The organism is Sphingobacterium sp. GVS05A (assembly GCF_019969845.1).
Taxonomy (GTDB): domain Bacteria; phylum Bacteroidota; class Bacteroidia; order Sphingobacteriales; family Sphingobacteriaceae; genus Sphingobacterium.
Genome location: NZ_JAHXYR010000008.1, coordinates 1 through 57,671, shown reverse-complemented (window position 1 = coordinate 57,671; position 57,671 = coordinate 1). Strand labels below are relative to the sequence as shown.

The following is a 57,671-nucleotide window of genomic DNA, read 5'->3' as shown; positions in this document are numbered from 1 at the left end:
TGCTCCAAAACGTATTTTGGAGATCGGAACTTTTACGGGATATGCAACATTATGTCTCGCAGAGGGGCTTCAGCAAGATGGGGTTTTACATACCATTGATATCAATGAAGAGCAACAGGAGAGAGTCCAAGGTTATTTTGATGCGTCTGAATTCGCAGATAAAATCAGATACCATATTGGCGATGCAGCGGAGATTATACCCACATTGAATGAAACATTTGATCTGGTGTTTATTGACGCTGATAAAAAGAGAAATTTATATTATTTCGAAACGATAATAAATCAAGTTCCGTCTGGGGGACTTATTTTGATTGACAATGTCTTATGGAAAGGTAAGGTGTTAGATTCAAAACCAGACAACCAAACAAAGCAGATCATTGATTTGAATGCACGTTTAGCTCAGGACAAGCGCGTAGAAAAGGTAATATTACCGATTCGAGACGGACTTTTTGCATTGCGCAAGAAGTAATTTGAGAACTAAAACATTCTTCATGAATTTAAAACAATTAAAAAGCTTTGTACTGGTACTGGCTTTGGCAACTTTTGGAATTTCAAAAGTTTCAGCTCAAAGTGCGGCATATGTCGATAAGTACAGTCCAATAGCAAAAGAAATGATGGAGGAACACGGAGTTCCAGCATCGGTTATCTTAGCCATCGCTATGCATGAAAGCGGAAATGGTGGTAGCAGGATAGCAAAGAATTTGAATAACCATTTTGGTGTCAAAGGAAAGAACAGAAGTACCGTTATTCGGTCAGCTTACAAAGGTTATAGGTCTGTATTAGACTCATATGATGACTTTGTGGGGATAGTAAAAAGAAAGAAGACTACTCAAAGCCTTTTTGAAAAACATCCAGGAGAAAAATATGAAGCTTGGGTCAAGGCAATAGCTCGTTCGGGATACTCTACGAGTAGAGACTGGACAGCGAAAGTACTTAAAACGATCAAACTATATCATCTTGATATGTTTGATAACGATTCCAAGCAAAATAAATTCTCGTCAACAAAAAAATAAGCACGATATTATTGCATGAAGAAGTTTTTTTATGGCATGATTGTATTCATGATGTTGATTACATCATGTTCAAGCCGGAGAGGCACATTATCATCCTCTAAATCCGGATCCAATTCAAAAACTTCTTCATCTTCTTCCGTAGGCCGACCCACCATGGCTGGAAATGACTACATTGCTCAATATAAAGATATAGCAATTGCAGAAATGAACAAGTATGGTATTCCGGCCAGCATTAAGCTCGCTCAGGCTCTGCTGGAGTCTGGCAACGGAAATAGCTACCTAGCACGTGAAGCAAATAATCATTTTGGTATTAAGTGTGGTGGCGTATGGAAAGGTAAATCCGTGACCCGTCCCGACGATAATATTAATGATTGTTTTCGTGTATATGACAACCCTCAACAATCGTTTAGGGATCACTCCGAGTTTCTGCTACGACCCCGTTATTCGGCTTTGTTTAAGTTGGATAAGGATGATTACAAGGGGTGGGCTAAGGGACTGAAGGCTGCAGGATATGCAACCAACCCCCGTTATCCGGATCTATTGATTGAAATGATAGAACGATATCATCTTGATCAATATGACCGAAGAGAGACTCCTAAGGAGAAAGTCGTGCGTGAAGAGGTTGTAAAAGAAGAAATCGTCCAGAATGTTCAGGAGACCCCTCCTGCTACTGTGAAGACTGAGGAGATTAAAAGCCCTTTAGCGATGCGTATTCACGAGGTGAAAGCGCAGGAAACGCTTTATTCGCTTAGCAAGCTCTATAATGTCTCTGTCGAACAGATCAAATCATTAAATGGCCTTACAGATGAAGCATTGTCCTTAGGACAGCTATTGGTTATATCTAAATAGTTACGCTTTAAAAGATGTTAAATATTTCAGTTTTGTACAGCGATATAGTAGTTTTACGAAAGTGAAACTAATACGCTATATTTTTCTGTTTGTAGCCATACTAGGCATTACCCCCCTGCTTTTTTGTCAAGAAAAAAAAGTTGAAGGGATCGTATTTGACAAAAAGACCAAACAACGTATCGGAAATGTGAAACTTGCCAATCTAAGGACGGGAGAGGTATTCTATAATAATATTAAAGGTGAATTTGACTTTTCTGCCCAGATAGGTGATCAGATTGTTGCAATGAGCAAGGAATATTTTTCAGATACCCTTGCTGTTGACAATAAGGGATTATTATTGTTTCATTTAATCCGGGAGTCGATCTATATTGATGAGGTGCAGGTATCAGCACGAAAGAACCCTGAGGAAATTCTGAGAAAAGCCAAAGAAGATTATGAGAAAGCCTACCGGTTAGCAGGATATGGTGATGTATTTTCGGTGGGGCCTACTGGAGCGGGACTGAGCATCAACTCTATTTATAGCCTGTTTAGTAAGGAGGCTAAAAGGGCGCGTAGACTGACTAAAACCATAGAAAACGATTATAAGGAAAATGTAATTGATTATAAATTTACGAAGGAACTTATTAGTAAGGTCACGGGGCTCAATTTTGAAGAGGCGGAGCGATTTAGGAGAATATTTAGACCCTCCTATTTTTTCATTCTGGCAGCAAGCGATTACGAAGTAACAAATTACATCAAAGATTGCTATTCCCGTTATCGAATAAACCCTTCTCAATATTTTATTGATCCTTTTCCAACAATTAATTATAAATTAGTACCGTAAACAAAAAATAGACGTTTTCAGAATGAAGTTATTCAATTTTGTCGGCATAGCTTTGCTTTGCCTTTCTTTTACAAGCATAAAGGCACAGGATCTGAAAGATCTTAGAGCAAAACCAGATACCGTAATTTCTGTCCAAAAAGAGCAACCGTTAAATATCAAAACCATTCGTCCGGTGGTACCCAAGCTCAATCTTGAGGTCGATTACTGGAAGCATTGGACCAAATTTGGGATCAACTTAAACCAGGCATCCTTTAACGATAATTGGAAAGGTGGTGGTGTTGGATCTATTGCTGTTGGTCTCAATGCCAATCACAAATCAGACTATACCCGGGACAACTTTAATTTTGTGACTGAAGTTGACCTCCGTTATGGTAAGATCAAGAATAATAACAATATTGCGAAAAAGAACAATGACCGTATATTTTGGGATAACAAGTTATCTTATAAATTGTCGGCAAACTGGGCTTTGTTTACATCGGTTACTTTTGAGTCACAATTTGATGCTGGATACAAGTACACAACCAGAAATGGTAAAGATACAATAGACTATATTGAAAATGCATTTATGGCGCCAGCTTATTTGACCGAATCTTTCGGTCTTGAGTATAAGCCGAGTAATGAGTTTTCGTTGCGTTTTGGTACGGGTACCGCACGGCAGACCTTTATTTTGGATGAACGCGTAAAGCCACGTTCGGTAGATGGCTTTTACGATAAATATGGTTATTATCTATTGCCAAATATGAGCCAGCCTGAGAGCGATAATAATAAGCGCAAGGGTACAGGAGAACGGTTTGGTGTGAAGGAAGATCGCTCCTTCTCAAATGCATTGGCATTTCAGCTAACAGGTAACTTGGATAAGAATTTTACAGATAAACTGAATGTGAAAGCTCGTTATAATCTGTTTGCTGATTACGAGAAAATTTCAGATCCAACGCATCGTCTTGATGTAACAATAACAGCGAAAGTAACTCGGGTAATCAACGTCAATCTAAACGGGATTATGATCTATGATCCGGATGTTATTTCAAGAGTACAATTGAGCCAGTCATTGGCTATGGGAATAGTATATAGTTTGCCAAAATAATGTTTAGACCAGTGTCAATTGGGATCATACTTGCCGTTTTTATGTCTTTGGCGGGCTGTAAGTCCAAGGGACAAGCTGCTGTGGCCAAACCATTGGTAGCGTCTTTTGCGCCGGCAGTTGTACTGGAGGAAAAAGTTGTGGCCAAACTCGATACCAATCTATTGACACCCCAGGAGAGAAAGGTCATCTTCTTACAAAAGACAGGTGCTCACCCCTACTGGCGCCAAGCAGAAGCCATTCACTATGATGTTCGTAAACCAAATTTTGTGATTATCCACCATACAGCACAAGATAGTGTTGGTCAGACCATCAAAACGTTCCAGATTCCACGCACCAAGGTAAGTTCACATTATGTGATTGGTCGAAATGGTGAGATTATCCAGATGTTGAATGATTATGTACGATCGTGGCACGCCGGTGTGGCTAAGTGGGGATCCATTGTGGATATGAACTCTTGTTCTATTGGAATTGAATTGGACAACAATGGCAGGGAGCCCTTCCCAGATGCCCAAATCAATTCGTTGATGACCGTTTTAGACACTTTAAAATCACGATATCTAATACCTGACAATAATTTTATCGGTCATGCAGACATCGCCCCAGCACGTAAAAATGACCCCAGCGTTTTCTTCCCATGGAAGAAGCTTGCAAACAGAGGGTTTGGTGTATGGTATGATGAAGGTCAACTGATTACCCCTCCTGATAGTTTTAATGCTATTGATGCGCTTAAAATCATTGGATATGACACGTCCAATCTAAAGGCTGCGATCATCGCATTTAAACGTAAATTTATTGTACGGGATACAACACCCGAGCTGACCATATATGATAAGAGTGTACTTTACAATATTTACAAGAAATACTAATAAGCTGTCAAAATACGAACTTTGATAGATGATACTAAATAGGATATTGGCATCTCGGTCTATAAAATCGAAAAGTCCGGGTTCGTTTCGAATCCGGACTTTTTTTAATATTGGTGGGGATTAAGAAGACCACTCCAAATTAAATACAACTTCGTAATCAGGCATCTTATTGCGAGTAAGCCTCTTTATTTTTCCAGATTGTTTTTATTGCGTATTGCTTGTATTTGGGATAGCCGAATTATTTCTGAGCGAAAGCTGTATAAAATATGCAATTATCATGACAGCCAGACAGCCAATGAGATTCAGCCAGAGAAAAGGAATTTTGTCTAGGTACCAGATGCCAACGACAAAGATTTCAGAGAGGATCGCTGCGATGAAAACAGCCTTTCCCTGAATTTTTTTCATATAGAAAGCAACGATAAATATGCCTAGGATTGTGCCATAGAATAAAGACCCCAAGATATTCACGGCTTCTAATAGATTGCCCAGCTTGTTGGCATATAGCGCAATGACAACAGTAAAGATGCCCCAGGCTAAGGTAAATATACGAGACCAGAGAAGATCCTGTTTTTCAGTTGCGTTGCGGTTTATAAAGCGTTTGTAGATATCTATTGTTGTAGTTGATGCCAATGAATTAATGGCACTGGCGGTAGAGCCCATAGATGCCAGAAAAATAACGGCGATCAGCAAACCGATCAGACCTTTCGGAAAGGCTTTGGTTACAAACGAAAGGAAAATATAGTTATTGTCGTTTGTCTCGGCTGCAGGATTGTTTTTCTTGATAAGTGTAAGTGTGCTGTCTTTTACTTGCTGCATTTGGGCATTCAGTTGATGCAACGCTGAGCGGGAGGACTCGATGTTCCTCTTATTATCCTGATCCAGCGCTGTACTGAGGCCATTGACGAGAGATTCACGTTGTTGGAATAGCAGTTTGTGTTTTTGTTCAAGCTCTTGGTAGGAAGCCGCATATGGACTTTCTTTCAACTTCTGTACTTCGACCTGGTTAAAGAAGATCGGAGGTTGGTGGTATTGATAATATGTAAATACCAGGATACCTATCAGCAGGATAGCAAATTGCATCGGGATCTTTAAAAGGCCATTCATAATTAGCCCCATTCTGCTTTCCCTTATGGAAGATCCGGTTAGATAACGTCCTACTTGGCTCTGGTCTGTACCAAAATAAGAGAGTTGTAGGAAAAATCCTCCGATCAGGCCAGTCCACAACGTATAATTGTTATTCAGGTCAAAAGTGAAGTCCAGTGCATTGGTTTTACCTGATTTACCGGCGATATGAAGAGCTTTCGAAAGACCGATGTCTGTTGGAAGAAGATGAATGACAAGCATTCCTGCAATAAGCAGAGATCCAAATATTATGCTCATCTGGAGCAATTGTGTATGGGATACCGCTTTTGTACCACCGTAGGTGGTGTAGATAACCACAAAGCTTCCAATGACCAGTGTTGTTAAGGTCAGATCAATATGGAGAATGGTTGAGATGATGAGCGATGGTGCAAATATGGTAATACCTGTCGAAATACCCCGTTGGATTAAAAAAAGCAATGCTGTGAGCCCCCTGGTCTTGACATCGAAACGTTTCTCAAGAAATTCGTAGGCTGTGAAAACCTTAAGTCTGTGAAATATTGGGATAAAGGTAATACAGAGTACAATCATGGCCAAAGGGAGACCAAAATAGAACTGTACAAAACTCATTCCCGAAGAATACGCTAATCCGGGAGCAGACAAAAAAGTAATGGCGCTCGCTTGAGTAGCCATTACCGAAAGTCCGACATGGTACCAGGGCAAAGAACGATTGCCCAAAAGATAACCATCAATATTTTTGATCCCTCTACTTTTATAGATGCCGTAAGCGACAATCGATAAAAGTGTTAGGAATAGAACAGCCCAATCTACTGTACTCATGAATAATGTTTCGTAAAAAAGTACAGAAAAAGGATAAATATAAATAGCCAGATAACGACCATCCAATAGTAGCGTTTCCAGCTATTCATCCTGTATTTTATCTGTCTGAAGGCTTTTGAGGATAGATAACACTGTTAAAAAACGCAGCGATAATCAATCCAATAACCGCGCCGCCAATGATGCTTAAAAATGTCTCATTTGCAGCGAAGCCAATTAATGCACCAAATACTACAGCGACTAAAAGGATGATCCCTTTTGCTTTGCCAGCATCTATCGTTGTGCAGTTGTTGTTAATCTGATTTTCCATTGTGATATTTTATTTTGATTTTGATAACAAATTTACAAATAATCTGTAAGCTCCGGGAATTCCTGCAGGTAATTGTCTAAAAAAAGATAGCGATGTATAGACAAATTTTCCTTTCCCGTAGTCCGTAATCAGTAATGAACCCTTATGCAAAGGCTCACCGGGATCCTGTATGGCGATTGGTGTACGGTATCTCTTGTCGATATTTTCAGCGAAATACAATCCCCTCTCCTGTACCCAATTGTCAAAGTCTGCTTTTGTAATTTTATTGGGATAATTGAAAACCGGATCTTTTTCGTCAAAATGAACATCGGCAAGTTCATCGGTAACCCGACTCCTTCCAAGACTAAAAGCATAGGGGCCAAAATTTTTCGAAACCAAGCCATTGCTTACGTTGTATTGCTCGACCACAGTTCCGCCGTTATTGACATAATCCAATAGTCTATTTTGGATTTGTGCGATATCTTTATTGACATTAAAGATCCTCACACCTAAGATGACTGCATCATAGCCTGAGAGATCACTTTTTAATAGCTGTTCGCTTGTTAGCACGTCCACTTTGATGCCAATTGCACTAAGCGATTCCGGAATCAGATCTCCAGCGCCATGGATATACGCTACTTTTTTTACCTCATTGCTTAGATTGATATTGCTCATTTTTATAGCAACATCAGGGAAATAGACAATCTCAGGAATATGGTTATAAGCTATTGTTTTTATCTCTTTTAGTCTATCCTTTTGATTGACTTGAAAAAGCAGTGTATCAATGGATGAAACAGTCGCATCTAAGGGGCTTATAGTGATCTCTTTGGAGAGATTGCTGACACCAGAGGCAAACTGGAGGTCAAATGAAGCTGGAGATATTTCCCAGCCTTTTGCTCCAATAGTCTTTACATTAAATGATTGTGCCGGATCCTGTCCATTTTTTTGGAACAACAGGTTTACTTTGACAGATTGGGCATTTTGAGTCAAAGCCAATGGACTTGAACTCTTTGCTGTGAGCTGTGGAAGGACAACTATCGGATTATAGATTTCGCCACGAACGGGGTCGGTATATTTATATTGTATATTCTGGTCAAATGCGATTGCAGTACCATTGATCAATAATTCAAAGCGTACTTTTGGATTATTGGGGTTTTCGGGATAACCGGTGAGATTGAAGTCACTGACATTGAATTTTCCTTTGGCGTGAGGTTCATTTAGCCAATAAGGCTGTGTTGAATTTGTTGAACTAACAGCAATAGCATCTTTTAAAAGAAGATTGTTGACAAGGTTTTTATGGATCTCTTTGCCGTTTAGCTTAGCCAATTGTACGATAACATCTGGACGTCTTGCAATAATGGCGTTGTCGACGTTGATCTTATCACCTATCGCATATTCAGGATTTTTTGCGATACTTTCAAACCAAATTCCAGCACAGGCTAAGATTAATTTCTCTACCTCCTTTTTCTTTTCGTTTTTCCAGTACACATCATTGATCTGATCCAGGGCTTTATAAAGCTGGATCAGATCGGGCAAAGCCGATTCAGGTTTGTCCATTTGGTAGTTCTGATTGACTTTTGCGATCAGTGACTGTACTGTTCCGCTATTTGCGACCCTTTTCCAAGAAGTATCTATTCCTTCCAGTGGAGACGCTTTTGCTGGAGTACCATCGACATATTCAAAATACTCGATGGATGAACCACGTTGAGCGGCAGATCCGAAGCCTTGACTTTTGTGGGAGGAACGGCTATGCGCAGCAATTTCACCGTAGGAAGCACCTATCAGCGCATTATAGTTTCCGATATCCACCTTTAGCTGATCTTCGCTTGTGTTGTCCTGTCCCCCGAAATTAAATGTATTCCAAAGGAGACGTTTCGCCTGCCAGGGTTGTACGTATTGAAGCTGCTCTGGAAACTGTTTGGGATCAGCTGCGGCTTTGAAAGCTTCATGTGCCAACATCGCTGAGGCCTGGTGGTGACCATGTCCGCCCCTGGCATCGGGGGGGAACCTTGTTATGATGACATCAGGTCTGAATTTGCGGATCAACCATACTGCCTCGGCGAGCACCCGTTGTTTGTCCCAGAAGGCAAACGTTTCTTCGGGCGTTTTGGAAAATCCAAAATCATAGGCTGAGGAGAAAAATTGTTCCCCTTTGTCGATCTTTCGCGCGGCGAGAAGTTCCTGCGTACGGATCAGTCCCAGTTCGATGCCCTGTTCGGTACCGATAAGATTTTGTCCCCCGTCGCCACGGGTCAGGGATAAGTAACCCGTTCTATATTTTTTCTCCTGGGCGAGCCAAGCGATCAGACGGGTGTTTTCGTCGTCCGGATGTGCTGCAAAGTACAGGACAGAGCCTAAAACATTCAGTTTTTCTAGGTTAAGCTTAATCTCAGCGGCATTCCACTGCGGATTTTGTGCTTGTACAGTCGATTTTGACAGCATACTAGCCAATAGAATAATGACGGAAAGAAAGGGTTTTCGCATGCTTAAAGATAAAGATTTCATCCAAAACAGCATCGTTGTACATTGTAATTTTAATGTATATTGTTCGCCATAAAGTAGGTGAAACCCTGCGAAAATAAAGGAGTTAACTTTAAATACGTACAAAAACAAAAAACGGAAATTCCAACCAAGTTGAAATTTCCGTTTAACAATTAAAATATTTTTTCCTGAAACGAATTTTTAGAGAATAGTTATTTTGTCGCTTCGCTCCAAGTGGCAACCTTTAACATAGTAAATATATGTAGAAAATATTTAGTTCTGTCAGATTCCTTCAATAAGTTTTCCACATTGCTAAATTTTGTCAACAATTTAGCTTTTGGAAAACTAAAAATATGAAAAGAAAGTTTCACTTCAAGGTGTTTAATCAAACAAGATTATTTGTCGATTGCTCCTAAAACACGTTTCATGAACATATTTAAGGCATCTTTTTTTGTATTGCCTTCTTTTATCAATTTATCAACCTCTACTGCTCCGTATAGGTTAGAAATTAATTCACCGATAACGTCGAGTTCCTCATCTTTCAATGGAGCTTCGGTAAGAGCTTCCAAAGTCTCGATGGTCTCCAATACATAGTCGACATCATTCTGTTCGATGAATTCTGTAAGATGTTTAATTACCGGCAGCTTCATTGAATAATTCTACTAATGCGTCCAACTTATTTGTTTGTACTTGATTCACCAATTTACCGTTTTTAAATGCAGCAAATGTAGGTAGGTTATTGACGTTCGCCAATTTGCGTGATTCAGGGAATTTCTCTGCATCAGCGATGATAAAAGGAACACTCTCATTTTCGCCAGACAATTTCTTGAATTTTGGTTTCATGATTTTGCAATTACCACACCAGGTAGCAGCATACTGAACCATCACAATATCGTTATTGTTTACAATTTCTTGTAAATTATCGTTTTCTAATTCTTGTAACATGATTTTATTATTAAGGTGATTGATGGAGAAATCAACAGGAGCCGGGATAAAGACCCCCGTTGATAAGACCTAGGGTCTTTTATTGTTAGTGTTTAGCTAAATAGTCAGCTACACCTTTTCTGTCTGCATTCATTGCATCTTTACCTTCTTCCCAGTTCGCAGGACATACTTCGCCAAATTTTTGTACGTGAGCGTAAGCGTCGATCAAGCGTAAATATTCTTTTACGTTACGGCCCAAAGGCATATCGTTTACAGACTCGTGAAATACACGGCCAGTTTCGTCGATCAAATAAGTAGCTCTGTAAGTAACAGCAGATCCTTGTGCTAATGTACCGTACTCAGGATGTTCAACTTCTTGAACGTCCAAGATACCCAATACGCTAGATAAGTTGCGGTTAGTATCAGCTAAAATAGGATATTCAACACCCTCGATACCGCCATTATCTTTTGCCGTGTTTAACCAAGCAAAGTGAACTTCGTTTGTGTCGCAAGAAGCACCGATTAAGATTGTGTTACGTTTTTCAAATTCAGCAGCAGCCTCTTGGAAAGCATGTAATTCTGTAGGACATACAAAAGTGAAATCTTTTGGGTACCAAAATAAAATTACTTTTTTACCTTCTTTAACCGCTTTTTCGAAAATGTTGATCTGCAAATTGTCGCCTAAATAATCGATTGCATCTACCGTAATGCTTGGAAAACTTTTACCTGTGAAACTCATAATATATCTTTCTTTTTTTGTTGACACAAAGATAAGGCAACTCCGATCAAAAAGCGAATTGATTTTACCAATACACTATCATCAAAATCTATTATGACTAGAATATAACAATAAGTTTTTATTATATTAATATATCGCTGATGATGTGTTTATATGGGATTTGGGATGTTTCGAAAAAATAAAACAATTCATACTGGGGTAGTTACAGATTAATGCATCAAAATAGTTGCACAAGTGCTGCGCAAAACCTACTTTTGCGACGTTCTATTTCAAAATAGCGCAATGCTGGAGGGGTTCCAGAGCGGTCAAATGGGACGGACTGTAAATCCGTTGCTTCGGCTTCGAAGGTTCGAATCCTTCTCCCTCCACATTTTTTCCTTTATAAAATTCACTTTAAACTTTCCTGTCAAATAGATGAGTACATTGCACCGATTGCAATCCGTCTCCATTATCCGGTGTATACTGTTATGCAGTTGTAGTTAAGGCGTTGTTGAGCATCATTATCGAGCTATTTTTTTCTTAATAATGGAGGACTACAAAAAATATATAGCGGATTTTCATGTAGCTATTGACTTATTTATAAAATAAACCTAAGTTTGGCTTTTGAAAAGGCCCCGTAGTTCAACGGATAGAATAGATGTTTCCTAAACATTTGATAGCAGTTCGATTCTGCTCGGGGCTACATAAGAAGAAGTGGTATTATTGGTGTCATTTTTCAATTGCAGGAGAAATACTATAAAAGGTATTTCTCCTGTTTTATTTTTATACATAATCATCTTTGCTGTTTTGTATAAGTCTTCTGTCGGATGTATAGTCCGTTCATTTTTAAAATAAAATATACAATTTGAATTTTTTGAGATAAAATCTAATTGCTGTACATTAAAAAGGATATATATCTTTTAGTGTTGATCATCAATAAATTTATTATGTCATTAATTCTGTAACATTTCAAGACTTTTGTCATAATATTTTCATGATTGGTAAAAATTGTGTTAATTTAAATTTTATTACAAATTAATGACTTGCTAATATTCGGGAGCTAAATTTGTTTGATAAAACCTGTGAAATGATAAAAGTGATTCAGAATCAATTTAAAAGAATATATAAGACAAGTCCGGCCTTCTTTATTACTTTTTGTATATGGGTGATACTGATTATCACTCTCCTGCTTTTGGTAACCAAAAAAGAATCATTTCAATTTATTAATAGTCATCATGCCCTATGGGCGGATATCCTCATGACGGTGAACACATTCGTTGGAGATGGGATCTTTATTATTGCGCTCGCGGTTCTGTGCTGTTTTTTTAGGAAATGGAATTACGCCAAGGGTATTTTTGGAACTTATGTTTTTTCTGGCTTGGTTTGCTGTGTTTTGAAAAGTATATTTCACGCGGAGCGCCCGGCAGCGATGTTTAAAGGAGATCCAACATTCCATGTTGTCTCCTGGTTACCTGTCGCCTACGCAAATTCATTTCCCTCGGGACATACAACTTCTGCATTTGCTATGGCAGCTACTGTTGCCATCATTTCCAAAGACAAAAGAATAGGCCTATTCTGTTTTATTCTAGCAGCGTTAACAGGCTATTCCAGAATCTATTTGGGACAGCATTTCCTTGAAGATGTTGCGTTTGGATCACTATTGGGTGTGGGAGCTACCTGTATTTATTTTATTTTCATGCCGATGATTTCATTTAATAAACGTCCGGTATCCAACTTTAAATTCCCTCAAACCAAACTAATAGGAACAGTCCTTCCGGTTATGATAAACAGAAATAGTTCAAAGCAAGAACGAAGACCATAGCGAACATGGTTAAGCAGGAATTTGGCTGCCTTTCCTTAAATAACGATAATCTTCCAGCCATGGCAAACACGGCTAAGCCGAGGCGGACGAAAATATGCCGGGAACGGTGGTCAAACAAAGCTGGACGTACTAAAAATACCCATGTAGGGCGAATTCGCTGCTAATTGGACTGCGTTTCCTTAAATAGGGATAGCCTTCCAACCATGCCAACCATGAGTAAACCGAAGCAGGCGAATACACCGTAAGAATAACGAAGGCTAAAGACCTCCGCGATATAACCGATCAGCGGCGGCCCCATTAAAAAACCAAGATAGCTAATGCTGGAAACCATGGCCAATGCCACGCCCGATGGGACATTTTTGTTTTGGCCAGCGATACTATAGATAGACGGTACATTACAGGCGACACCGATCCCCACAAGCATAAAAGCAAGGGTGCATACAATAAATTGAGGAAAAACGACCGAGGTTATCATGCCCACAAACATCAAGATTCCACTATATTGTAAGGTTCTTTTGCGTCCCAGTTTGCGAATCACGCCATCACCCACAAAGCGGCCGATAGCCATCATGATCATAAAAGAGGCATAGCCCACGACAACGAATTTTTCGGGAGCGTGTACAATTTCCTTAAAGTATACCCCGCTCCAGTCAAACATGGCTCCTTCGGTTGCCATACTGAAAAAGCCAATGATGCCCAGTTGCAAAAGGCTTCCCTCCGGTTTGGAAAAGAAACTCCGCTTTTCTTTCTGCGGCGATTTTCCCGGAACCAGATACCGCTGATTAATCAATGTATTGGCAGTGACGAAAGCCAATATGATCAAGAAATGGGGTAGCGTATCCAGGCCAAGGTTCATGGTCAGCAGTCCAACGAGTGCTCCTGTAAAACCTGCGATACTCCAAGCACCATGGAAAGAAGTCATAATGGACTTTTTATAGATCTGCTCTGTAGCTACTCCCTGAGTATTGACCGAAATATTGCACATATTACCTGTGACACCAAAAAGAAATAGAATAGCCCCCAGTTGCCAGGCATTTTGAGCAAAGGCGATGGAGCAGAGGACTAATGCATAAGCAATCGGTACGATACGCAGGACTTTGGCGCTGCCATATTTTGTAACCAGCTTACCGGAAAGAGCCATTGTCACCAGTTGTCCCACAGGAAGCATCAATAGGATTGTTCCCAGTTGTCCTTCGCTCAAATGGAGGCGTTCCTTGATGACAGGGATGCGACTAGCCCAAGATGCAAAAGCGATACCCTGACAAAAAAAGAAAAGTGATACTGCAATCCGTATGCGATTGCGCTTATTGTAAAGTTCTTCTTCTGAGAGAGTTAACGTTGCGTCCATAGTATTTGATTTGAGCGTGCAAAGTTACGGATAAGTATTTCATTTTACGACAGGATCAATAAAGAAATTTGGCGACCCAGTCTCAACAGAAAAAAGATCGTTAAGCTGAGCGAGCGTGTAATCGGTAATTAAAATAAGGCGATAATTGTCTTTATAATTAACGCTAATTATCTTCTTCTGCTTTGCTTTCTGTGCAGGAACGTTGCGATAATTATCTTCGCTTATTTGTTGAGATAAATTAGTTTTATTTAAGTGGCTTATTATCAGTGTTCTGTGTATTGCCTGTGCCTGATTCGACCTTGCTTATTGCGACTATAGTCAGATACCAGATGTTGAAGGCATCTCCCCTATTTTATATTAAATATACGAAGATGTTCAAACAAGACCTATTAACATCGGGTTAAATTCAATAAAAATGTAAAATTCGCAATACTTCCATGATTTTTCAATAAGCTATTCTATTTTTGTTAAAGGCAAACAATTATTAGCCTCCTAGATATAATGATAAAAAAACTGCTTTTGAGTGCAGTTCTGGCCTATGGTGGAACTGCTTATGTTGTTGCGCAACAACCGACATTCTTGTCTCATCCCGCGTTAACGCCCGATGGGAAGGAGATGGTATTCAGTTATGAAGGTGATCTTTGGAAAGTAGCAAGCCAAGGTGGGGTTGCTGTCCGGCTTACCGGTATGGAAGGTAATGAGATCAATCCCCGAATCTCTCCAGATGGCAAATGGTTAGCATTCTCGGCCAATCAAAACGGGAATATGGATGTCTATGTCATGCCCTTAGCGGGTGGTGACATCCGTCAATTGACCGCGCATGATGCTTCGGATGAAGTGGATAGCTGGAGCTGGGACAGTAAAACACTCTATTTTACTTCGACACGTTATAATCGTATGGGAGGTTACCAGGTTTCAGTAGATGGTGGTACGGCAACACGCCTATTTCCACATTTTTTCAATTATATCAGCGGGATCGTTTCTACACCATCGGGAGAGCTCCTGTTCAACGATAGCTGGGAAGGATATAGTTCGGCAAACCGCAAGCGCTATAAAGGAGCATTCAACCCAGATATCCGCTCCTATAATCCCAAAACAAAAGCCTTTCAACAATATACTGACTATGTCGGAAAAGACCTATGGCCTACGATAGACCAAAAAGGAACGATATATTACGTTTCGGATGAAAACAACGGCGAATACAACCTGTATCAGCTCAACGGTAAGGCCAAAACAGCGTTGACAAGTTTCCCTGAATCCATTAAAAGACCCTTTGTGTCAGCAAATGGCGATAAGATTGTATTTGAAAAGGGGTATCAGCTCTATATTTATGAGGTCAATGGAAAGAAAACGGTACAACCCAATATTGCTTTAAACCGCAATCAGGTCCTCGGCAAGCTAAAGGAATTCAATATTTCGGGTAGTATCAGTAATTTCGATGTCTCGCCAGATGGCAAAAAAATAGCTTTTGTATCCCGAGGAGAGCTTTTTGTTTCTGATAGCGAGGGTAAGTTTGTCCGTCAGATGTCCGGACAGGGAGAGCGCGTCATGGAGGTCAAATGGCTTAAGGATAGCAAAACCTTACTCTATAGCCAGACATTCCAGGGCTATCAAAATTGGTGTTCCCGCACTGCGGATGGAAAAGGTGAAGTGAAACAGCTGACCCAAGATCTTCGCAACAACCGTGACATTACCTTTAATGCTGACCGTACCAAAGCAGTGTACCTAAGCGGCCGTGATGAGGTACGTACATTGGATCTAGGTAGTCTCAAGAGTCAGACCGTAGTCAAAGACGAAATCTGGGGATTCCAAAATTCTTCGCCCTCATTTTCTCCAGACGGCAATTATTTGTTATTTACCGCAATGCGTAATTTTGAGCAGGACATCTTTGTCCATAACCTCAAAAGTGGACAAACGACCAACCTGACCAATACCGGTGTCTCCGAGACCAGCCCTTATTGGTCGCCAGACGGTAAGTATATTTATTTTGCAAGTAATAGAACAAAGCCCTCCTACCCTACCGGAATGCAAAATTCGAGCATCTTCCGTATGGCGCTGACCAATTTTGACGAACCTTATCGCAGTACAAAGTTTGATGAATTATTTGCTCAGCCGACAGTAAAAAAAGATTCGGTCGCAAATAAGCCGACAGCGCCTAAAAAAGAAAACGATGCCAAAGATAAGAGCAAGACCAATGCGGATAAGAATAAACGGGCAGCCCCTAGTCCAGAACCAAAGAAAACGGTCTTGGTACAGCTTGATCTTGAGGGTTTGCGGGATCGTATTGAGCAGGTCAGCCCTGCATTTGGGACACAATATAGCCCTTTGGTGATCCAAAAGGCAGACAAGACCTATGTCTTCTATGGGTCTGACCATGAGGGCAAATTCAGCGCCTACCGTACCGTATATGAACCATTCACCGCCCCAAAAACTGAAAAAGTCATCGAAGGTGGCATGGGGCTGGTGCAGGAATCGGCAGGCAAGTACTTTGTGCTTAACCGTGGTGTCATACAGAAATATAGCCTGGAAGGAAACAAGCTCGATGCAATAACCATGAGCTATAAATTTAATAAGGATCTGGAGAAAGAGTTTAACCAGATGTTTTATGAGACCTGGGCCAATCTGGAAGAGAATTTTTATGACAGCAATTTCCATGGGGTAGACTGGACGGCAACCAAAAAGAAATACGAAAAATATCTGCCGGGTATCAATGATCGGAATGACTTGCGTATTCTCCTGAATGATATGCTAGGTGAGCTTAACTCATCACACTTGGGCTTCAGTTCAATGGGAGCTGAAGAGCGTAAACCATTCGGCTTTGTTACCAACGAAATCGGCGTGGAATATGATAGCCAAAACCCTTATAAAATCAGTCGCATTGTGGCCAATGGACCAGCTGCAAAGAAAGAGGTGGATATCAAAGATGGCGATGTGCTGGTTGCAGTCAATGGTGTTAAATTGAATACTACGGCAGACCGGGACAGCTATTTTACCTGGCCATCATTAGAAGAGGAAATTCAGCTGACTTTGAACCGTAATGGAAAAGAGGTTCAAACAAATGTACGACCAACTTCCAGTACAGCTTTTAGGGAATTGATTTACGATGAATGGATCAAGGATAACCGCAGCCGTGTGGACAAACTGAGTGACAATAAGATCGCCTATTCGCACATGAAGAATATGTCGGGAGGCGAATTGCAACGTTTTCTCATCGATATGGCCGAGCAGGAAAATAACAAGCAAGGGATCATCTTAGACTTACGTTATAATACCGGTGGAAATGTGCATGATGAGGTATTGCGCTTTTTGTCGCAGCGCCCTTACCTACAATGGCAATACCGTGGAGGGAAGCGCGCGCCGCAAAGTAATTTTGCACCTGCATCCAAACCGATCGTGCTGTTGATTAATGAGCAATCGCTGAGTGATGCGGAGATGACCGCAGCGGGGTTCAAAGCCCTGAAACTGGGTAAAATTATCGGTAATGAAACCTACCGCTGGATCATCTTTACCTCAGGTAAAGCATTGGTCGATGGCTCTTTCTACCGCTTACCTTCCTGGGGATGTTATACTCTGGACGGTCAGGATCTGGAGCAGACAGGTGTCGCACCGGATATTTTTGTGAAAAATACAGTGCAGGACCGTATGGAAAATAAAGATCCACAGCTAGAGCGTGCAGTGAAGGAAATCTTAGCTGATCTTAAATAGTGCGGTAACATGAATAAATGGCTACAACCTGGAGTGGGATCCCCTCCAGCTGTAGCAGGACTATGTCGAAAGGCGATTTCGAAAAATAGCTTCCAAAGTTTATTTGAAAGCGGTAATATATATTGTGAACAGGCTGTGTCCGACCTTTTTCCGGATGCAGCCTGTTTTTTATTTTTACTTGTATTCCCCTATTCTCTCTTTACAGCTATTTAAAATTATTTTATTCCGCCCCTGTGGAATCTTGAATTTTTGTGCATCCCTTACCAAACATAAAGACATAGACATGGAAAAGATCATATTACAAGTAAAAGAATCCTGCACAGCAGATTGGGGTAAAATGACAGCAAAGGAACAGGGACGCTTTTGTGGCAAGTGTGAAAAGGTAGTCGTTGATTTCTCGGAGATGAGCGATCAGGAAATTGTAGATCAGATCAAAAAATCCAGTAAAGGGCTTTGTGGCCGATTTTATGAAGATCAGCTGCTTCGTGAACTGGATGCCAGTGTTTCCATTGCAAAAAATCCGCTATGGCGCAATCGATGGAGTGGTATTGCTGCAGGATTGATGTTGATCGGTTCATTGAGCTTCCATACTGCGCAGGCACAGACTCAGAAGGCCTTCACAACGGGAGAAGTGGCTGTGATGCAATCAAAAGGAACAAGTAAATCTAATGGAAAAAAAATAAATTCAAACCTTCGAGGTAACAACAGGCAAGTATCATCAAATCAGGATAGCAGTAAAGTAAAGATTGCTGGAAAAATTGTCTGCGCTTCTGGTGGGGACAGCATGATGGGTACCAATGTGACGATCGGGAATTACCATACGCAAGCTGATGAAAAAGGTAATTTTGAACTCTGGGTGCCACAATCGCTTCTGAACAAGAATCAGGAACTTCGGGCAGAAATGATCGGTTATCGAACTGTCATCATCCCATTGAAAAAGGGAGCTAAAACAGCTATAAAAAAAACGATTGAGATGGAGGTTAGGCCGATGATTATGGGAAAGATAGCTGCCCCTATGAAGTATGTGGACATTCCCACGATGAATAAATATTAGTGTATGCCGATTTCTACCTCCATCTGTTTACGAAAATTTTAAACCCGTCAATATTGTTTCTGTAGATGATGATCAGCAGGCTTTTTTGGAAGCTTAGCAGGAAATATCTGGTACATATATGTCGAATTTAGACTTTGCGGAGCAGGTTTTTGACAGTTATCAGATGTTATATGAATTTGTAGAACCGATGTATGAACGCACATCCAAGGCGATCGAAGCAATGGCGCAAAAAATGAAAGGCAAAGAATAAAAAATTTATTTTATACTTGACTTTCTCTTTGGTGAATCTTACATTTGACTTATCGAATGACTTCGTAGCTCAGTTGGTAGAGCAACAGACTCTTAATCTGTGGGTCCTGAGTTCGAGCCTCAGCGGGGTCACTTTCAGAAAAGCCGTTTTATGTAAGTAGGACGGCTTTTTCGTTCCATAAGATCCAATAGAATCAAGACAAGAAGTGCAATTCACTTGCAACCGTCATCTTAAATAAAGAATATTTGGTTAAGCTCTAATGGGGTAATATAGCTGTATCACGGATATCAAATGATTTGATAAGCCCAGACCCCTGAAAGGAAACTCGGACACCAACAATCTTCCCGATTCCAGTAGGAAATAATCCCTGATATGCGAGTTTGTCATTCAGTTCTATCTTAATTTTTCCCGATTTAGATACGCATTTGACTGATACAAGTGAAGATAAGTCTACTCCAAAAGCAGATAGATTGTTGGAGGTACCGTCCAATAATTGTTCTCCAACCCACAATTGGAGTTCGCCGACACAGCCCGGTTTGGAAAGTGGAATCATAATTATTCCATCCGTTCCTAAGAGTGTTATTCCGCTTTGTTGGCAAGGAGCATTAAGTTGTCGATATGTATTCTGAATGGCCAGGGATAGAGTGAAATTTTTACTGTCGATATTCCATCTCTTGGAAACCTGTGTTAATACAAATTCTGGTATCTCGGAATTATAGTTTCCAATGTTTTGTGGTATATCCTGTTGTTTCAGCCCCTTCCAGTCTCCATGATCAATCATTTCCTTGGGGAGATACATTGGGATAGGTTCCTTCGTTATGAAGCCCATCCAATCTTCGGATTCTATAAAAATATCATGCTCTTTAACAATAGAGTCATTGAGGACCAATTTTGCCCGGTAATATCCCGGACGGTAATAGGTACTGGCGTGTTCATGACGGTTTTTATCGACTTTTATCCTTCTTTTTGAATCCCAGTTTTGTTGAATAAAGACACTGTCTGCATTGGAATGGCTTGCATCGTACTCGAATATGACAGTATTAGGTACCCCTGTCGTCACAGGTTTACTACTAAAGCTGATTTTACGATAGGATAATTCATTCGTTGATTTTCCTTGAAATTTATTGACCCCTATCAGAAATCCTGTTAAGATTAACAGGATAAGACAGGCATATACTATTTTAGCATGAGGTCTTCTCTTGAGCTCCTCTTTATTGTTTTGATCAGCGATGGGGATGGAAGATGTCAGCGAGCGCCAATTAGAGAATCCCGAAAATTTGGCTAAAGCATCTAATGTGCTTAAATTGGGATTGCTATTGTATTGTACCTTTCCCCAGATTCTTTTGAGGGTGCTTGTACTTAGGACAACATTGGTTTCCTTATAAATCAATTCACTCAGGTTATCAAAATCCTGTGATTGCCAACCTGAGCTACTTCCCCACATGACTTTTTCTTCGATGAGCTCTTTGCATTTGTTGATATGGTGTTGATTTTCAGTCATATTTAATCACGATTAAACTTGCACAGATTTGAACAAGTTATGAATTCAGGATATATCCATTGGGAACTATCTTTATCAAAGTATATTTTGCAATGCCTAATATAAACATCAAATCTTTTAACATAATGATTAAATTTAAAATTACATCCTGCTTGTGTTTACTCTTTTCTTTGCTGTCTATAGTATCAGGACAGGAGTCCATAAAAACAAACTTATCTTTGGATAATTTATATCCGGTCAACAGGACCGTGACCGTAGAAAAGGACAGTACAGGAACACCTGTAGTCCATATTAATGGTCGGCCCAATGCTGGTATCGCATGGATAAAAGATAGTTCTTTTAAAAATGGTTATATCGAATTCGATGTCAGAGGAAAAGACCTGTTGCAACAGAGTTTTGTGGGGATAGCATTTCACGGAGTTAATGATACAACTTATGAAGCCGTATATTTCCGGCCATTTAATTTTTATGCAAAGGATCCGATAAGGAAAAAACATGCGGTGCAGTATATCGCGCTACCAAAAAATGATTGGCCCTATCTGAGAAAGCAGTTCCCTGATAAATACGAAGCGCCTATAACATCTGTGGTGGACCCGAACGATTGGTTTCATGTAAAGCTCCTTGTAATCGGACAAACGATCAAAATTTATTTTAATTCGGATATTACCCCAGTACTTGAGGTTCAATCCTTACATGGAAAATCCGATGGAAAAGTGGGATTTTGGACAGGACATACATCGGATGGGGGCTTTAAAAACCTAACGATTACGGCTAAAAATTAAAAACAGGAAGCTGTTGACAAAAGAGCTACTCCCATAAAAACTACATGTCTGTTACTTAATTCAGAAGATTTATTCCGTAAATTTGTGCCGGAGGCAACAAGCTTATGAAAAATAAGAAGATTTCGATATTGTATGTTGACGATGAGGAGAATAATCTATTTTCCTTTAAAGCGACATTCCGGTTTAAATATGAGGTGTTTACGGCTATAAGTGGCGCCGAAGCAATAGAACTTGTCAAAAACAACCCTATTGATATCATTATCACTGACCAGCGAATGCCTGAAATGACAGGCGTGGAGTTTTTGGAAGAAATCATAAAAATTGATGCAGCTCCAATGCGCATCCTTTTAACAGGGTATGCTGATATGGCAGCAGTGGTCGAGGCCGTCAATAAAGGAAAGATCTTTCATTACCTCAATAAACCCTGGAGTGAAAAAGAGCTCGATCAAACAATTCAACGTGCTTATGAAGTGTATACTGAACGGCAAAAAATAATTGAAACGAATGCGCAGCTGGAAGCCTCTAATGATCAATTGGAATTTATGCTACGTCAGAAGTTGCTATCCTAAAAGCTGATTTTTTAGGATAGCAGATCTTATTTGCTCGGTATCCTAACCGTAAATGTTGTGCCCATATTTGGTGGCGATTGCACATCGATTGACCCCTGAAGCTTAAGTAGGGCGTTCTGTACATTATATAAGCCAAATCCCATGCCTTTGGCCTGATCACTACCTCTAAAGAATAACTTGAAAATATCACCGATATGTTCGGGAGAAATTCCAATACCATTATCACTCACGACAATAGTAGCATGTTTGTCAGATACATCAACAGATAATTTGACAAATGGATTCGTCTGCTCTTTTTGCTGATATTTAAAAGCATTGGATAGCAGGTTGTGCAAGATTAATTCCAGTATGGCTTTATCACAATGAAATGGCTCTTTCTGCTCCACATGGATATCAAATGTTACATCCTTATTTTGTGTGTACATTTTATAGAATTGTCTAACATTGCCAAAAAGCTCATCAAAATCAATCTTAGATAACATAAGTTCTCCTCTTCGCAGGAGGTAATAGTCCCGTAGACTATCGATGTAGGCGTCCAGGCTGACCAATGAACTATCCATCAAGGTAAGCAATTCGTGGATGCGGTCTATATTGTTAAATTCTAATCCTAGTTTTACCGCAGAGAGTACACCAGTTAAGGGATCTCGTAAATCATGACTCACGCTATAGGCAAACTTATCGAGCTCATCGTATGCTTTCTGCAATTCTTGGTTCTTTGTCTCCAATAGTGAATTTGCGACATAAAATTTATTCGCCTCTTCGATCGCAGAGATAATTTCTTCACCCATCCAGGGTTTGCGAACGAACCGAAATATATGCCCTTTATTGATCGCATCTATAACCGTATCCATGTCTGCATAGGCGGTCAATAGAATACGGATTGGCTTAGGATAGTCTTTTTTGATGCGGTGGAGAAAATCTATTCCCAATTCCCCTGGCATACGCTGATCACAAAAGATCACACGGATATCCGGGTTGGAAAGAAGTATTTTTTCGGCTTCGGTGGTATTTGATGCGGTATGAATGACATAGTCGTATCTAAAATTTGCTTTAAAACCAACCAAGTTATTTGCTTCATCATCAATATATAATATTTCAATCTCCGTCTGCATAATTTTTATAATCTGGTTTATCTTCCAAAAATGAACGAAATTAATGATAATTTATCGAATTCATTGGGTTTACTTTGGCATCAATTTGTTTGTTGCACGGGAATGTGTAATGTAAAAGCTGTTCCCTCTCCTATTTCTGATTCTACAATAATCTTACCATGATGTTTTGCAATGGTATTATAGGCAATAGACATGCCTAGTCCTGTTCCTTCACCTACATCTTTCGTCGTGAAAAAGGGTTCAAAAATTCGGTCTCGAATGTTTTCAGGGATGCCGATACCGTTGTCTGCTATTTTAACAAAAATAGCAGATTGATCAGCTGTAAGCCCAGTTTCAATACTTAGTTTCCCACCAGTGTTACCACCGAATTTTTTGCCTATGGCATACACCGCGTTAGTGATAATATTAAGAAATACCTGATTCAATTTTCCGGCATGACATTCGATCTTTGGTAGATTTCCAAGATGTTTTTCTACTTCGATCGAATTGTTTATTAAGCTGTTAAGTATTATCATGGTGGACGTTAGACCTTCATTGATATCCGCAAATTTTAAGGTGTCTTCGTCGACACGAGAAAAGATACGTAAACTTTTTACAATTTCTGCTGTTCGATGAGCTCCTTCGTCCATTCCTTTCAATAGATAATCGACTTCGGTCTTCAGGTACCCAATATCCAAATCATCTTTAAATTTTTTGATCTGTGACTGTTTTTCACTATCGGAAAGGCCCGTAGTAAATGCAATACGCTCGACTTCGTCCAGTGTTTCCCAGATCATCTTGATGTCGCGCTTTAGTGGGGCGACATTTGAAGTGACAAAGTTGATAGGGTTATTGATTTCATGGGCTACTCCTGCAGTCAATTGCCCTAAAGAAGCCATTTTTTCGGCTTCGACAAGCTGTGACTGAGCTTCTTTCAGATGTGCCAATGTTGTTTGCAGCGATGCATTGGATTCTTTTAGTTCATGTGTCCGTTCATCTACCTTTTGTTCTAACATCGTATTCTGCTCACGGATAAGTTGCTCATTTTCCAGAGAGATAGCCAATTCTCGTTTTTGAGACTCTTCTTTTTCCTGTTTAAGTATATTGATACTGTATGCCAGACCAAATGAAAGTAAAGCCATTTCGATAACTGAGGCAATTTGTACTGAATTGCTCGTAAAGTTGTTGTAGTCTAATATCCCATAGTCTTTTAATAAAAATACTACAGATCCCAATAATAAGACTGTCCAGCCATAGACAAAGTATTTCGCCGGGCTATACCCGCTGATCATGATGCGGTAGGATAGATAAAGGACAAATAATGAGCCTATACCAGTGGTCACTTGCATAACAAAAAATGCGGGCTGTGTCAGATTGAACAATGCGAGGATGGTACCAAGGGCAAATAATACGATAAAGATTGTGATTATCCGTTTTGATCGAGGAGCATTCTTCTCTAATTGGAGAAATGAACCTGCGAAAAGAAGGGCGCTAAGTCCAGACAAACAGCCGAAAATAATCGGACCTTTGGTGGCAAAATAAGGCCAGTTCGGCCATAAATATTGAAAACTATAGCCTTTGATACCCATTTGGGTGATTCCGGCACACACAACATATAGGACATAATAGAGGTAGCCCTTGTCCCGAACAGAAAAAAACAGAAAAAGATTGTATATCGCCATAATGAATACGATACCAATATAAATACCACTGAGGAGGCTGTCGCTATTCATCTGCGCCATGAATTTACGTTCGCTACTTAAGTAGATCGGTAATATAATCTGCTCGATACTTTTAATGCGGAGAAAAAAGGTCTTTTCCGAGTGACAGTGCAGATGAATGTCAAATACATAATTGGGAACTTTATATTTTCTAATCGAAAAATTCTGATGTTCTCCCAGTTTAATGGATTGATATGTGCCATTTTCATTAGGACTATATAATTCAATCTCATCCAGCAATGGATAGGCAATTTCCAGAAGAAGATCTAAATCTTGTTTGGTATTATTTTTAACAGGTAAGCGCAACCAAATGGCATTGGGCGATGTCCCTAGGTTAGGCACTTCACTGTTCAGCGGTTGAAAGGCCGATGATGATGAAACTGTTGAAAAATCTGTGGTTTCGGGGCCTGTATAGCGCTCGAGCATATGACCAATTAGCAACCGTTGCCCAGATTGATCGATAGTAAGCTGGCCGCGTGATGGCAGGTATGCGAGAATAAAAATACAGATCAGGAAAAACCAGCACTTCATCTTTAGGATACTATTTTTTTGCTTGAGCGATTACTAAATTCATAGAGACTAAAAAGCAGCCTGATTCATCCAATTGGTCCAGTGTTTGTTGAAAATTGTCGTATTCGACTTGATTTAATTTGCCCTTTTCAAACATTTCCAACAGTATTTTGTCCAGAAATAAATAACGGTTGGCTTCTTCCCTAGAGCGTGTTACCATATTGAATGTTTGCAGTTGAACCTGTTGAAATCCATTTGCAAGGAGATCAGCTGTCAGCTTGTTGCCTGCCCAACCGTTATTGACTTTATCTTCTGTCAAGTAATGACATATTTTAGCCTCTATATCCACATGTTGCGTATAAAAAGTCAGGCTATTCCAAATTGTCTCCACAATGACCAATGGTTGATTTTTGCGCAATACGCGATAAACCTCCTGAAACATGTTTTGTGGAGCGATCAGATGCTGAACAAGACGTTCCATCCGTACGCCTGAAACGCTCTCATTCTCGAAACCGAGTTGATATACCTCACCCTGTACAAAATTGACGTTACTGACGCCCTTGCTGCCTGACTTGGCATGATCGATCAACACAGCATCATGGTCAACGCCAATGACTTGTACATTGCCCCCTAACACATTTGCAAGGTTAACAGCGTCCATTCCTGTACCGCAGCCAAGATCGGCAACACGCCCTTCTTTGATTATGTTGAAAGGGCTATAAGAATGTATTTTTAGTTGCTTGAGAAAGTCTCCGGTGTCTTGTAAATAACTGGCACCATAGTGTTTAGTATCCATTACAAAATATTTAGATTACGATGATCTACTTTGAGATCTGCCGATGTGTGTTGCAAATTTTTTATGACTTCGTCAAGATCCCAACGATCTAGATTAGGAATATCTATTTGATAGTGAATTTCAATCTCTTTATTTCGCAAGGTTTCTATCCGGACAATATTGGAATTGTTTCGGAGCGAAAATATCGCTTCCTTGTTTTCTTGATCGGCTTCGGTTAGCGTATCCAGATTTCTCATGATCATAACAGTTGCCAATAAATCCAATTTGGGATAGTAGAAAGTACCATTGTTACCAACGCTGGTATCTATCCGATAGCCGACACTCTCAGCTAGTTTTACCGTATATGGAGCGCATAGTGCAAACAGTGATTTGATCCCGATCTGTGTACTGATTGCCGCTCCCGCCCTTGTGAGGAAGATACTGCCGATGCCATAACCTGCGATCTCACGGGAGTTCCATAGACCACAACCTTCTCCGGTACCATGAAGAGCGTATTCGTATACTAAATCGTAGATACGTGCATCCATAGCACCTGTAGCCTGTTCTATCGGTAGAGGCTCGCTCCCTCCAGCAGCATGTATCCGAACTCCTCCATACACCTTCTCACCGTCAAGTGATTCTACAATAAGGACGAATGATGCCGGATTATACATCCAGTCATTTTTGGATGAAGTAACTTTCTTGACACCTATTGCTGTCAAGACATGGGCATGCCCTTCTATAAAACGTTCGCAGGTTTTGGGATCGTCGATAGCACGAAATGCTCTTAGTCTAACTACCGGACGTCCCTCGTTGAATAATAATGCCACCGAAATGCTCTAATTTATCGTTGAAACACAAAACTAATCAATAAAAAGCAAAGCTGTTTATAGGTTTATCAAATAAACAGCTTTATGATCTGCCTTTTACAAAAAGAGTATCTTTCAAAGAAGATATATGCGAAAAGAGGCTTAAAAAAGCTCTATGGTCGCTATAATAATGTTTTTGTAAACATTGTTATAGATATTTCTGTCTTTGACCGTTGAGTAAGGAATTTTTGGAAGGGCTACTAGCTACCTTAGCTCTTGAAGTGGATTACTATCAACAAGGAGTACATCTTCCATGGCAGATCTTCGATGGAATTGGGTTTTTCGGGATATGGGCTTCGTAAAACGGTGCGCTGTAATTGTTATAATTAGCTTGAAAGTCTCTGCGCGAATGAAAAGTACAATATGAAATGATGAAATTTTAGTAAATTGTCGATGATTATGATCAATTTAATCTCATGGTTAAGGCAGGGGCAACAGGTCATTCCGGGGATATTTTCACTCCAGCGGTCGCTGCGTTATGCTTTTTTGCTGGGAGTATCCTGTTACCTTTTTTTAATTATTTTTCAGCCTTTTGGTACTTACAATTTCGAAGATACTAGCAAATACCTACTATTGGCCGGTTATGGGGTTATTTTCGCTTTTTCTTATCTATTGGCTTCTTTTGTATTACCTGAGAGGAAGGAATGGACCATGCGAAAGGAGTTAGTACGCATGCTATTGGTATGTCTATCAGCTTCAATATTGAATTTTCTGTACAATAGTTTGGTTGTTAGTCAAGTGCCCATGCAATGGATTAACTTGCTATATATGGGACTTTATACCCTATCACTCTATGTGCCCATTGGACTGATCTATTTTTTAGCAATTATACATACAAATCGGACGAAACCTACCATGCCAATCTTGAACGCTGCGCCTCAGAGACTGGCCTCTCTGGTACCGACGGACTTATCTGAACCGCTTATACCGAACTCCGTCTCTCAACCCGCTGTTTCTCTAGATCCTGTTTTGCCGATACGAGCGAACTTACTTGAACAGCGCATCTCGAATCCCATCTCTCAGAATTCAGATTCTCCGATTCGGATGGGTGTAACAGGGCAGCATGTTGTTGCTTCTGATGACAACGCTATTGTTTCTGATAACAATGCTATTGTTTGTGTTGCCAATGGAAGCCAGTTTTTATATTTTGGTCGACAGGATTTTATATTTGCCAAATCCATGGATAATTATTGCATAGTCTATTTCTACGAAGGTAATAGGGTAAAAAAGGAGATCGTGCGTATTACGCTAGGGAAGCTAGCCGAGCTACTGACAGGTGCAAATATCTACCGTTGTCACAGATCATATCTGGTTAACTTCGATAAGATCCTGAGCAAAGAGGGCAATGCGCAGGGATTTCTCTTGCGTTTCGAGGATATGGAGGAGTATGCTTTCGTGTCCCGTTCGATGCTCCATTCGGTAAAACCCTACTTATTGAATTAATCTGCTTAATAAACTCTAATCTGCTGTTTGCCATTCGTCCCTAATCTTTGCTATCCGCCACTTATTTTTGTCTATTGTTGAACCGAAATTTAGTTTTGTCCCAAAAAGTTATGAATCGTACAAATTTCAATTTATTTGTTTTGTTTTTGTTTTTCGGAATCTATTTTGTTTTGGATCAATTATTCTTTGCAACAGTTCAGACCAAAATGACCAGCCTCCTTCACAACAGAACCTTGGGTCATATGTCAACCTATGTACTTAGCTTACCCCCTCTGCTCATAGGGGCGTTTTTACTTCGCCCAAAAGATCAGGACACCATGATTTCTAAATTTGGTTTAAATGGATCATTCATATTGGGGCTATCTATCGGCGGGTTGGCAACACTCCCGATGTTTATCGGGTATGCTTTTAAGTTTTCTTTAATCAAACAGCCCGATTTCAATTCTTTAATGATTAATACCCTCTCTGCGGGATTGTTTGAAGAGCTTATCTTTAGGGCTTACTTTTTTGGTCTAGTTTATCGGTACACTCGCTTGGGTTTTATTCCTGCTATTCTTTCAACTTCGTTCGTATTTGCCTTATTGCATCTATATCAAAGTCGGGAACCGATGGAATTGGCGCTCATTTTTACGACAACATTTTTAGGATCGGTATTGTTTGCCTGGTTGTATACCGAATGGAAGTTTAATCTCTGGGTTCCCATTGCTTTACATATCTTGATGAATCTGGCTTGGATGCTATTTGATGTTGATGATAACGCCGCAGGGAACTGGTATGCGAATATTTTCCGCTTTTTGACGATCGCGATCGTTATCACATTGACAGTAATTAAAGCAAAAAGAATGCATGGCGGTCTTCAGGTGAATCGTAAGACGCTTTGGCGAAAAAGCTAAAATTATTGTGGATGAAAAAGACAATAATTGCCATGGTCGCTACTCAAATAGCGATGAACCAATGCTGTTGGATTTTTGATATTTATACCGGCAGGTAAGAACCCCTGAATACCAGTATTTTTTTTCGGCACAGGAATCGCTATCTTCACCTTTATGAAAAGACTGCTATTTTTACCCCTGTGTATGCTAGTCGGCGGGACTATTTCCATGGGAATATCAGGCTGCGGTGACGGTTCAAAGAAGACAGATACCCAAAAGGGAGATTCTACTCAAATGGATTCGGTCGCGGTCAAGAATACTGCTGTAACGGAGAAATTTCCTCCATTGCCGATCAACTATGATCAGACAAAGGTCTTAAAAAACCTCTATGTGATCGACCGTGCTGGTGTAGTGTTGCGTCAAGGTGCGGATGAAAATGCTCCGGCACTTGGAAAGTATCCTTTTGGTACAAAACTGGATGTAATCGCTGAGGAAGGAGAGTGGATTGCTGTGATGGATCGTGTTCAACGGGATTATAAAGGGGCTAACGGCGAAGCTAATGATGTAACACGATGGGAAAAGGTATATGTGGCAAAATCTAAATTGGGTAAACAGGATAAAATTACAATATCACCCAAGGATTTAAATATCATTGTCTCACAGACGGTGAACGGAAAAGAAAGCTATTACGAAAAAGGTCATCCTTTGGATAAATATCTTCTTGTGGAATTGATCGATGAACAAACGTTTTTAGCGGCCCGAAATACGGCCAAAAATTATATGATCAAGGATACGCTGTCCTATACTAAAAATGGAAAGATTCTGGAATTACCGCTAGAAAATGGGAAAAAGCTGACTTTTACAGATAAAGATATTGACAATGAGTTGGAATCTATGTATTCGTACATGGGGCATTACGATTTTCTGAATGCCTTTGCCGTTGCGGGAAACTATTGGGAAAGTGCTGATGTACGCCTTTTTGACAGAAAGGACGGTCATCTTATCGTGGAATGTGGTGATTATCCCTTCTTTTCTGCTGACAAAAAATATTTGATGGCTTTCCATGCTGATCCCTATGAATCGACAGGTGACCTGCAACTCTTCCACGTGAAACAAGGGAAAATAATACCGATGATTTCGGTAAGCTTTAAAGAATGGATGCCGACCTGGAAAGAGGAACTGCTATTTTGGGGTAAAGATGGACATATATATACCGCGGCAAACCATATAAATGGGTATTGGGGGGAAGAAGGATCCTTGAGTGAAAGGTCTCAATTTATTAGAATCAAACTGCTTGAGGATTAAAATTGTCCTAAACGGGAGTTTTGTTAATTTAATTTGCGGATACCGAGCCGTATAGGTACTATTTTCTGTTTTAAGTAAAACTATTCTTGAGTGCGCCTGTTGTATTCCATAAAATAGATTATAGTTTGTAATTTAGCTGGATGAAACTAAAAGCACTGTCGTTAATTGCCGCACTATGTTGTTCATTTTCGCTTGTAAAGGCTCAGAGGAAACCTTTACAGGAACATAATAGATGGATCTGGGGACCTTCTGTGGGGTATCAATATCAGAGCGGAAATTTTCTGAAAGTTTCAGGTTGGGGCTTATTTGCACCAAACGACTTCCAGTATATGAAAATAGATGCTGGTGCCAATTTTAGCTGGATGGAAAACAAAACGACGGTAATTCCGGAAGTAGGGTTTACATATTACCTGAATGACTTTGTCCTGTTCCCATTTGTCAAAGCTGAATTGACACCCTATACCATTACTCCTAAAGTTGGAGCGAGTTTGTTTTCAATTGTCGATTTGGGTATAGGCTATGGATTCGATTACAATACAAAGAAAAATTTCAAGCCAATAGATGGTTTTACCGTATCTGTAGGTGTGAATATACCATTGAATTTTCATATCTATTAAATGGCGAGTCATGCAAAATAGAAATATACTTTGGTTAGGTTGTATGGTTATTTTGCTCGCTTTTGGAAAAAAGGCAGCAGCACAAGACCATTTGATTGGTCCGACACTGAGTTACCAGTTCCAAAAAGGGAGTATCATCAAAACTGGAGCTTATTTTGCATTTCCATTTATAGGTGATAACATCCTGCGGGCAGATGCCACCGCTAACTTTACCTGGACGCAAAAGAAATTTGCGGTTATTCCAGAAGCGGCGCTAACATATTATCCGCAAAGCTATGTACTGACCCCATTTGTGCGCGCAGAAGTGACGCCTTATACCTTCACCCCTAAAGTCGGAGCTAGTCTGGCGACACTTTTGGATATTGATTTTGGATATGGTTTTTCCATCAAAGACAAAAAAGATTATCGGCCAATGAAGGGATTTGCCGTGTCACTTAGATTCAGTATTCCACTGAACTATAGACTCAATATGTAACCCTTCCACTATATTCTTCTTTTCCTTGCAGTTAAGTGCTCGTTCGACGACTTGAGCCTGGATCCTTGTCTGTGATTTAATAGCTTTACGAAAGGTAAATCGGGCGTTCAATCCGAAGTTATTTGTCTAGCCAATTTTTGAAAGCAACGACTTTCTCCCTCGAAACGATCAGTTCGTCAGATTCGTAATGCTTGAGGTATATTTTTAATCTCGCATTAGAGTGCACGGCGATGCTTTTGATGGCATCAAATTGCACGATAGCACTTCGGTTGATCCGAAAGAAATCTTTGGGCGATAATTGTGGGGTTAAGGCATCCAGTGTTTGGTCGAACAGATAATTCCCATTTTCATTGGTATATAAATAGGTGCCTTTGTTTTCGCTGTAAATGCACTCGATCTGTCTGGTGGTCACAACCTTGAGGCTCTGGCCGATCTTGATGGTAAAACGTTCCTTAAATGTTTGGGTGGTATTTTTAAATAATGCCTCAAAGGTAGCTAGATCAAATGGAGAGACTGGGCGCCTAAACTGCAGAAACTTTTCAATCGCGTTTTCCAGTTCTTCATCTTCAATTGGCTTTAACAGGTAGTCGATGCTGTTTTGTTTAAATGCCCGTAACATATATTCATCATACGCTGTCGTGAAAATAATGGCCGAACTAGGTTTTATCTGCTCGAGGATCTCAAATGATATGCCATCAGCAAGTTGAATGTCCATAAAAAGTAGATCAGGTTCGTTATTTGACCTAAACCATTCAATCGATTCTTCTACGGTCTGTAGTGTGGCTGACACCGTATAACCGAGCCGCTCCAATTTTCTTCGGAGCAGTCTCGCAGAAGGAAGTTCGTCTTCTATAATTAATATTTTCATTGCATATTTTTGTTCTCATTGATCGTCTGATCCTTGAGTGGTTTATTTATTTCGCATTCAGGTCATACCTGCCTGCTTATGACATTTAATTGCTACTGGTATTTTCTTTGGTTTTAATTAATGGCCTCTTGAACCGGATTGATCCTTGTCGTCAGATGCTACTGGCATTGACTTGTTTTAAATGAGCTGGTTTTCATGCTACTGTTTCGGCAATAATCGGCAGTCCTACAGAAAACAAATCAGCGCTTTCCTGAATGTAAACAGGTTGATCGGACAATAATGCATAACGCTCCTGGATATTTTTCAAACCGATGCCAGAGTTGCTGTTGAGCACTTTCTTTTTCTGTAGATTATTCTCAACATATAAATAATCGTTTTTACGATAAATCTTTAACATCAGTGGGCTCTTTAACGAAATAACATTGTGCTTGACTACATTTTCGATGAGCAATTGAAGAGAAAGCGGTAAAATAAAACCACTGATCTCGTCTTCAGAAATATGTAGATCAATCTGGATACCTGCTTCAAACCGTAGGCCCAGAAGATTCAAATAGGCTTTTGAGAACCTGAGTTCTTCCTGTAAGCTGACAAGACTCTTGTCCTTGTGTTCCAGTACATAGCGGTATATCTTTGACAGGTCAGTTGTAAACAGGCTAGCCTTTTTGGGATCCTCTTCAATCAACCCGTTCAGCACATTTAAGCTGTTGAATAGAAAGTGTGGATCCAATTGGTTTTTTAAAGATTCGAATTGGGCTGTTATCTGTTGTTTTTCCTGCTCCGATTCTTTAATCTGATAGTCTTTGAATCTTTTATAGAAATAGAAGCCAAAAAATAGCATTGAAATAAACCAGGAGATAATCGTAAGTTGAAAGTAGTAAGCAACACGCTGCTGATTAATAAAATGATTGAAGCGCTGGAGGAAGTCTTTGGAACCGGTCGGGATAAACAGGCCGGAAAAAAATGCATTGACAATAAAAACAACTAGTATGGTCAAGACGAAACTGATACTATAAAAAGTAATCATTTTTTTTCCAAACTCTTTACTGCTTGGGTATTTATCCGAGACCCATTTTGATAAATAGCCATGCCCGAGGAAAAGAAAAAATCCATACAATAAACCTCTGACCATATTAGGGTGCAAGATGATCGATAACAAAGGGACATCTTTATGATCGAGTTTGGCTACAACTACAAAATAGATGGAGACAACCACACTTGCTAATATGGCCTGAATAATGGCTTTAAATGGAAATCTCTTCACAGCAATATTATTTGCACTCTTTCAGTATTTGTTCTGCCCGGTCTTTGCCCCAAGAAGGAGAAAAGGGAACAGTCACTTTTTCTTCATTGAATAAAGATAGTGCTTTCTTGACATCCTCACATTCTTTACTGCTGTCCTGATTGAAATATTTTTTTGCGTTCATCTGGAATTCAGCCAGTCCCAACGCCGCGCGTGGATTACTAGGTGTGATTGCCAATGCTTTTTTATACAAACCAATGATGATTGGTGATAGCTCCTTGGCTTTTGTCATGGGATCGGTTACCATTAATGCGGTTTTATTCATTGCTCGCAACACAAGCCATTCCGAGTTATTGTCCTGGGTACTGTTATTCAGGATGTCTTCTGCAGATTCTATGTATTTTGCTTGTGTTTCTTTGTTCTTTTCCCTGAAGGCGGCTGTCGTCAGGATCATTGCCTGATAATAGGTTGGAATCCAATTGTCTTTTTCGGCTTGGCCAATTCGTTCCAGGAGTGCAGATGCTTTCTGTATCTCTCCGGACTGCCATAAACCCATGGCTTGCCCCATACTTTTTTCGTAGTTGCTTTGTGCAAATGTGCTGCTGCTTATGAAACAGATAATGGCGATAATAATTGATTTCATGATCTTTCGTTTAGTGGTTAACATTTTTGATTCTTCGATAGCTGGTTCATATTTTGTTGAACTCCAGTGAAATTGCGGATAGCAACTGACAAATGGGAATAATTTTGGATGAACCGGCATATTTTGATGATGAGTTGTTGATTGTTATAGATTATCCAGTTGATTGTCTTTTTCATTTTTACTTATCGTCCAGAAATAACCCAAAAAGACAAAGCGTTTAGCTGTAGGCACAATAGCTCTACGATCATAAATACCCTGTGTATTTGGTCGGTCTGCATATTGATATCCATAGATCGGTGAAGCTCCGAGCACATTGCTGACAGAGAAATGGATAATTTTTTGTTGACTGTAGAGGAATGACCAACTCATAGATAGATTATTATATCCTTTGGTGCGGCCATTCATAAAGTTGGTTTGGTTAGGATCGTTGTAATTTCTTCCTGAGACAATCGAATTTGTCAAACTGAGCTGTGAACGGAGGCTTGCAAACCAGTATTTTCCAACAATAAAAAGGCTATGCTTATAAACATAAGAGGGAGTAACTGTATGGGGATAGTTCGCTTCATCTCTTTTGCTATCCGTGTAGGAGTATGAAATCCAGTATTGTAGATTCTTTACGCTACTGGTGTTTTTGTAAAATACATCAAAGCCTTTGACCTTGCCGTTGCCATTGTTGTCATATTGACTGTCGTACCTTGCTGTTTGGCTGTTATATTTTATCAGGTTGTCGTATGTCTTATGGTAAACTTCCAGACGCAACAGGTGTCCACCTTTCTCGTAAAAGTAATTTGCGATATAATGTCTGGCGGCTAGCCAATCCAGCTGAGGATCATATTTTAAAAATGGGCTTGGAGCTTGTTGATGAAACGTTCCATAGGCCAGCGAGAGCTGAGTATACTTGTTCAAAGCGTAGCCCAAGGATGCCCTTGGCTCTATTGTTTTTTTGCTTTGTAAATTGGACGTAGTCCCCCGCAGTCCGACCTTTCCAATAAGGCTAGGTAATAGGGCAAAAGTGGTTTCGGTAAACAGTGAAGTCATTTTGCTATGGTATCCATAGCTGTAGGCAAGTTCTTGACGATGGTATTCTTCCTTGTAATTGTTGTCAAAATATTCTATTCCCCAAATGCTTTTTATACTGTTTTTCCAGGTTTTTCTTAGCGTCCCTTTTAGATGGAGGCTCTTTTCGTCGTTGGGCAGGTAAATATCACTGTAATGGAGCTTGTCTGTCAGATAGCCTATTCCAACGCCTGAATGGAATGCCCAGCGATTTCCTAGGTCTTGACTATAGGTGATGTTGGCGTAGCTATTGTTGGACTTCTTTTTCAATGGGATAGGCTCTTCGTAATTGATGTCGGATTGGTAAAGCCCCATATTCTCAAAATTGTACGCCCCATAAATATTTAGAAAACCTTTTTTAAACTGATGGCGATAGATCAGTTCTCCGGAAGCGTTTTCATAGGGCTTGGTCCATCTGATATCGGGGGTAATGATTTTTGAATAGGGCTCTAAGTTTGTATAGCTGCTGTTGAATGTCAGGGAGTTTTTACCCCATTGTAATGTATGTCCTAGACCTAATCCTACCGAGGATAAAGAAATTTCTGTTTTGGGCTGTTCAATAGTGTTTTCTGTACTAAGGGCCAAAATGCTGGATAAGGCATTGGCAAATTCTGCGGAATAACCGCCTGTGGAAAAATTCACTCCTTTAAAAAGCATTGGTGAGAATCGACCTCTGACAGGAATTTCATTTGGGGTTGCGGTATAGGGTTGTGCTACTCGTATTCCATTGATGTAAGTCTGTGTTTCGAAGGCATCTCCGCCGTGGACCATGAGGCGGCCGTTTTCTCCCGCAACTTGTGCACCCGGTAATGTTGCCAAAGCACTGATGATGTTGCCCATACTTCCCGCCGTCGTGACGATATCCAAGGGGCTCATCACCGTGTTTTTGCCTGAGCTGTTGGCTTGGAGGACCCCTGCCTGAATACTGACCTCTTGCAATCGATTCTCACTACCCTGCAATTGAATGATCAAAAGTTCCTTATATGGTAATTCAATAGTTTTGCTATACAGTGGACGGTCTACAACGGACGCTTTGATTGTCTTGGCACCCCGCTCATTGGTTTCAAAAGTAAAATTTCCGAGCGAGTCTGTTGTGCTCCCATCGTAGGTACCCTCAATATAAACATTGGCTAAATAGATGGGTTTACCATTTTTCTCTACTACCCTGCCTTTGAGAATAGATTGAGCGAAAATGGTGGTGGTACTTAAAAATAATAAGGTTAATAACAGCTTCATTTTTTTTATCCAAAAATGGAACAGAGCAATTGCTTCCACGAAAAAGAGTGGATGAAATGTCAAAATATGATGATGAAATGTCGTATTCCGATTTTATGCTGTAAATTAATGCTTGGAATGAGAACCGATCGTGTTAACGAGTGGTGTAAATTAAGTCACAAAAAGATGCGAATTACCATTTTAGATGACTATCAAGATGCTGTCCGACAGCTGGATTGTTTCAAAATACTTGATGGTCACGATGTTCAGATATTGAAACAATCCTATACAGATCCAGATCAGCTGGCCGAAAAGCTTAAAAATACAGAGGCGTTGGTGCTGATTAGAGAGCGAACGAAAATCTCTGCTGATCTGCTCAGCAGACTTCCAAATCTCCAGCTCATCAGCCAAACGGGTAAGATTTCCAACCACCTTGATCTGGCGATCTGTAGTGCTTATCAAGTTGCCGTTGCAGAAAGTATGGGATCTTCGGTCGCACCTGCCGAACTGACCTGGCTATTAATTATGAATGGTTTGAGGAAGCTGCCACAAGCGATTGCAGCGATGAAAGCAGGGGAATGGCAGTCGAATATTGGTCAATCCGTAGCCGGGAAAACCATAGGGATATGGAGTTACGGAAAGATTGGGCGCCGGGTTGCCCAGTACGCAAAGGCATTTGGCGCGCAGGTGATTGTATGGGGAAGTGAGCACTCCAGAGAAGAGGCGGTGAAAGACGGATTCTTAGCCGCATCAAGTAAGTCGGATTTCTTTCATTTTGCTGATGTCATATCATTACACCTAAGATTGGTGCCAGAAACCAGAGCTATTGTAAAATTGGAAGATCTGCGTTCCATGAAACCATCAGCACTATTCGTAAATACTTCGCGTGCGGAATTGGTTGAACAGGGAGCACTTTTGGATGCTTTGACCAGTGGGACACCAGGCGCTGTAGCAGTGGACGTTTACGAGTCAGAACCTATTACAGAGTCTAATTATCCATTGTTGCAGATACCGAATGTTATTTGCACACCTCACTTGGGCTACGTCGAAGAAAATAGCTACGAACAGCTATTTAAGTTGGCTTTTGAGAATATTGTTGCTTTCGCACAAGGAACACCTCAGCATATTGCCAATCCAGAGGTACTGAAGGGTTAACGCATATCACTCCTAAATATTTAAATGAAGAATTTTACAAAACTTGATCAGCCTACTGCGCGATGCATATATTTGGATGGAAAGGAATACCTTTTTTTTGGAGGAACCTCCTATTTAGGGTTGGCGACCGATAATGAATATATCGAACTTTTCATTGAGGGGTTAAGGCGTTATGGTGTTAATAATGGCACTTCTCGAAATAACAATGTTCAGCAGGCTATATTTGACCAAGCTGAGGAGCATGCGGCGCAGCGATTTGGATTTGAGTCTGGATTATTGCTGTCAAGCGGTTACTTGGCGACTCAATTTGTTGTCAAAACGTTGTCGCAAGAGGGAGAATTGCTCTATGCACCTGCTAGCCATCCTTCCTTGTGGCTTGACACAAACCCAGGCGTAGTTGACGATTTTAGGGATTGGAGCTTCCATACTGTCGATTATATCAATAAATCCAAAGAAACATCTTTTGTTATTGTTAGCAATAGCCTAGATAATATGAAGCCTGAAAGATATGATTTTTCGGTTTTTGATGAAATTTCCGATGCTAAAAGGGTTACCCTGGTGCTGGATGATTCTCATGGAATCGGTGTGCTGCATGAAAATGGCATTTCACTGGTGGAGCGTGGTTTTTTGAGAAAAAATATGGAGCTAATTGTCGTGGCCTCCTTGGCAAAGGGCTTAGCGACAGACGCGGGCCTGATTTTGGCCAGCCAGAAACGGATTGAACAGTTGAAAAAGTCAAACTTTTATACTGGAGCCTCCCCGTGTTCTCCCGCGAGTCTTTATGCTTTTGTAAATGGGGAGCAGATCTATCGTAAGCAATTTGAAAAATTGCAGGCAAATATTCTTTATTTCGCATCGCTTTCAAAAGGATATTTAAATGCCATCGCTAATTTTCCGGTCTTCTCTTCCAATGATATTAGTCTCTATGAAAGGCTGATGGAAGCAAGTATATTGGTCTCTAGTTTTCCTTATCCCCTTCCTACAGACCCATTATTGAATAGAATTGTTGTCAATGCACATCATACGCGCGAAGATTTGGAATGTATTAGTCATGAAATTGGCATATCTTGATTTTTTTATGACATCCAATGAATCAACTTGTTGTAAATTAGGAAATTGTTGTTAATTTTGAAACTTATTTAGCGGTTTGCTCGATGTGAAATCTCGTTAATTGATTGTAAATGTTTGGCTTTTGGAAGCTTATTTATCAAAAAAGTGTTTAAATAATTTCCATTCCTCATTTTAAAACAATACTTTTGCATCCCCAAACATTAGTTGGCTTAAGGGTTGAAAAATAAATAATTACAGTAAAATAGATATGACTAAAGCAGAAATTATTGCAGAAATCTCTAACAAAACTGGCTTAGAGAAGGTAGATGTTCAAGAGACCGTAGAGGCGTTCTTCAAAGTTGTCAAAAACGCAATGATCGGAGGAGAAAATGTATATGTAAGAGGTTTTGGTAGCTTCGTAGTCAAAAAAAGAGCTGAGAAGACTGCAAGAAACATTTCGAAAAATACAGCGATCATTATTCCAGAGCACTTTGTTCCTAGCTTCAAGCCAGCTAAAATTTTCGTTGAGAAAGTAAAAAACGGCAATAAATAATCTTAAAATAGATTAAAATGGCAAAAACCAAACAAATAATAGTCATAGGAGCAGTAGTAGCCTTGGTTGCTGTGCTATTTGCACAGCCTATTAAAGGTTTGGTGGACAAAGAAAAACAAACTGCTGCAGCATCTGAATCGAAACCTTCCAATGAAGTAAACTTGGAAAATATCTCTTCGATGACAAAACAAGGTTTAGATGCTAGTTTAGTCAAAGAAATTTCCGATATTGAGGCCCAAGTTGCAAAAGCTTCTGGTGAAGATAAGATAAAGCTGTTGCAACAGTTGGCAAATAAGTGGGACGATGTCGCAAAACCAGCTCCTCAGGCATTTGTGTATGAGGAAATGGCAAAGGTTTCTCCTCAATTTGAATATTGGTTGAAAGCGGGTAATGCTTATCGTGCTGCTTACACTAATTTGCAAGATTCTACTTTAGCTCAAGCTCTTAATCAGAATGCAATTCATGCATATGAAGCGGCGCTAAAAGCTAATTCAAGTAGTCTTGATGCAAAAACAGGATTAGGTGCCGCAATGGTATCAGGAACAAACAATCCAATGGCAGGTATTGCTTTATTGCGTGAAGTTGTTGCTGCTGATCCGAAAAACTTAGAAGCGAATAAAACTTTGGGATTGTTTTCATTACAGTCCCGTCAGTTTGACAAAGCCATCGAGCGTTTTAAGACCGTTATCGATCAAAAACCCGATGCAGAGTCATACTTTTACTTAGCCACAGGCTATGAAAATATTGGGATGAAAAAAGAGGCCGTAACTGCTTTTCAAAAAAGTAAAGAGCTGGCAGCTGATCCGTCCCTATCACAATTCATCGACCGTAAGATCGGGGAATTGAGCAAGTAATTAATTTATTATTTTATAATCATTAAAAAATTTAGCTATGCCAAGCGGAAAAAAAAGAAAAAGACACAAGATGGCTACTCACAAACGTAAAAAACGTTTAAGAAAAAATAGACACAAGAAAAAATAGTCTTGTGTTAAGCTTTTAAACATCTTGGCCCATTTTGCTGAGATAGCTTTACGAAACGATCTACATGTCTTTATGGGTGTGTAGATTGTTTTTTTCGTAACAACGTTCTTTAAATGTTTAATCGGATACCAAAAATTGCGATAGGATATTGCATAGGTATCAAAAATGAGTAGCTTTTGGTAAAGGAATTAATTATCGATTCAACTCCTGATAAAGGGGTAACTATTGCTTTACTACAAGACAAGCAGCTTGTTGAACTTAACCGCGAACCCGCAAATAACAATTTCGCTGTCGGAGATATTTATCTCGGACGTATCAAGCGGATTATGCCAGGGCTGAATGCGGCTTTCGTAGATGTAGGCTACGAAAAGGATGCTTTTCTACATTATCTAGATTTGGGTCCACAAGTTCAATCTTTGCTAAAGCTTACGCGTATAGTAAAGAATGGCAGTTATCAAGAGAAACTGCTCAATAGTTTAAAACTTGAAAAGGATATCGATAAAGCTGGTAAGATCTCTGATGTCTTGAGCAAAAATATGCTCGTGCCAGTACAAATCGCCAAAGAACCCATCTCAACAAAAGGACCTCGTCTGAGTTCAGACCTTTCAATTGCAGGTCGTTTTGTCGTTTTGGTACCTTTCTCAAGTACTGTTTCCATTTCCAAGCGTATCAAAGGTAGTAATGAGCGCAACCGCCTCAAAAAGATTGTCGAAGGAATTAAACCAGCTAATTTTGGTGTAATTATCCGTACGGTCTCTGAAGGAAAAGGTGTTGAAGAACTACAACGTGACTTATTGGACCTGATCTCAAAATGGGAGCTATTTACCAAACGTCTTCGTAATGCTGAACCACCGCAAAAGGTTCTCGGCGAAATGGATCGTGCATCCACGATTCTACGGGATATCCTAACGGATGAGTTTTCGCATATTTATGTTAATGATCCTTCGATCTTCGAAGAAACAAAATCATATATACACGATATATCTCCAGATCTGGAGAAAATTGTAAAACTTTACAAACATAAAGAACCAATTTTCGACCATTTCGGAGTTGAAAAGCAAATCAAGGCAGCTTTTGGCAAAACTGTTACATTGCCGGGTGGTGCGTATCTCGTTATCGAACATACCGAAGCCCTACATGTAATTGATGTCAATAGCGGTAACCGTTCTGCCAATAAGGAGAATCAGGAAGATAATGCATTGCTGGTCAATATGGAAGCAGCAAAAGAAATCGCGCGGCAACTGCGTTTGCGTGATATGGGGGGAATTGTAGTCATCGATTTTATCGATATGCACAAGCCCAATCATCGAAAAGAGTTGTATACGTTCTTAAAAGAGTGTATGGTGTCGGACAGAGCGAGACATACGATTTTGCCACCAAGTAAATTTGGTCTAGTGCAGATCACCCGTCAACGTGTAAGACCTGAAATGAATATTGTCACAAACGAGAAATGTCCTGCTTGTGATGGTACAGGTGAAATCCGATCAAGTATTGTCCTAATGGATGATATTGAAAATAATTTGAGTTTTATTCTCCAAGAACAGAATGAGAAAAAGGTGACCTTATGTGTTCACCCATACATAGACGCTTACATTAAGTCTGGTTTGATTTCTAAAAGAATGAAATGGTTTATGAAGTACGGTAAATGGATTAAAGTAAATCCAATGACGTCATATTACCTAACTGAATTCCACTTCTTCAATGCGAAAGATGAGGAAATCAAGTTATAATAGAAAGAGATTAACGAAAAGGGTTAGTAGCAATACTAGCCCTTTTTTGTTTATATCCAATGAATTTTGATCCCATCTTTTTCCATTTTCCGGAAGTAAGTCATTTGACGTTTAGCATATCGATGTATTTCTGTTTCTAACTTTGTGAAGAAGGTTGCGTAATCCAACTGTCCAAGGAGATAAAAAGATGCATATTTATACTCTAACCCATAATATTGTAGTTGGTCATGGGAAATCCCATCGACTAATAATTGTTCGACTTCTTGTAGAAAACCGTTTTCTATTCGCTCATTCAGTCTCTTACTGATACTTGATCTTCTTTTTTCAAGAGCCGGATTTAGTCCAATGACAAGAGCTTCAGGCGCTTGCTGTTCGGGTTTGAAATCTGGATTTTGTCTGAGAAACTCCAGTATCTCGATGGCGCGGATGATACGTTTATTGGTAGAATGATCAATTTGAAAGTCTTGGGGACATCTATAAGAGCTTACTCGTTCCATTAATTCTGATTCAGTCTGTTCCGAAAACGCTTCTTTGAATCCTTCAATGCTTGGAATCAGTGCATAGGGGGCCCGTTGGATAACGCTTTGCAAGTATAACCCCGTCCCACCGCATAAGATTGTATGTTTACCTTTGTTTAAAATGGATTGATAGGCCTGATTGAAATCAGTGATAAAATTTCCAAGATTGTATTTCGCGCCCGGTTCTTGTATATCGATAAGATGATATGGAATATCTTGATATTCAGTGAGGTCTTTTCCTGTGCCGATATCCATGCGTCTATAAATTTGACGGGAATCCGCACTGATAATTTCGGCATCAATTTGTTGGGCAAGCTGTAATGCCAGTTTGGTTTTTCCAGAGGCTGTTGGGCCCAGAATAACGATTACTTTCTCTTTTGGAACAGTTGTCCGCTCCAAAAGAGAAAGTATATGTTCTAATCTGTCTATCACACGACAAATTTAGTCCATTTTTCTGTTCCTTCGTTATTTTTTACAACAGTATCAATAAAAGTCATACCTCTTACACCATCGTAAACAGTCGGAAAATCTTGTTGTTCAGCCGTTGGGGTTCTGCCCTCTCTTTTTGCAGTGACAGTCAAGGTAAAATTGCGGTAAATGTTCGCAAAGGACTCCAATAAACCCTCTGGGTGACCTGCAGGAATACGCGTATTATGTGTAGCAAAAGAACTCAATGTATATGGAGCTGCATAAGAATTTCCTGTACGGTACAATTGACGAGGCTGATCCAGCATTTTGATGATCAGGTTGTTCGGGTCTTCATTGGCCCATTCTAACCCTCCTTTTTCACCATAAATGCGGATACGGACTGCATTCTCCTCTCCCGCTGAGATCTGTGATGCCATTAATACACCTTTTGCACCATTTTCGAAACGTAACAATACCGAACCATCATCATCCAATAGACGGCCTTCAACAAATGTTGTCAAATCAGCACATAATTCTTCGATTTTTAATCCTGAAACATATTCTGCAAGATGAGCAGCATGGGTACCGATATCTCCCATTACCAAAGATTTGCCTGAGCGTTTTGGATCTGCACGCCAAGCAGCGCCCGCGTTGCCCTCACGTTCGGTTAAACGGCTTAACCATCCTTGTGGATATTCAACAACAATTTTTCTTATTTTACCAAAGTGGCCTTCTCTCACCATCGCTTTGGCTTGTTTTACCATCGGATACCCCGAATAGGTATGTGTCAAACATAGTGTACGGCCTGTGCGCTCTACAGTCTCCTGCAATTCTTTTGCCTCTTCAACAGATACTGTCATAGGTTTTTCAACGACAACATCAAAACCTTTTTCCAAGGCTAATTTAGCTGGGGCAAAATGTAGAAAGTTAGGAGTAACAATCGTTACAAAATCCATGCGTTCACCCTCAGGAAGCAAAGATTCTTTTTCTATCATCTCTTCGTAGGTTAGATAGACACGCTCGGGAGCTACAAATAAGTCTTCTCCAGATTGTTTTGAAATCTGTGGATCGATGCTAAATGCACCACAAACCAACTCAATCTTGCCATCCATAAAAGCGGCGATGCGGTGTACAGCTCCAATAAAGGCGTCATTTCCGCCTCCGACCATACCCATGCGAAGTTTTCTCTTCATAACGTTATTATTTTTGATTATTTATTTTTTTCAAACTATTACAGTGTACAATATACACAATTTAGCTTATTTTATATATAAAATCATCTTGATGCTTCCCATGTTTTCCTTTTGAAAACCAATTGGGATCCGCTCCATTAATGCTTGTAGTTCTTCGTCGGAGCGATAGGTATATCGATGTATTCCCGCTACCCAGAAGTTAATAGATGCCGTAATTTCTTTTGTTGTAAAGCCGATCTTTTCCAATGAGGAATGTTGACTCCAATCCCGGTCGGTATATGTCATGATATCTCCAGGGTGGAAATCTTTGGAGAAGGCTTTGATTAATTTGCTTAGCCCGCCGATCACATTATAACCAGATTTATTGCAAAAACGCAATAATTCGAAGGAACGATACTCTTCGCTTTTATCATTCATACGGCGCCCACCAGAAAATACAGCAATAGAAACGAGTTCACCTTGATCATATAGTCCATACCGATATTTTCCGGGGAGAGCTGACTGCAGATGATGTTCCACGAGGAACTGTTGAGTTACTTTTTTATCAATGCGGGCAACGACAGTTTTCCGTGCATAGATACGTCTATTATTCTTTGATTTAGCAACGATACGCTGGACGATGAGGTCGAATTTTTGCGCTAGTTGGTCTTCATCTATATGAATGCCATATTCAGGGGTATGATAGCGTAAAACTCGCTCATTAGGGTAAATAAATATATTTTTTGTTATTTCAGTAGCGAGAATTTGTATAAATCCATCAAGTTCGATCAGGGTTAGTTGTACGTCGAGCTGTCGTTCGAGGTCAATTTTAAGCCGAATAGCCAAGTCTTTAAAGGATGGAGTCATAAGACAAAAGTAGCTTTTATAGAAGTTTTGACGAAATATTCGCTTTTAATAATTATCCGTACCTTTGTGCAAAATATAATAGTACTATGAAACTTCCGATAGTGGCGTATGGCGACCCTGTATTGAGAAAGGTCGCTGAAGAAATAGATGAAGACTATCCCGATTTAAAAAAATTGATTGATGATATGTATGATACCATGTATGCCGCACATGGTGTTGGGATTGCAGCACCACAGATAGGTCTGCCAATACGAATGTTTGTTATTGATGCGACACCATTTGCAGAGGATGACGAAGAGAATAAAGAAATGCTTAAGACTTTCAAAAGAGTTTTCATCAATCCGATTATGGTCGAAGAATCCGGTGAAAAATGGGCTTTTGGTGAGGGGTGCCTAAGTATTCCAGATATTAACGAAGACGTGCTTCGTCACAAAAATATTCGCATTAATTATTTGGATGAGAATTTTGAAGAACATGAAGTGGATCTAACTGGACTGGCTGCACGTGTCGTTCAACACGAATACGATCATCTTGAAGGTAAATTGTTTACGGACAAACTAAGTACACTTAAGAAAACAATGTTGAAGAGCAAATTGGATGCAATTGCCAAGGGCAATATCCGAGTGAGTTATAAAATGAAATTTCCACAACAAAAGAAAAAGCGTTAGTCCATACTAACGCTTTTTCTTTTGTTTTTAACAGCAATAATCTCCAAATCCCACCTATCAATCCAATCGGGGAAGATATAATCTGTATTTGACCGCAGTCATTCGAACAAGGAAAACAACACCGGCAGCAATAAAAGCGGCCCAGGATAAATCAAGATTGAGATGAACGAGTAGAATATAGATCAGTCCACCGGCCAGACAGGCTGTTGCATAAACTTCCTTTTTAAAGATCAGTGGTGTCTCATTGAGCAGAATATCACGTGTCATGCCTCCACAAACGGCTGTAAACATTCCAAAAATAATTGCCGCATAGACATTACTTTCATAGTTTAATGACTTTTGTACCCCTAAAATGGTAAAGAAGCTAATTCCTATGGCATCAAAAAGTGTTAGGGTACGATAGTAACCATAGAGCTGCCGATTGAATATGATAGCGATCAAGATGCCCAAGAATATGGCTATAAGGTAATTGCTGTCGTTGACCCAAACGGGACGCAGATTTAAAAATACATCACGCATGGATCCGCCGCCAATAGCTGTTACAAAGCCCAAAAAAGCTGCTCCAAAGATGTCGATATCCTTACGTTTTGCGGATAAAGTCCCCGATATTGCAAAAAATAAGGTGCCAAGCAAATCGCTTAAATAAAAATAGTTGGCATCAGTTATCATCGTAATCCTGTTTTTAAAATATTTTTCCTATTTATTTACTCTACCGCAGAGAGATTTCGACAAATTTAGGAGAAATCTCTGTAGTTTAGGTTTACTGTAAGACGAATAGCTTTCAAACCTACTATTCCCTGCACATCTTCCAGTTTGAGGTGTTCTACAGTGCTTTCAATTATTCCCATATCATAAATAGCTTGTATGCTTAGATTCAGGTCTTCTAAAATCTCATCCGATAAATAGACAATTGCTATTTTGTTGGTCTGAGTAAGCCTCTCCTTTGTACGTTTTATCCGGATCTTATCTATTCTTTTTTTGATGATTTCGTAACGGATATTTAATGACCCCTCTACATCAAATCGACGTTCGTCTTCCCGAAAACTAATGTCAATGCTGTGCGGATTGATGAAGATAAGTTGTGTGGTCTCTAGTGCAAGTGGTAGATCGCGCTTCGCATGATGTGCTTTTAGAGCGATTCTAGCCATGGATATAATTTGTTGCCGCCTAAAAACATTGATAAACTCGTAGCTAAAAGTTTGCTGTGGCGTAATGGATTCCCCAACATAAATATCATACTCAATACCATCCGTCCTGAATTTTTGGAAGTAAGATGGATAATTGCCCTGAATGAAGCTGTTGAAATGATTAAGTTCTTTACTGATGATATGGTTTACTTGACGCAAAGAGGTTTCAAATTCATTCCTATAAAACTCGCCTGTATCACGATTGGTAAAAAAGTGCCTGGCGTAATGCTCAATAATGGCATGTTTTGTTGGGAATTGTCTTCTCGCCGCATCGAGAAATGGTTGCACATCCTTTCGGAAGAATTCAATGATCTTTACCATAGACTCATCAAAGGAAATATGGTCGAGCGATTCGGCAATCTGATCTACACGCTTAGAAAAGGCAATAATTACTTGATGTGTACCATCCAAAGACAATTCGTCAATGAGGAGAGCCAGTTGTTTTACTTTGAAACTAAAATCCTTTAAAATAGACGCATTACGGATGATCGTAGAATCTTTGACATCAATGGCGCCATAGAGTGGATATACCTCCTCAAAAATAACTGGTTTGATTTGTGCATTCTGTTCATCATTTTCGAGTTCCTGAATATATTGAGCTGCAATATGGTTAAACTTCCACTGTACAGCTGGTTGTATTGTTGTAAATCGGTTAATGATAATCTCGTCAATACGTTTTTTAAATTCTGTCGTGATATCATGTGATAACTGGGATAGCAGCGGTACAAGCTCACGAAGAGAGTGTATTGTCTCATTATCCAATTGGTCCAGTTGATGACTGTAGATTTCCAGAATACCAGACAAAGCATGATTATGTATCAACGGAATGCATAGATAGGTCTTGACTCCGGAAGTCTTAATGCGTTCTTCGAAAACGGATGTTGTATTTTTAATGCCATCCATCGTATTGTGGAAGATCAGATGCGGATGTTTTAGATAATTGGCGACTTCTGGATTGATGTTAGTATAATTGGTGCTTGCGTAGGTTTCCGAAATTAAAATACTTTTGTTGGTAATAGAATAATCAAAAAATGGTAGTCCATTTAGCTGAAACAATGGAAACAGGCTGAAAACTGTATCCGATCCCTTCAAGATCGGAGCAATAATTTTCTCGAGATCGGATAGGAAGAGATGGTAGTTATATGTTGCGAGATCTAATAAAATGGATTGTATCCGCTTGAGGGTATGCTCTAAACTGCTTTTCTTGACGGTGAGGATAGTAAAGCCCGATAGTTCAAAATCTTCGATCTTAATTGTATTGACAACAATATTCCAATCGAATAAAGAGGTATCATTGGCATTTTTCGTCAGATGCCCTACATCAAATTGTGGGAGTTCCTTTTTTGGTTTAATATCAACAAATTTGAAATCTATATTTAAATCGTAATAATCAATGATTTCGCCCTGCTCATTTAAATGATAGTAGACGATTGTATTATTTTCTTTGGCAGGAAGTCCATATAACCGTTCGAAAATAAGGGCATATATCAGTTTTTCCTGATTGTTCAGGATACCTCCATCTTGCATCTCGTCCTGAAGATCTTGTTCCTCTAGCTCATTTTTCCAGAGTTCGAAAAATGCTTCTGTGCCATAAAATGTTTCTTCAGCAAGTGGCGTTGCAAGCGCCCAATATCTTTTGGGGTCAGTATCAATTAGCGATACTGAAAGACTGTAAATGAGCTGTAAAATATCTTTATATGCGCTTAAGTTTTGGTTACATAGCCTACCGTTGACCTGTTCAATCTTTCTGATGCGTTCCAGAGCAAATAATGGAATCATACCATCTGGAGATACATCGCCTTTGGTAAATGACTCTAGATAACGAAAAAAAGGTTCGAAATGGAGCTTCTTCTCGATATTATATAGCCTGCTTTCGCTTTTGGCTAGTCGTATATTCTTTATTTCCATTTATTGAACACTTTTAGAAACGGAAGCCGGTACTAAAATAGGGATACCAACCTTCATTAGATTTGGCCATCACAAAGTGAAGAGGTAATGCATTGGCGATGATATAATAAAGTCCTCCGCCGAATCCTTGGTGGACTGTCTTACTGTTGTGATCTTTTGCCCACACTTTTCCGATATCATACATCCCCATGATCCCTAGTTCTCCGGGTAGAACGTAGCTTTTTATCTCATGAATCTTGACGCGGGCTTCGAGGTTGTTGTATACCATTTGCTCGCCAGCAAATCTATATTGACGAAAACCACGAAGATTCTCATGACCTCCTAGAAATAGATATTGATAGAATGTAGGATTGCCAACCACCGTTCCCCCGCCTACTCTATTTGCGAATACGATGCCTTCATTTAGGGCACTAAAATAGCCTGTCATTTCTGCGCTTAGCTGGCCTGAATTTCTGGAATATTTATTTAAGCCCAAAAAAGAATGTAGGGCTGCCTTGATAAATAATCCTTTACTTGGATTGATCTTGCGGTTACGTGTATCTTGCGTCAGAAAAGCATTTAGTCCAACGAAAGCTTTGTCATTGGTAATGGAAACACTATCATAAGAATGGAGCGCTTGCGGATTTAAGATAAAACGATTCTGATTTTCAATTGGATCCAGGTGATAGAACTGGATATGGGGACCAATAGCATAATTCAGCGTAGACGAAGGGTGCCACCGCAGTAGTGGGTTGACATTGAAAATATTGAACCTGCTACGGTAGTATTTCGCGCCATACTGATCTTTTAAAAATAGGGAATTGTTACCAACACCAAAAAAGTTCTGCGTATTGTCGGGGGCTTTTGCTAATGCATCGAGGACAAAGTCGGCATTACCTATTACATCTTCCCATTCGCCACGATAATGAATTTTATAGGCCCCTGTTCGGAATGCCGCTGCCACAGTAATCTGTTGTTTATAGGTAAAAGGAGTTTTTCTAAAACCCCGTTGATGCGTATATGCGGCACCAAGCCCGAGAGAAAAACCATCATCAGCATTATAACCCGCTGTTACCAAGGGGAGCCAGGAATTGTATAGATTGACGGGAACGAACTGCGTATTTAAGCTGTCCTTACCTTGATGTAGTCTGATTCGACCTTTTTCTCCCAAAAAAGTGGAGTTGCCCGTATTCTCATAGAGCTTTATTTTTGAGTGACTGTTGTTGATTACATAGGTCTTTGGCAAACTATCGCCAATAATGCGCAGTTTTATGGGCGAATTTACATTATTTATGGACACCGAGTCCTGACCCTCAGAAAGGTATAATCGGATTTCTTTTGTTAAGTTCTTTTCATAAGTCTTGTCCATTAGGGTTTTAGTCACCTTTCCATCTTTGTTGATTTTGGACACAATGATTTTTAAGCCCTCATCTTGGGTACTTGCAATCTCCACCTTTTCGTTCTTATCACTGAAATGGATATCGACAATATTATTGATAAAACGATAATATTCTTCCATTGCAGCCGGCAAAGCATCGCGTCTGCTTTGAAGTGTGCGGAAAATCTGTTCTCCCCGAATAGCGATGGATGATTGTGGTAAGCTTTTGACAGATTGCCAGAGTACCGAATCTGTCAAACTGGAGACAAACTGATTTACTTCTTTTGTCCACTCCTTGTGGGAGAGTTGATTGCTTGGATGTGCATTTAAAAATCTGGATTTGAAAAGGGAGTATCTGATATTTGGAATGCCTGTTGTAAAACCCTGCATAACGGGGTTGACAAACCGTTGATAAATATCTTTCATCAAAAATCCCTGTGTAACACGCAAGGCCTGATCTCGATCCCGAGGAATTGGAATATAATCCTTGTCTTTATCATCAGTATCTTGATTTTCATTATACCAACGCCATTGATCTTCATGACGATCCCAGTCGCTTACAATTACATCTAGCATACGCGCCCTCAGGTATGCCTTGGGTTTGAAATCATCATCGTTGTCCTCTTGAAGCTTGCGCACGGCTTTTGGACTATTATCGGAGTCGCCCATTGGCTCTCGTTCTTCCAATAGGGCAATAGTGTTTTCGAATAAAGGAGCGTACTCGCCAAGGATTGTATCCGGCGCAACGACACCTATAACGGGATGTGCATGTGAAACCTTCACCGCATTAGCCAGCGCAGGAATCATCAATGCGGAATAAGGATGTTGTGCGCTCGTCGCATCGTCCAGCACGTCCTGTACAAAGGTGCCATGCAATTCCTCTGGAATCAAAGACTCTGTTCGTTTATTTACTGATCGCAGCGCCCATTCTCTACCTGTTGGGTCTGTTAACCTGAGTGAAATGGATTGCATGCCTCCTCCCTGTTTAACAGGGGTCAGGCCACCGTATAATCTAGAGAGCTGTAATATGGGTAAGGCGGTCTCGGCAGCCCATTCTCTACGATAATTTTCTCCAAGAAATGACTTCTTAAATCCACTCGCCTTCCCATACTTTGCATTTGCTACAACAATAGTACTGTCTTTAATCACGGCTTGAGTCAGCGATTTATCTTTGTGCGTGTCAATTGTTGAATTCGACTTATTCTTCTGCTGAGAATAAGCTTGTGTAGCGAGAAAAAGTAAAAAGAATGGTAAGACCCGTTGCATGCTTATTATTTTTCAAATTTATAAATGATTCCTTTGTCTTGATCGCCAGCTTCACTACTGATGTAAAGATTTGATTTTGAATCAAAGTTGATGCCTTCTGGTTGTGGAAATAGCTTTGGATCCAGCGTTGTTATAGATTTGACATGGAAATTTTCATCCGTTACGACAAGTGCCTTGTCAATGGAGGACAAAATATACCACTCATTGCTATCGTTTTTCTTTGCAAGGGCTGAAGGTTTGAATGTCTTTTTGATTTTGGGATCAAATTTTTTCAACTCATCAATCTGAATCGCAAATTCACCTTGTGGATTAAACTTGCCATCGGCGCCAATGGAGAAAATATATCCTGTAGTTTGCGCCTGTTTTTTGTCTGTACGACATTCTTTACAGAGCACATAGGCAAGGTTACTTGTTTTGTCTACAAAAAGCCCCTCATATTCACCTTTGGGTAAAATATCTTTTTGTTCGGTGACTGTCTGTATGTTATCTTTATCCGTGATGGGAAAGGAATAGATAGCCCCATTGCTCTTTAAAATAAAGAAATGTGTTTTACTAATGCCAATGTCTTCGTAATCACCATCCTTTCCAAATGGGTTGAATGTGAGCTTTTGAGTTGACAAATTGTATCTGAAAAGTAGCCCCTGTTCATCCTGAATGGCATAGATATCTTGGTCTTGTCCCTCAAGAAATGCAATACCTGATATTTCGAGCAGTTCATCGGGCAAATTTATTTTTTCGCCGGATGATAATCTATACGGAATTGTCTGTTGTTTATCTGTTGTAACGTCAGTTACACTAGTCGTACGTTCTTTATTCGCATTACTGGGGTTACAAGCTAGCAATACCATGGAAATCATTCCTAGAGCAAGAGCTGTTAATCGTGTAGCGTCTTTCATGAATTCAGTTATTTAAGTAGTCAACAATTTGCTGTTGTGATTTATTGCCAGTCGGATGTTCTATAGGTATGTTTTGCCCCATCTCATCAAGGACAGTTGCTTCAACGTCGTCAGCGAATTGAATTTCAAATAGCTGCTGAATCTTGTTGGACAATACTGGCTCCGTAATGGGGAAACAGGTCTCTATCCGATGGTAGATATTACGATTCATCCAGTCTGAGGAACCTAAATACACCTTTGTATGTTCTCCATATTGGAATATAAAGATTCTTCCGTGCTCTAAATATCGCCCTACGATCCGTTTTACTTCAATGTTTTCACTTAGTCCTTTTACCTGGGGTTTAAGCCTACAGATTCCTCTGACCAATAATTGCACTTTCACACCAGCCTGACCGGCTTCGTATAATTTATTGATTAACGATTCTTCTTCTAAATTGTTTAGCTTAATTTTTATTGAGGCGGCGATGCCCATCTTTACCTGAGTAATGGTTTCATCAATCAAAGTGACAAAAGTTTGCTTTAGATTGAATTGAGCAATCAAAAGCTCTTCAAATGGGATATCTGTCGGCTTATCCGGTTTCTTTCTCTTGGGTAAAAATTCAAATAACAGCCTTAGCTCTTCAGTCAATCGGTGATTGGATGTCATTAAGAAGTAATCGGTATATACTTTGGCGGTTTTCTCATTTAAGTTACCTGTTCCGAATAATGCGCTCTCTTTTCCATCTTTTCGTTTGACAAGCGCAATTTTAGCATGTACTTTAAGGTTTGGGATACTATAGCTGATCGTTACCCCCTGCTCTTTCATAATCTTTGACCAATGTATATTATTGGCTTCATCAAAGCGAGCCTTTAACTCAACAAACACATTCACTTTTTTGCCATTCTTCGCTGCGGTAGCCAGGGCTTGGGCAATATGCGAATCGCTGGCAATTCGATAGAGCGTGGTATGGATCTCCTCTACATCAGGGTTTATTGCTGCCTCATTAAAAAAACGAAGAATAGGATCAAATGATTCATAAGGAGTACATATTAACATATCATGCTGATCGAGCTGGTCAAAAATAGAATGTTCAAAGTCCTGATGTGAGGCTAGCTGTTGCTGTGGTGGAAAAGACAATTCTTCCTTTTTTATTGGGAAAGAGAAAAAATCCTTCAAATTATGATAATATCCACCGGCGACAATGCTACTTTTTCTTAAGTCAAAAAGAACTGCGAGTCTTTCGGTAAGTTGATTTGGAAAACCCGGTTGATGTAAGAAACGAGTGGCATAGCCAAGATCTCTCTTCTTGACCTCTGCCTCTATTTTCTGCGCTATATCACCATCAAATTCATCTTGTAAATTGAGTTCAGCATCCCGAGTGATTTTGAAGGAATAAAAATTTAGACTTTTACTTTGTAGTAAACCCGGTAAAAATAGCTTAATGATATCGTCAATGAAGACAACGTATGTCTTGGAATTGACCTGACAAGTGAAGAATCTATTAATGCGATCGGCAGGTATGTTTACAATGAATAAGTCTGTTGTAGTATTGTCTGTCATTGCAAAGTATAGATGGTTGTTGATCGGAAAAAAAGAAAATTCTTCGTCAACGGGGATTATTTGCAGGTAAGAAGCTATAGTATTAAAAAAGTACTTGGCGACAAGAGGTCTTACAGGTAATGGAATCTCCTGGTTATAGATCAGAATAATATTTTCATCAGTTAACTGATGAATGATATCGGTTAAAAGAAGTCCAAATTTTTCCTGCTGTTTATCGATATTTTTAGAGGCCTTTTTATACGTTCCAATGTCAAGATTCGTGACAACTTGGTCAATAGCCTTCTTTTTAATTTTTTTCCATGCCATCAATACAGGCATCCGTACGCGGTAGAACTCATCGAGGTTAGATGAGAAAATAGCAAGGAATTGTAATTTTTCCAATAACGGGACTTCCTTACGTCCAGCCTCGTTAAGTACTCTATCATTGAAGGAAAGCCAACTGATATCCCTATTGATGTACAGGTCTTCTTTTTTCATCCGAAACATAATTAAAAAATGATGAATTTATGCTGAGTATCTGTCTTACAATAGCGTTGCAATAACAAACGAAATAACAGAGATAACCAGGCCAAACATGAAGATGCCATAAGCATAACGCAGTAATTTGTATTTTCTACCCAATACAACTCCTTGGGAATAAACGTCTTTTGTTAGCATGCCGTATAGAAATTCGGAGTCGATCATTACTTTTTGCATTCCTTCATTATAGTCATCCAGTTTCATTTTATAGAAATTACCGAAAAATAATAGGTTGACGGTCTTATTTTCAATTTCCTGTTTTGAGAATTTTCCAGAAGGTATTTTGGGTATAGTTGAAAGTATAGCCATGACCATAGTGGCCACAACAATTACCGTGAGAATAATTGTTGGCAAGATCAAATGTTCGTTACTATCCAATTTCCTAAATAATACCGCAATAACGACAGATAGAATAATGGAGTTAACGGTCAATAAAATATTAGCTTTATTGTCAGCCATATCACTCAAACGTTGGTTGTTGGACGATGTTATCCGGAACATTGTTTCTATACCACGTTCAGGTTTGGCACTTTTATCTTTCTCTTTTTTTGTTTCTTTCTTGTCTTCTTTTTTCTTGTCCTTGGATTTTTCCTGTTTTCGCTCCAGTTCTTTTAAGTTCTCTTCTTTCTTTGCGTTGAGCTTTTGTTGGGCATAATCTGTATGGTAATGATGACTTGACAAAAGTTTTATAGTGCCAGCACGCCAAACATCCTTATCAATTTCTTTACCTAATACAGCCTCTGCTTCGGTCTTCATCAGTTTATTTCTGTTTTCAAAGTCCTCTCCTCCAAAATGAAACAAGTCAGCGTCACAAAGAATTTGTTCCAATAGATTGTTTGGATCTTGGGGCATTCTGGTGGCGAGGATACAACCTTTGATTTTTTCTTTTACCTCCTCCGGTACCCCTTTATCCCTTAGAAAGTCTAAAGCGATCTCTACACTTCTTTTTTCATGGCCAATAGCATTGTCAGATTTTACATAACCTAAATCATGAAAATAGGCTGCACTGATCACTATAAAATGATCTTCGTCATTTAACTTATAAAACGAGGAAATCTCATCTGCAGCTTGTACTACTGAATGTGTATGTATACTGTTGTGAAAACAATGACACGAGGAGATATTCTGTATAATATAAGCGTTAGAGAATTCTTCTACCTGTTTTAAGAGTTCGTTATAATCTATCATGACTAATATGATGTTTATTTAGAATAAAAGTATTCAATATCTTTAACATCTTATATACAAGTGATCCCTTTTCGTAATTTTTTAATCTAGATCAAACTTAATATTCCTGATAGAAAATAAAATCATTGTTTTTTACCCTTCGAATCATTGGTAGCCTAGTGTGGGGTGTGCTGTTCAGATTTCCTCGGGTTGCCCATGAGATCCATTCCGAGTCTTGGAAATGTGCTTGACAGCTGTTTTTCGTTTATCGCCAGTATCTCGTTGTCGCTTTGTTGCACTCCTTCCGATTTAGGGGGATAGTCTTTATACTATACGTTTTCAGTTTCCATGTGCATCTACCCCTGTTTTTTCCGAAGGTGGAGCTGTTCCCTTAACGACCTCCGTACCTTCTACGTTAAGTTTATCCGAAATCTTCGCATCCCATCTCTTTTTTTTCTGGGCATTTTGCTGTTTTCCTTCAGAGCACCTCATGTCTGAGACCCTTTGTTAAGCGCTATTTAGACTTTTGCTCCCTGATTGTTCCCGGACAGCTCGTTCTATAACTCTCTGCCCCCGAAGTCATCCCATCTGCAGAACAGGAGCAGGGAGGCTGCCTAGGAAGTGATCATTAAAGTTTCAACCTTTCGATACCGCAACCTAAGCGCTGCAGGTCCGAGTATAACCGGAATTTTTTGACCCGTGTTCGGATATCGACCGTCCCCGCTTTGCCCCATGTTCGGAATTTTCCTATAGATTCTCTACGGTTTCCCTATCCAAACGATGGTTAAATGGTATAGAAAAGCCGGAGGAGGTCGCAGGAAGGTGCGAACACCACCCTGAAGGGGGATGCTTTTGCCTTTAGGGATACCAATCCTGGTATTTTTTAATGATAAGCCCAGTATTAAAGTAGCAATAGTCTACGATTAGGTTAGGGTATAGTTAGGTATTAATTAGCTAAAACCTAAACAATACCTAACTAATACCTAAACTAAACCTAAGCTAAACCTAACTAAACAGTAGATTTGTCCTTACTTTGTTACCCCTTCTTTTTGGGTTGTCTTTCTGGATGGTCTGCGCTTTTTTTCGGTTGCGGTTTTTATACCTGTCCGTGATCCGGTCTGCCTGCTGCGGCTCATGGCTTTTTTTTCTGGTCGTCTATCTTTGCGGGAAGTTCGCTGCTGTGGGTATACCGGCTTTCTGTCCCTGTTGCGGCGTGGTGGTAGGGCGCCTTGGGGATGCAGCTGTTATGTTTAGCGTCCCTCTTTTCGTTCCGGGACACTTTTTCCCATGAGTCCACCGTTTCTATCCGCTTTTCGGCCCAGGGTATCCACTACCGTGCGGCATTCCCCGGTTCCTCCATCCACGTTCCCGCCCACGTTCCCGCGGCCTTTCTGTGGTCTTTCCCCTGCATTTTCCCGTATAACCGTCTATTTTTGCATCCCGGCGCCCCCCGGGATGCTGTTTTACAAAAAGAATCCGCCAAGTTCACAGCGAGTTACGGATATATTGAAATAAATAAGAACAAAAGGCTTGGAAGTTTGTTAGTAATCTCCCTATCTTTGCACCACTCCGCAAGGGAGGGGCGGTTACTTCGGAAGGGGCGACCATTGAAAAAAGCAGGGTTTAACGGAAGTTAGGCGCGGAAATCGGGAAAGAGAAAAAGAAAAAAAACTTCAAAAGTTTTTTGGAATTTCAAAAAAGATTTCTACCTTTGCAGTCCCAACGGAAACGGAGGGAAACAAAAAAAAGATAAAGAGGGCGCAATGCCATCGGAATATAGCGGATACGGAAGTTGAAGCGCAGAAGTTCTTTAAGAAAACACAATCATGTAAGCGTGACGAGTAGACAAAATGAAAGTCATGAACAAATTCAAGAATTAGTTCAATTCGATCCAAGATCAGAGATATAAAAAAGAATTCTGATTATGTAAATAGTTGGAATCAAAAACTTCATTTTACAATGGAGAGTTTGATCCTGGCTCAGGATGAACGCTAGCGGCAGGCCTAATACATGCAAGTCGGACGGGATCCATCG

At 39.9% G+C, this 57,671-nt stretch carries 50 protein-coding genes, 3 tRNA genes and 1 rRNA gene (1 of these 54 running past the window's edge); 27 read left to right on the top strand and 27 right to left on the bottom strand.

The window, feature by feature from the left end:
• From LC454_RS19145 to LC454_RS19120, 6 genes are all read left to right on the top strand, one after another.
• Window positions 1-469: the 3' portion of an O-methyltransferase gene (locus tag LC454_RS19145; protein WP_223584265.1), read on the top strand. Its footprint begins 167 nt before the window's first position; only the last 469 of its 636 coding nucleotides appear in the window; its start codon lies off the left edge, out of view; its stop codon occupies window positions 467-469.
• A gap of 22 nt (window positions 470-491) precedes the next feature.
• Window positions 492-1,013: a glucosaminidase domain-containing protein gene (locus tag LC454_RS19140; RefSeq protein WP_120261318.1), complete on the top strand. Its 522-nt coding sequence runs from the start codon at window positions 492-494 to the stop codon at window positions 1,011-1,013.
• Between the two features lie 15 nt (window positions 1,014-1,028).
• The gene (locus tag LC454_RS19135) at window positions 1,029-1,862 is read left to right on the top strand and encodes a glucosaminidase domain-containing protein (RefSeq protein WP_223584024.1); all 834 of its coding nucleotides are present in this window, start codon (window positions 1,029-1,031) and stop codon (window positions 1,860-1,862) included.
• 61 nt (window positions 1,863-1,923) lie between these two features.
• The gene (locus tag LC454_RS19130; RefSeq protein WP_223584023.1) at window positions 1,924-2,685 is read left to right on the top strand and encodes a hypothetical protein; all 762 of its coding nucleotides are present in this window, start codon (window positions 1,924-1,926) and stop codon (window positions 2,683-2,685) included.
• A 22-nt stretch (window positions 2,686-2,707) separates the two neighbouring features.
• On the top strand, window positions 2,708-3,769 hold the full coding sequence (locus LC454_RS19125; protein ID WP_223584022.1) for a DUF3078 domain-containing protein: 1,062 nt from the start codon (window positions 2,708-2,710) through the stop codon (window positions 3,767-3,769).
• Window positions 3,769-4,635 (top strand): N-acetylmuramoyl-L-alanine amidase, encoded by an 867-nt coding sequence (locus tag LC454_RS19120; protein WP_223584021.1) that lies wholly within the window; start codon window positions 3,769-3,771, stop codon window positions 4,633-4,635. Before LC454_RS19125 ends, LC454_RS19120 begins: the two co-directional genes overlap by 1 nt.
• A 204-nt stretch (window positions 4,636-4,839) precedes the next feature.
• On the opposite strand, the gene LC454_RS19115 is transcribed toward LC454_RS19120, so the two are convergent.
• The 6 genes from LC454_RS19115 to LC454_RS19090 form a co-directional block, all read right to left on the bottom strand.
• Window positions 4,840-6,555: a sodium:solute symporter gene (locus LC454_RS19115; RefSeq protein ID WP_223584020.1), complete on the bottom strand. Its 1,716-nt coding sequence runs from the start codon at window positions 6,553-6,555 to the stop codon at window positions 4,840-4,842.
• A gap of 97 nt (window positions 6,556-6,652) precedes the next feature.
• Entirely contained in the window at window positions 6,653-6,862 is a 210-nt protein-coding gene (locus tag LC454_RS19110) for a hypothetical protein (RefSeq protein ID WP_223584019.1), read from the bottom strand.
• 9 nt (window positions 6,863-6,871) lie between these two features.
• Window positions 6,872-9,325, bottom strand: a complete 2,454-nt coding sequence (locus LC454_RS19105) for a PIG-L family deacetylase (RefSeq protein WP_223584018.1) — start codon at window positions 9,323-9,325, stop codon at window positions 6,872-6,874.
• 392 nt (window positions 9,326-9,717) lie between these two features.
• Window positions 9,718-9,972, bottom strand: coding sequence for a DUF6952 family protein (locus LC454_RS19100; RefSeq protein WP_172392505.1), 255 nt, complete (start codon window positions 9,970-9,972; stop codon window positions 9,718-9,720).
• Window positions 9,953-10,267, bottom strand: coding sequence for a thioredoxin family protein (locus LC454_RS19095; protein WP_223584017.1), 315 nt, complete (start codon window positions 10,265-10,267; stop codon window positions 9,953-9,955). Before LC454_RS19095 ends, LC454_RS19100 begins: the two co-directional genes overlap by 20 nt.
• Window positions 10,268-10,352: 85 nt before the next feature.
• Entirely contained in the window at window positions 10,353-10,985 is a 633-nt protein-coding gene (locus LC454_RS19090; RefSeq protein WP_120261326.1) for a peroxiredoxin, read from the bottom strand.
• A 287-nt stretch (window positions 10,986-11,272) separates the two neighbouring features.
• Between LC454_RS19090 and LC454_RS19085 the strand changes: the two genes are divergently transcribed.
• The 3 genes from LC454_RS19085 (at window position 11,273) to LC454_RS19075 (ending at window position 12,786) form a co-directional block, all read left to right on the top strand.
• Window positions 11,273-11,353 (top strand) — tRNA-Tyr (locus tag LC454_RS19085).
• A 242-nt stretch (window positions 11,354-11,595) separates the two neighbouring features.
• Window positions 11,596-11,667 (top strand) — tRNA-Arg (locus LC454_RS19080).
• Window positions 11,668-12,051: 384 nt separating this feature from the next.
• The gene (locus LC454_RS19075; protein ID WP_223584016.1) at window positions 12,052-12,786 is read left to right on the top strand and encodes a phosphatase PAP2 family protein; all 735 of its coding nucleotides are present in this window, start codon (window positions 12,052-12,054) and stop codon (window positions 12,784-12,786) included.
• Between the two features lie 160 nt (window positions 12,787-12,946).
• Here the strand turns inward: LC454_RS19075 and LC454_RS19070 are convergent, their stop codons facing one another.
• Entirely contained in the window at window positions 12,947-14,134 is a 1,188-nt protein-coding gene (locus tag LC454_RS19070; protein ID WP_223584015.1) for an MFS transporter, read from the bottom strand.
• Between the two features lie 519 nt (window positions 14,135-14,653).
• Here LC454_RS19070 and LC454_RS19065 point away from each other — a divergent pair.
• From LC454_RS19065 to LC454_RS19055, 4 genes are all read left to right on the top strand, one after another.
• Window positions 14,654-17,839, top strand: coding sequence for a S41 family peptidase (locus LC454_RS19065; RefSeq protein ID WP_223584014.1), 3,186 nt, complete (start codon window positions 14,654-14,656; stop codon window positions 17,837-17,839).
• Window positions 17,840-18,122: 283 nt separating this feature from the next.
• A complete protein-coding gene (locus tag LC454_RS19060) occupies window positions 18,123-18,893 on the top strand; it encodes a hypothetical protein (protein ID WP_223584013.1) in 771 nt (256 codons plus the stop codon).
• Between the two features lie 118 nt (window positions 18,894-19,011).
• Entirely contained in the window at window positions 19,012-19,143 is a 132-nt protein-coding gene (locus LC454_RS26460) for a hypothetical protein (RefSeq protein ID WP_262903109.1), read from the top strand.
• Between the two features lie 58 nt (window positions 19,144-19,201).
• Window positions 19,202-19,274, top strand: a tRNA-Lys gene (locus LC454_RS19055).
• Window positions 19,275-19,399: 125 nt separating this feature from the next.
• On the opposite strand, the gene LC454_RS19050 is transcribed toward LC454_RS19055, so the two are convergent.
• Window positions 19,400-20,644 carry a hypothetical protein gene (locus LC454_RS19050; protein ID WP_223584012.1) on the bottom strand — a complete coding sequence of 415 codons (1,245 nt, stop codon included), beginning with the start codon at window positions 20,642-20,644 and terminating at the stop codon, window positions 19,400-19,402.
• Between the two features lie 218 nt (window positions 20,645-20,862).
• On the opposite strand from LC454_RS19050, the gene LC454_RS19045 reads away from it, so the two are divergent.
• Both LC454_RS19045 and LC454_RS19040 read left to right on the top strand, forming a co-directional pair.
• The gene (locus LC454_RS19045; protein ID WP_223584011.1) at window positions 20,863-21,426 is read left to right on the top strand and encodes a hypothetical protein; all 564 of its coding nucleotides are present in this window, start codon (window positions 20,863-20,865) and stop codon (window positions 21,424-21,426) included.
• A gap of 104 nt (window positions 21,427-21,530) precedes the next feature.
• Window positions 21,531-21,995 (top strand): response regulator, encoded by a 465-nt coding sequence (locus LC454_RS19040; RefSeq protein ID WP_223584010.1) that lies wholly within the window; start codon window positions 21,531-21,533, stop codon window positions 21,993-21,995.
• A gap of 26 nt (window positions 21,996-22,021) precedes the next feature.
• Here LC454_RS19040 and LC454_RS19035 read toward each other — a convergent pair whose 3' ends face one another.
• From LC454_RS19035 to LC454_RS19020, 4 genes are all read right to left on the bottom strand, one after another.
• Window positions 22,022-23,107 (bottom strand): hybrid sensor histidine kinase/response regulator, encoded by a 1,086-nt coding sequence (locus LC454_RS19035; RefSeq protein ID WP_223584009.1) that lies wholly within the window; start codon window positions 23,105-23,107, stop codon window positions 22,022-22,024.
• A gap of 80 nt (window positions 23,108-23,187) precedes the next feature.
• Entirely contained in the window at window positions 23,188-25,338 is a 2,151-nt protein-coding gene (locus tag LC454_RS19030) for a 7TM diverse intracellular signaling domain-containing protein (RefSeq protein WP_223584008.1), read from the bottom strand.
• Window positions 25,339-25,348: 10 nt separating this feature from the next.
• Complete coding sequence (locus LC454_RS19025; RefSeq protein WP_223584007.1) at window positions 25,349-26,113, bottom strand: methyltransferase domain-containing protein; 765 nt, start codon at window positions 26,111-26,113, stop codon at window positions 25,349-25,351.
• Window positions 26,113-26,922 carry a hypothetical protein gene (locus LC454_RS19020; protein WP_223584006.1) on the bottom strand — a complete coding sequence of 270 codons (810 nt, stop codon included), beginning with the start codon at window positions 26,920-26,922 and terminating at the stop codon, window positions 26,113-26,115. The genes LC454_RS19025 and LC454_RS19020 overlap by 1 nt, the downstream gene beginning before the upstream one ends.
• A 438-nt stretch (window positions 26,923-27,360) precedes the next feature.
• On the opposite strand from LC454_RS19020, the gene LC454_RS19015 reads away from it, so the two are divergent.
• From LC454_RS19015 to LC454_RS18995, 5 genes are all read left to right on the top strand, one after another.
• Window positions 27,361-28,404 carry a LytTR family DNA-binding domain-containing protein gene (locus LC454_RS19015; RefSeq protein ID WP_223584005.1) on the top strand — a complete coding sequence of 348 codons (1,044 nt, stop codon included), beginning with the start codon at window positions 27,361-27,363 and terminating at the stop codon, window positions 28,402-28,404.
• A 110-nt stretch (window positions 28,405-28,514) separates the two neighbouring features.
• A complete protein-coding gene (locus LC454_RS19010) occupies window positions 28,515-29,297 on the top strand; it encodes a CPBP family intramembrane glutamic endopeptidase (protein ID WP_223584004.1) in 783 nt (260 codons plus the stop codon).
• A 153-nt stretch (window positions 29,298-29,450) separates the two neighbouring features.
• Complete coding sequence (locus LC454_RS19005; RefSeq protein WP_223584003.1) at window positions 29,451-30,581, top strand: SH3 domain-containing protein; 1,131 nt, start codon at window positions 29,451-29,453, stop codon at window positions 30,579-30,581.
• 140 nt (window positions 30,582-30,721) lie between these two features.
• Entirely contained in the window at window positions 30,722-31,198 is a 477-nt protein-coding gene (locus tag LC454_RS19000) for a hypothetical protein (protein ID WP_223584002.1), read from the top strand.
• A 10-nt stretch (window positions 31,199-31,208) separates the two neighbouring features.
• Window positions 31,209-31,673 carry a hypothetical protein gene (locus LC454_RS18995; protein WP_223584001.1) on the top strand — a complete coding sequence of 155 codons (465 nt, stop codon included), beginning with the start codon at window positions 31,209-31,211 and terminating at the stop codon, window positions 31,671-31,673.
• Between the two features lie 118 nt (window positions 31,674-31,791).
• Here the strand turns inward: LC454_RS18995 and LC454_RS18990 are convergent, their stop codons facing one another.
• The 4 genes from LC454_RS18990 to LC454_RS18975 form a co-directional block, all read right to left on the bottom strand.
• Window positions 31,792-32,541 carry a LytR/AlgR family response regulator transcription factor gene (locus tag LC454_RS18990; protein ID WP_223584000.1) on the bottom strand — a complete coding sequence of 250 codons (750 nt, stop codon included), beginning with the start codon at window positions 32,539-32,541 and terminating at the stop codon, window positions 31,792-31,794.
• A gap of 193 nt (window positions 32,542-32,734) precedes the next feature.
• Window positions 32,735-33,802, bottom strand: a complete 1,068-nt coding sequence (locus LC454_RS26555) for a sensor histidine kinase (protein ID WP_223583999.1) — start codon at window positions 33,800-33,802, stop codon at window positions 32,735-32,737.
• Window positions 33,803-33,809: 7 nt separating this feature from the next.
• A complete protein-coding gene (locus tag LC454_RS18980) occupies window positions 33,810-34,424 on the bottom strand; it encodes a hypothetical protein (protein WP_223583998.1) in 615 nt (204 codons plus the stop codon).
• A 144-nt stretch (window positions 34,425-34,568) separates the two neighbouring features.
• Entirely contained in the window at window positions 34,569-36,716 is a 2,148-nt protein-coding gene (locus LC454_RS18975; protein WP_223583997.1) for a carboxypeptidase-like regulatory domain-containing protein, read from the bottom strand.
• 117 nt (window positions 36,717-36,833) lie between these two features.
• Between LC454_RS18975 and LC454_RS18970 the strand changes: the two genes are divergently transcribed.
• The 5 genes from LC454_RS18970 (at window position 36,834) to LC454_RS18945 (ending at window position 42,164) form a co-directional block, all read left to right on the top strand.
• Window positions 36,834-37,850, top strand: a complete 1,017-nt coding sequence (locus LC454_RS18970; RefSeq protein ID WP_223583996.1) for a D-2-hydroxyacid dehydrogenase family protein — start codon at window positions 36,834-36,836, stop codon at window positions 37,848-37,850.
• Between the two features lie 24 nt (window positions 37,851-37,874).
• Window positions 37,875-38,921 (top strand): 8-amino-7-oxononanoate synthase, encoded by a 1,047-nt coding sequence (locus LC454_RS18965; protein ID WP_223583995.1) that lies wholly within the window; start codon window positions 37,875-37,877, stop codon window positions 38,919-38,921.
• A 247-nt stretch (window positions 38,922-39,168) separates the two neighbouring features.
• Window positions 39,169-39,453, top strand: a complete 285-nt coding sequence (locus LC454_RS18960) for an HU family DNA-binding protein (RefSeq protein WP_028071165.1) — start codon at window positions 39,169-39,171, stop codon at window positions 39,451-39,453.
• 17 nt (window positions 39,454-39,470) lie between these two features.
• Window positions 39,471-40,307: a tetratricopeptide repeat protein gene (locus tag LC454_RS18955; protein ID WP_104384819.1), complete on the top strand. Its 837-nt coding sequence runs from the start codon at window positions 39,471-39,473 to the stop codon at window positions 40,305-40,307.
• Window positions 40,308-40,610: 303 nt separating this feature from the next.
• Window positions 40,611-42,164 (top strand): ribonuclease E/G, encoded by a 1,554-nt coding sequence (locus tag LC454_RS18945; RefSeq protein ID WP_077436961.1) that lies wholly within the window; start codon window positions 40,611-40,613, stop codon window positions 42,162-42,164.
• 50 nt (window positions 42,165-42,214) lie between these two features.
• Here the strand turns inward: LC454_RS18945 and miaA are convergent, their stop codons facing one another.
• From miaA to LC454_RS18930, 3 genes are all read right to left on the bottom strand, one after another.
• Entirely contained in the window at window positions 42,215-43,114 is a 900-nt protein-coding gene (miaA, locus tag LC454_RS18940; protein ID WP_223583994.1) for a tRNA (adenosine(37)-N6)-dimethylallyltransferase MiaA, read from the bottom strand.
• Window positions 43,111-44,283, bottom strand: coding sequence for a Gfo/Idh/MocA family protein (locus LC454_RS18935; RefSeq protein ID WP_223583993.1), 1,173 nt, complete (start codon window positions 44,281-44,283; stop codon window positions 43,111-43,113). The genes miaA and LC454_RS18935 overlap by 4 nt, the downstream gene beginning before the upstream one ends.
• Window positions 44,284-44,349: 66 nt before the next feature.
• Window positions 44,350-45,129 (bottom strand): hypothetical protein, encoded by a 780-nt coding sequence (locus tag LC454_RS18930; RefSeq protein ID WP_223583992.1) that lies wholly within the window; start codon window positions 45,127-45,129, stop codon window positions 44,350-44,352.
• A gap of 86 nt (window positions 45,130-45,215) precedes the next feature.
• On the opposite strand from LC454_RS18930, the gene def reads away from it, so the two are divergent.
• Entirely contained in the window at window positions 45,216-45,797 is a 582-nt protein-coding gene (def, locus tag LC454_RS18925; protein ID WP_223583991.1) for a peptide deformylase, read from the top strand.
• A gap of 57 nt (window positions 45,798-45,854) precedes the next feature.
• Here the strand turns inward: def and LC454_RS18920 are convergent, their stop codons facing one another.
• The 8 genes from LC454_RS18920 to LC454_RS26450 form a co-directional block, all read right to left on the bottom strand.
• A complete protein-coding gene (locus LC454_RS18920; RefSeq protein WP_223583990.1) occupies window positions 45,855-46,466 on the bottom strand; it encodes a trimeric intracellular cation channel family protein in 612 nt (203 codons plus the stop codon).
• 65 nt (window positions 46,467-46,531) lie between these two features.
• Entirely contained in the window at window positions 46,532-48,892 is a 2,361-nt protein-coding gene (locus LC454_RS18915) for a GAF domain-containing protein (protein WP_223583989.1), read from the bottom strand.
• 13 nt (window positions 48,893-48,905) lie between these two features.
• Entirely contained in the window at window positions 48,906-51,515 is a 2,610-nt protein-coding gene (locus tag LC454_RS18910) for a BamA/TamA family outer membrane protein (protein ID WP_223583988.1), read from the bottom strand.
• 5 nt (window positions 51,516-51,520) lie between these two features.
• Entirely contained in the window at window positions 51,521-52,411 is an 891-nt protein-coding gene (locus LC454_RS18905; protein ID WP_223583987.1) for an SdiA-regulated domain-containing protein, read from the bottom strand.
• A gap of 4 nt (window positions 52,412-52,415) precedes the next feature.
• Entirely contained in the window at window positions 52,416-54,428 is a 2,013-nt protein-coding gene (gene ppk1, locus LC454_RS18900) for a polyphosphate kinase 1 (protein ID WP_223583986.1), read from the bottom strand.
• Window positions 54,429-54,473: 45 nt separating this feature from the next.
• Entirely contained in the window at window positions 54,474-55,658 is a 1,185-nt protein-coding gene (locus tag LC454_RS18895; protein ID WP_223583985.1) for a Pycsar system effector family protein, read from the bottom strand.
• A 318-nt stretch (window positions 55,659-55,976) separates the two neighbouring features.
• Window positions 55,977-56,129: a hypothetical protein gene (locus tag LC454_RS18890; protein ID WP_223583984.1), complete on the bottom strand. Its 153-nt coding sequence runs from the start codon at window positions 56,127-56,129 to the stop codon at window positions 55,977-55,979.
• Between the two features lie 758 nt (window positions 56,130-56,887).
• Window positions 56,888-57,013, bottom strand: coding sequence for a hypothetical protein (locus LC454_RS26450; protein WP_262903108.1), 126 nt, complete (start codon window positions 57,011-57,013; stop codon window positions 56,888-56,890).
• 580 nt (window positions 57,014-57,593) lie between these two features.
• On the opposite strand from LC454_RS26450, the gene LC454_RS18885 reads away from it, so the two are divergent.
• Window positions 57,594-57,671 (top strand): 16S ribosomal RNA (locus LC454_RS18885); the annotation flags it as partial.

Coding starts and splice junctions, on each gene's coding strand:
- LC454_RS18995 (WP_223584001.1), top strand. CDS start 31,209: ATGCAAAATAGAAATATACTTTGGTTAGGTTGTATGGTTATTTTGCTC.
- LC454_RS18920 (WP_223583990.1), bottom strand. CDS start 46,466: ATGATAACTGATGCCAACTATTTTTATTTAAGCGATTTGCTTGGCACC.
- LC454_RS19010 (WP_223584004.1), top strand. CDS start 28,515: ATGAATCGTACAAATTTCAATTTATTTGTTTTGTTTTTGTTTTTCGGA.
- LC454_RS18975 (WP_223583997.1), bottom strand. CDS start 36,716: ATGAAGCTGTTATTAACCTTATTATTTTTAAGTACCACCACCATTTTC.
- LC454_RS19105 (WP_223584018.1), bottom strand. CDS start 9,325: ATGCGAAAACCCTTTCTTTCCGTCATTATTCTATTGGCTAGTATGCTG.
- LC454_RS19030 (WP_223584008.1), bottom strand. CDS start 25,338: ATGAAGTGCTGGTTTTTCCTGATCTGTATTTTTATTCTCGCATACCTG.
- LC454_RS19120 (WP_223584021.1), top strand. CDS start 3,769: ATGTTTAGACCAGTGTCAATTGGGATCATACTTGCCGTTTTTATGTCT.
- LC454_RS19050 (WP_223584012.1), bottom strand. CDS start 20,644: ATGACTGAAAATCAACACCATATCAACAAATGCAAAGAGCTCATCGAA.
- LC454_RS19060 (WP_223584013.1), top strand. CDS start 18,123: ATGGAAAAGATCATATTACAAGTAAAAGAATCCTGCACAGCAGATTGG.
- LC454_RS19135 (WP_223584024.1), top strand. CDS start 1,029: ATGAAGAAGTTTTTTTATGGCATGATTGTATTCATGATGTTGATTACA.
- LC454_RS18910 (WP_223583988.1), bottom strand. CDS start 51,515: ATGCAACGGGTCTTACCATTCTTTTTACTTTTTCTCGCTACACAAGCT.
- LC454_RS18905 (WP_223583987.1), bottom strand. CDS start 52,411: ATGAAAGACGCTACACGATTAACAGCTCTTGCTCTAGGAATGATTTCC.
- LC454_RS19090 (WP_120261326.1), bottom strand. CDS start 10,985: ATGAGTTTCACAGGTAAAAGTTTTCCAAGCATTACGGTAGATGCAATC.
- ppk1 (WP_223583986.1), bottom strand. CDS start 54,428: ATGAAAAAAGAAGACCTGTACATCAATAGGGATATCAGTTGGCTTTCC.
- LC454_RS18980 (WP_223583998.1), bottom strand. CDS start 34,424: ATGAAATCAATTATTATCGCCATTATCTGTTTCATAAGCAGCAGCACA.
- LC454_RS19025 (WP_223584007.1), bottom strand. CDS start 26,113: ATGGATACTAAACACTATGGTGCCAGTTATTTACAAGACACCGGAGAC.
- LC454_RS18990 (WP_223584000.1), bottom strand. CDS start 32,541: ATGAAAATATTAATTATAGAAGACGAACTTCCTTCTGCGAGACTGCTC.
- LC454_RS18895 (WP_223583985.1), bottom strand. CDS start 55,658: ATGATAGATTATAACGAACTCTTAAAACAGGTAGAAGAATTCTCTAAC.
- LC454_RS19095 (WP_223584017.1), bottom strand. CDS start 10,267: ATGTTACAAGAATTAGAAAACGATAATTTACAAGAAATTGTAAACAAT.
- LC454_RS19100 (WP_172392505.1), bottom strand. CDS start 9,972: ATGAAGCTGCCGGTAATTAAACATCTTACAGAATTCATCGAACAGAAT.
- LC454_RS19140 (WP_120261318.1), top strand. CDS start 492: ATGAATTTAAAACAATTAAAAAGCTTTGTACTGGTACTGGCTTTGGCA.
- LC454_RS19115 (WP_223584020.1), bottom strand. CDS start 6,555: ATGAGTACAGTAGATTGGGCTGTTCTATTCCTAACACTTTTATCGATT.
- LC454_RS19070 (WP_223584015.1), bottom strand. CDS start 14,134: ATGGACGCAACGTTAACTCTCTCAGAAGAAGAACTTTACAATAAGCGC.
- LC454_RS26460 (WP_262903109.1), top strand. CDS start 19,012: ATGTCGAATTTAGACTTTGCGGAGCAGGTTTTTGACAGTTATCAGATG.
- LC454_RS18915 (WP_223583989.1), bottom strand. CDS start 48,892: ATGGAAATAAAGAATATACGACTAGCCAAAAGCGAAAGCAGGCTATAT.
- LC454_RS18965 (WP_223583995.1), top strand. CDS start 37,875: ATGAAGAATTTTACAAAACTTGATCAGCCTACTGCGCGATGCATATAT.
- LC454_RS19125 (WP_223584022.1), top strand. CDS start 2,708: ATGAAGTTATTCAATTTTGTCGGCATAGCTTTGCTTTGCCTTTCTTTT.
- LC454_RS19015 (WP_223584005.1), top strand. CDS start 27,361: ATGATCAATTTAATCTCATGGTTAAGGCAGGGGCAACAGGTCATTCCG.
- LC454_RS18890 (WP_223583984.1), bottom strand. CDS start 56,129: ATGAGGTGCTCTGAAGGAAAACAGCAAAATGCCCAGAAAAAAAAGAGA.
- LC454_RS18960 (WP_028071165.1), top strand. CDS start 39,169: ATGACTAAAGCAGAAATTATTGCAGAAATCTCTAACAAAACTGGCTTA.
- LC454_RS18970 (WP_223583996.1), top strand. CDS start 36,834: ATGAGAACCGATCGTGTTAACGAGTGGTGTAAATTAAGTCACAAAAAG.
- LC454_RS19035 (WP_223584009.1), bottom strand. CDS start 23,107: ATGCAGACGGAGATTGAAATATTATATATTGATGATGAAGCAAATAAC.
- LC454_RS19000 (WP_223584002.1), top strand. CDS start 30,722: ATGAAACTAAAAGCACTGTCGTTAATTGCCGCACTATGTTGTTCATTT.
- LC454_RS18955 (WP_104384819.1), top strand. CDS start 39,471: ATGGCAAAAACCAAACAAATAATAGTCATAGGAGCAGTAGTAGCCTTG.
- LC454_RS19075 (WP_223584016.1), top strand. CDS start 12,052: ATGATAAAAGTGATTCAGAATCAATTTAAAAGAATATATAAGACAAGT.
- LC454_RS19110 (WP_223584019.1), bottom strand. CDS start 6,862: ATGGAAAATCAGATTAACAACAACTGCACAACGATAGATGCTGGCAAA.
- LC454_RS19040 (WP_223584010.1), top strand. CDS start 21,531: ATGAAAAATAAGAAGATTTCGATATTGTATGTTGACGATGAGGAGAAT.
- LC454_RS18935 (WP_223583993.1), bottom strand. CDS start 44,283: ATGAAGAGAAAACTTCGCATGGGTATGGTCGGAGGCGGAAATGACGCC.
- def (WP_223583991.1), top strand. CDS start 45,216: ATGAAACTTCCGATAGTGGCGTATGGCGACCCTGTATTGAGAAAGGTC.
- LC454_RS18930 (WP_223583992.1), bottom strand. CDS start 45,129: ATGACTCCATCCTTTAAAGACTTGGCTATTCGGCTTAAAATTGACCTC.
- LC454_RS19005 (WP_223584003.1), top strand. CDS start 29,451: ATGAAAAGACTGCTATTTTTACCCCTGTGTATGCTAGTCGGCGGGACT.